The sequence below is a fragment of the Priestia sp. AB genome (assembly GCF_028369225.1).
GTDB classification, from domain to species: Bacteria; Bacillota; Bacilli; order Bacillales; family Bacillaceae_H; genus Priestia; species Priestia megaterium.
In genome coordinates this window covers 1-57671 of the sequence record NZ_JAQMYN010000008.1, presented here as the reverse complement: position 1 = coordinate 57671, position 57671 = coordinate 1, and the positions used below count along the sequence as shown (strand labels likewise).

The 57671-nt window shown below is 38.2% G+C and carries 63 protein-coding genes, 1 pseudogene and 1 other annotated feature (1 of these 65 running past the window's edge); of the genes and pseudogenes, 48 read left to right on the top strand and 16 right to left on the bottom strand.

Features of this window, described 5'->3' with window-relative positions:
- The 5 genes in view from nikA to POF52_RS22090 are tightly spaced (at most 9 nt apart) and all read left to right on the top strand, a layout consistent with a single transcriptional unit that may run on beyond the window.
- Positions 1–1490 carry the 3' portion of a nickel ABC transporter substrate-binding protein gene (gene nikA, locus POF52_RS22110; protein ID WP_271994936.1) on the top strand. 34 nt of this gene lie to the left of the window's left edge, so 1490 of the gene's 1524 nt are visible here — the last part of the coding sequence; the start codon falls outside the window, past its left edge; the stop codon is at positions 1488–1490.
- A 2-nt stretch (positions 1491–1492) separates the two neighbouring features.
- Positions 1493–2434: a nickel ABC transporter permease gene (gene nikB, locus POF52_RS22105; RefSeq protein ID WP_271994934.1), complete on the top strand. Its 942-nt coding sequence runs from the start codon at positions 1493–1495 to the stop codon at positions 2432–2434.
- A complete protein-coding gene (nikC, locus tag POF52_RS22100; protein WP_013083654.1) occupies positions 2431–3237 on the top strand; it encodes a nickel transporter permease in 807 nt (268 codons plus the stop codon). Before nikB ends, nikC begins: the two co-directional genes overlap by 4 nt.
- Positions 3238–3242: 5 nt before the next feature.
- Positions 3243–4040 carry an ABC transporter ATP-binding protein gene (locus tag POF52_RS22095; protein WP_271994930.1) on the top strand — a complete coding sequence of 266 codons (798 nt, stop codon included), beginning with the start codon at positions 3243–3245 and terminating at the stop codon, positions 4038–4040.
- 9 nt (positions 4041–4049) lie between these two features.
- Positions 4050–4820, top strand: a complete 771-nt coding sequence (locus POF52_RS22090; protein ID WP_271994927.1) for an ABC transporter ATP-binding protein — start codon at positions 4050–4052, stop codon at positions 4818–4820.
- 65 nt (positions 4821–4885) lie between these two features.
- Here POF52_RS22090 and POF52_RS22085 read toward each other — a convergent pair whose 3' ends face one another.
- Both POF52_RS22085 and POF52_RS22080 read right to left on the bottom strand, forming a co-directional pair.
- The gene (locus POF52_RS22085) at positions 4886–5182 is read right to left on the bottom strand and encodes a hypothetical protein (protein WP_013083651.1); all 297 of its coding nucleotides are present in this window, start codon (positions 5180–5182) and stop codon (positions 4886–4888) included.
- Positions 5183–5865: 683 nt separating this feature from the next.
- On the bottom strand, positions 5866–7254 hold the full coding sequence (locus POF52_RS22080) for a DUF2254 domain-containing protein (protein ID WP_271994925.1): 1389 nt from the start codon (positions 7252–7254) through the stop codon (positions 5866–5868).
- Positions 7255–7358: 104 nt separating this feature from the next.
- Between POF52_RS22080 and POF52_RS22075 the strand changes: the two genes are divergently transcribed.
- On the top strand, positions 7359–7805 hold the full coding sequence (locus POF52_RS22075; RefSeq protein WP_271994922.1) for a DUF4385 domain-containing protein: 447 nt from the start codon (positions 7359–7361) through the stop codon (positions 7803–7805).
- Here the strand turns inward: POF52_RS22075 and POF52_RS22070 are convergent, their stop codons facing one another.
- Positions 7806–9119, bottom strand: a complete 1314-nt coding sequence (locus POF52_RS22070; protein ID WP_271994920.1) for a hemolysin family protein — start codon at positions 9117–9119, stop codon at positions 7806–7808.
- Positions 9120–9388: 269 nt separating this feature from the next.
- Here POF52_RS22070 and POF52_RS22065 point away from each other — a divergent pair, with 269 nt between their 5' ends.
- The gene (locus tag POF52_RS22065; protein ID WP_271994918.1) at positions 9389–11422 is read left to right on the top strand and encodes a Na+/H+ antiporter; all 2034 of its coding nucleotides are present in this window, start codon (positions 9389–9391) and stop codon (positions 11420–11422) included.
- A gap of 47 nt (positions 11423–11469) precedes the next feature.
- On the opposite strand, the gene POF52_RS22060 is transcribed toward POF52_RS22065, so the two are convergent.
- The gene (locus tag POF52_RS22060; RefSeq protein WP_271994916.1) at positions 11470–12006 is read right to left on the bottom strand and encodes a histidine phosphatase family protein; all 537 of its coding nucleotides are present in this window, start codon (positions 12004–12006) and stop codon (positions 11470–11472) included.
- 263 nt (positions 12007–12269) lie between these two features.
- On the opposite strand from POF52_RS22060, the gene POF52_RS22055 reads away from it, so the two are divergent.
- A complete protein-coding gene (locus tag POF52_RS22055) occupies positions 12270–13151 on the top strand; it encodes a M23 family metallopeptidase (RefSeq protein ID WP_271994914.1) in 882 nt (293 codons plus the stop codon).
- Positions 13152–13181: 30 nt separating this feature from the next.
- Here the strand turns inward: POF52_RS22055 and POF52_RS22050 are convergent, their stop codons facing one another.
- On the bottom strand, positions 13182–13640 hold the full coding sequence (locus POF52_RS22050; protein WP_271994912.1) for a hypothetical protein: 459 nt from the start codon (positions 13638–13640) through the stop codon (positions 13182–13184).
- 199 nt (positions 13641–13839) lie between these two features.
- Between POF52_RS22050 and POF52_RS22045 the strand changes: the two genes are divergently transcribed.
- The 4 genes from POF52_RS22045 to POF52_RS22030 all read left to right on the top strand — a co-directional run bounded on the left by POF52_RS22045 (position 13840) and on the right by POF52_RS22030 (position 16776).
- Positions 13840–14484: a GntR family transcriptional regulator gene (locus POF52_RS22045; RefSeq protein WP_271995112.1), complete on the top strand. Its 645-nt coding sequence runs from the start codon at positions 13840–13842 to the stop codon at positions 14482–14484.
- A gap of 80 nt (positions 14485–14564) precedes the next feature.
- Positions 14565–15596, top strand: a complete 1032-nt coding sequence (locus tag POF52_RS22040) for a zinc-dependent alcohol dehydrogenase (RefSeq protein ID WP_013083641.1) — start codon at positions 14565–14567, stop codon at positions 15594–15596.
- The gene (locus POF52_RS22035) at positions 15593–16354 is read left to right on the top strand and encodes a glucose 1-dehydrogenase (protein WP_013083640.1); all 762 of its coding nucleotides are present in this window, start codon (positions 15593–15595) and stop codon (positions 16352–16354) included. The genes POF52_RS22040 and POF52_RS22035 overlap by 4 nt, the downstream gene beginning before the upstream one ends.
- A 62-nt stretch (positions 16355–16416) precedes the next feature.
- On the top strand, positions 16417–16776 hold the full coding sequence (locus POF52_RS22030; RefSeq protein WP_271994907.1) for a hypothetical protein: 360 nt from the start codon (positions 16417–16419) through the stop codon (positions 16774–16776).
- A 44-nt stretch (positions 16777–16820) separates the two neighbouring features.
- On the opposite strand, the gene POF52_RS22025 is transcribed toward POF52_RS22030, so the two are convergent.
- Positions 16821–17051 carry a hypothetical protein gene (locus tag POF52_RS22025; protein WP_043981603.1) on the bottom strand — a complete coding sequence of 77 codons (231 nt, stop codon included), beginning with the start codon at positions 17049–17051 and terminating at the stop codon, positions 16821–16823.
- A 263-nt stretch (positions 17052–17314) separates the two neighbouring features.
- Between POF52_RS22025 and POF52_RS22020 the strand changes: the two genes are divergently transcribed.
- Positions 17315–17827, top strand: a complete 513-nt coding sequence (locus POF52_RS22020) for a topology modulation protein (RefSeq protein ID WP_176584054.1) — start codon at positions 17315–17317, stop codon at positions 17825–17827.
- 79 nt (positions 17828–17906) lie between these two features.
- On the opposite strand, the gene POF52_RS22015 is transcribed toward POF52_RS22020, so the two are convergent.
- Together POF52_RS22015 and POF52_RS22010 are read right to left on the bottom strand one after the other, a co-directional pair.
- A complete protein-coding gene (locus POF52_RS22015; RefSeq protein WP_271994903.1) occupies positions 17907–18578 on the bottom strand; it encodes a VOC family protein in 672 nt (223 codons plus the stop codon).
- A 43-nt stretch (positions 18579–18621) separates the two neighbouring features.
- Positions 18622–19023, bottom strand: coding sequence for a hypothetical protein (locus tag POF52_RS22010; RefSeq protein ID WP_271994901.1), 402 nt, complete (start codon positions 19021–19023; stop codon positions 18622–18624).
- Between the two features lie 128 nt (positions 19024–19151).
- Here POF52_RS22010 and POF52_RS22005 point away from each other — a divergent pair, with 128 nt between their 5' ends.
- Positions 19152–20387 carry an MFS transporter gene (locus tag POF52_RS22005; RefSeq protein WP_271994898.1) on the top strand — a complete coding sequence of 412 codons (1236 nt, stop codon included), beginning with the start codon at positions 19152–19154 and terminating at the stop codon, positions 20385–20387.
- Positions 20388–20408: 21 nt separating this feature from the next.
- Entirely contained in the window at positions 20409–20714 is a 306-nt protein-coding gene (locus tag POF52_RS22000; RefSeq protein WP_271994895.1) for a GNAT family N-acetyltransferase, read from the top strand.
- Between the two features lie 109 nt (positions 20715–20823).
- Here POF52_RS22000 and POF52_RS21995 read toward each other — a convergent pair whose 3' ends face one another.
- Both POF52_RS21995 and POF52_RS21990 read right to left on the bottom strand, forming a co-directional pair.
- A complete protein-coding gene (locus POF52_RS21995) occupies positions 20824–21735 on the bottom strand; it encodes a DMT family transporter (RefSeq protein WP_271994893.1) in 912 nt (303 codons plus the stop codon).
- A 167-nt stretch (positions 21736–21902) separates the two neighbouring features.
- Positions 21903–22049 carry a hypothetical protein gene (locus POF52_RS21990; RefSeq protein WP_013083632.1) on the bottom strand — a complete coding sequence of 49 codons (147 nt, stop codon included), beginning with the start codon at positions 22047–22049 and terminating at the stop codon, positions 21903–21905.
- 220 nt (positions 22050–22269) lie between these two features.
- Here POF52_RS21990 and POF52_RS21985 point away from each other — a divergent pair, with 220 nt between their 5' ends.
- The gene (locus tag POF52_RS21985) at positions 22270–23160 is read left to right on the top strand and encodes a LysR family transcriptional regulator (protein WP_271994890.1); all 891 of its coding nucleotides are present in this window, start codon (positions 22270–22272) and stop codon (positions 23158–23160) included.
- Positions 23161–23244: 84 nt separating this feature from the next.
- Positions 23245–24417 (top strand): iron-containing alcohol dehydrogenase, encoded by a 1173-nt coding sequence (locus tag POF52_RS21980; protein WP_271994888.1) that lies wholly within the window; start codon positions 23245–23247, stop codon positions 24415–24417.
- A gap of 38 nt (positions 24418–24455) precedes the next feature.
- Here POF52_RS21980 and POF52_RS21975 read toward each other — a convergent pair whose 3' ends face one another.
- Positions 24456–24788, bottom strand: coding sequence for a hypothetical protein (locus POF52_RS21975; RefSeq protein WP_176584049.1), 333 nt, complete (start codon positions 24786–24788; stop codon positions 24456–24458).
- A gap of 199 nt (positions 24789–24987) precedes the next feature.
- On the opposite strand from POF52_RS21975, the gene POF52_RS21970 reads away from it, so the two are divergent.
- From POF52_RS21970 to POF52_RS21940, 7 genes are all read left to right on the top strand, one after another.
- The gene (locus POF52_RS21970) at positions 24988–26025 is read left to right on the top strand and encodes an EAL domain-containing protein (RefSeq protein ID WP_271994886.1); all 1038 of its coding nucleotides are present in this window, start codon (positions 24988–24990) and stop codon (positions 26023–26025) included.
- Positions 26026–26197: 172 nt separating this feature from the next.
- On the top strand, positions 26198–27442 hold the full coding sequence (locus POF52_RS21965; RefSeq protein ID WP_271994884.1) for a YeeE/YedE family protein: 1245 nt from the start codon (positions 26198–26200) through the stop codon (positions 27440–27442).
- A 301-nt stretch (positions 27443–27743) separates the two neighbouring features.
- Positions 27744–28850 (top strand): CapA family protein, encoded by a 1107-nt coding sequence (locus POF52_RS21960; protein WP_271994882.1) that lies wholly within the window; start codon positions 27744–27746, stop codon positions 28848–28850.
- 92 nt (positions 28851–28942) lie between these two features.
- Entirely contained in the window at positions 28943–29128 is a 186-nt protein-coding gene (locus POF52_RS21955; RefSeq protein WP_043981614.1) for a DUF4083 family protein, read from the top strand.
- Between the two features lie 100 nt (positions 29129–29228).
- Complete coding sequence (locus POF52_RS21950; RefSeq protein WP_176584045.1) at positions 29229–29462, top strand: hypothetical protein; 234 nt, start codon at positions 29229–29231, stop codon at positions 29460–29462.
- 103 nt (positions 29463–29565) lie between these two features.
- Positions 29566–30051 (top strand): GNAT family N-acetyltransferase, encoded by a 486-nt coding sequence (locus POF52_RS21945; protein ID WP_271994878.1) that lies wholly within the window; start codon positions 29566–29568, stop codon positions 30049–30051.
- A 127-nt stretch (positions 30052–30178) separates the two neighbouring features.
- Positions 30179–31510, top strand: a complete 1332-nt coding sequence (locus POF52_RS21940; RefSeq protein ID WP_271994876.1) for a TIGR00366 family protein — start codon at positions 30179–30181, stop codon at positions 31508–31510.
- Between the two features lie 44 nt (positions 31511–31554).
- On the opposite strand, the gene POF52_RS21935 is transcribed toward POF52_RS21940, so the two are convergent.
- On the bottom strand, positions 31555–32394 hold the full coding sequence (locus tag POF52_RS21935; protein ID WP_271994874.1) for an SDR family oxidoreductase: 840 nt from the start codon (positions 32392–32394) through the stop codon (positions 31555–31557).
- A 223-nt stretch (positions 32395–32617) separates the two neighbouring features.
- Here POF52_RS21935 and POF52_RS21930 point away from each other — a divergent pair, with 223 nt between their 5' ends.
- The 3 genes from POF52_RS21930 to POF52_RS21920 all read left to right on the top strand — a co-directional run bounded on the left by POF52_RS21930 (position 32618) and on the right by POF52_RS21920 (position 35761).
- Positions 32618–33580 carry a carbohydrate ABC transporter permease gene (locus POF52_RS21930; protein WP_013057494.1) on the top strand — a complete coding sequence of 321 codons (963 nt, stop codon included), beginning with the start codon at positions 32618–32620 and terminating at the stop codon, positions 33578–33580.
- Positions 33580–34407: a carbohydrate ABC transporter permease gene (locus tag POF52_RS21925; RefSeq protein WP_013057493.1), complete on the top strand. Its 828-nt coding sequence runs from the start codon at positions 33580–33582 to the stop codon at positions 34405–34407. Before POF52_RS21930 ends, POF52_RS21925 begins: the two co-directional genes overlap by 1 nt.
- 70 nt (positions 34408–34477) lie before the next feature.
- The gene (locus tag POF52_RS21920; RefSeq protein WP_271994872.1) at positions 34478–35761 is read left to right on the top strand and encodes an ABC transporter substrate-binding protein; all 1284 of its coding nucleotides are present in this window, start codon (positions 34478–34480) and stop codon (positions 35759–35761) included.
- 122 nt (positions 35762–35883) lie between these two features.
- Here the strand turns inward: POF52_RS21920 and POF52_RS21915 are convergent, their stop codons facing one another.
- Complete coding sequence (locus POF52_RS21915; RefSeq protein WP_176584039.1) at positions 35884–36207, bottom strand: YnfA family protein; 324 nt, start codon at positions 36205–36207, stop codon at positions 35884–35886.
- Positions 36208–36518: 311 nt separating this feature from the next.
- Here POF52_RS21915 and POF52_RS21910 point away from each other — a divergent pair, with 311 nt between their 5' ends.
- Positions 36519–37505, top strand: coding sequence for an MBL fold metallo-hydrolase (locus POF52_RS21910; protein ID WP_176584038.1), 987 nt, complete (start codon positions 36519–36521; stop codon positions 37503–37505).
- 41 nt (positions 37506–37546) lie between these two features.
- Here POF52_RS21910 and htpX read toward each other — a convergent pair whose 3' ends face one another.
- Positions 37547–38419: a protease HtpX gene (gene htpX / locus POF52_RS21905; protein WP_013057489.1), complete on the bottom strand. Its 873-nt coding sequence runs from the start codon at positions 38417–38419 to the stop codon at positions 37547–37549.
- Positions 38420–38729: 310 nt separating this feature from the next.
- Positions 38730–39317 carry a glycerol-3-phosphate 1-O-acyltransferase PlsY gene (gene plsY / locus POF52_RS21900; protein ID WP_176584037.1) on the bottom strand — a complete coding sequence of 196 codons (588 nt, stop codon included), beginning with the start codon at positions 39315–39317 and terminating at the stop codon, positions 38730–38732.
- Positions 39318–39783: 466 nt separating this feature from the next.
- Here plsY and POF52_RS21895 point away from each other — a divergent pair, with 466 nt between their 5' ends.
- The 15 genes from POF52_RS21895 to POF52_RS21825 all read left to right on the top strand — a co-directional run bounded on the left by POF52_RS21895 (position 39784) and on the right by POF52_RS21825 (position 51418).
- The gene (locus POF52_RS21895; RefSeq protein ID WP_016764545.1) at positions 39784–39972 is read left to right on the top strand and encodes a hypothetical protein; all 189 of its coding nucleotides are present in this window, start codon (positions 39784–39786) and stop codon (positions 39970–39972) included.
- 306 nt (positions 39973–40278) lie between these two features.
- Positions 40279–40590 carry a hypothetical protein gene (locus POF52_RS21890; RefSeq protein WP_029322367.1) on the top strand — a complete coding sequence of 104 codons (312 nt, stop codon included), beginning with the start codon at positions 40279–40281 and terminating at the stop codon, positions 40588–40590.
- 364 nt (positions 40591–40954) lie between these two features.
- Positions 40955–41281: a nucleoside triphosphate pyrophosphohydrolase gene (locus POF52_RS21885; protein ID WP_271994865.1), complete on the top strand. Its 327-nt coding sequence runs from the start codon at positions 40955–40957 to the stop codon at positions 41279–41281.
- 38 nt (positions 41282–41319) lie between these two features.
- Positions 41320–42294 (top strand): HNH endonuclease domain-containing protein, encoded by a 975-nt coding sequence (locus POF52_RS21880; protein ID WP_271994863.1) that lies wholly within the window; start codon positions 41320–41322, stop codon positions 42292–42294.
- 132 nt (positions 42295–42426) lie between these two features.
- Complete coding sequence (locus tag POF52_RS21875) at positions 42427–43377, top strand: sugar-binding transcriptional regulator (protein WP_035335328.1); 951 nt, start codon at positions 42427–42429, stop codon at positions 43375–43377.
- Between the two features lie 5 nt (positions 43378–43382).
- Positions 43383–43706 carry a hypothetical protein gene (locus POF52_RS21870; RefSeq protein WP_271994861.1) on the top strand — a complete coding sequence of 108 codons (324 nt, stop codon included), beginning with the start codon at positions 43383–43385 and terminating at the stop codon, positions 43704–43706.
- A gap of 181 nt (positions 43707–43887) precedes the next feature.
- Positions 43888–45189, top strand: a complete 1302-nt coding sequence (locus tag POF52_RS21865; protein WP_271994859.1) for a pyrimidine-nucleoside phosphorylase — start codon at positions 43888–43890, stop codon at positions 45187–45189.
- A gap of 21 nt (positions 45190–45210) precedes the next feature.
- A complete protein-coding gene (gene deoC, locus POF52_RS21860) occupies positions 45211–45885 on the top strand; it encodes a deoxyribose-phosphate aldolase (RefSeq protein ID WP_013057476.1) in 675 nt (224 codons plus the stop codon).
- A 59-nt stretch (positions 45886–45944) separates the two neighbouring features.
- The gene (locus tag POF52_RS21855) at positions 45945–46343 is read left to right on the top strand and encodes a cytidine deaminase (RefSeq protein WP_013057475.1); all 399 of its coding nucleotides are present in this window, start codon (positions 45945–45947) and stop codon (positions 46341–46343) included.
- A 19-nt stretch (positions 46344–46362) separates the two neighbouring features.
- Complete coding sequence (locus POF52_RS21850; RefSeq protein WP_013083603.1) at positions 46363–47544, top strand: NupC/NupG family nucleoside CNT transporter; 1182 nt, start codon at positions 46363–46365, stop codon at positions 47542–47544.
- A gap of 148 nt (positions 47545–47692) precedes the next feature.
- Positions 47693–48307, top strand: a complete 615-nt coding sequence (locus tag POF52_RS21845; protein ID WP_013083602.1) for an AmiS/UreI family transporter — start codon at positions 47693–47695, stop codon at positions 48305–48307.
- A 41-nt stretch (positions 48308–48348) separates the two neighbouring features.
- Positions 48349–48593 (top strand) — a binding site (T-box leader).
- A 67-nt stretch (positions 48594–48660) separates the two neighbouring features.
- Positions 48661–49890: an MFS transporter gene (locus tag POF52_RS21840; RefSeq protein ID WP_271994848.1), complete on the top strand. Its 1230-nt coding sequence runs from the start codon at positions 48661–48663 to the stop codon at positions 49888–49890.
- Positions 49891–49974: 84 nt separating this feature from the next.
- A complete protein-coding gene (locus POF52_RS21835) occupies positions 49975–50391 on the top strand; it encodes a DUF4275 family protein (protein WP_271995109.1) in 417 nt (138 codons plus the stop codon).
- Positions 50392–50663: 272 nt separating this feature from the next.
- Positions 50664–51011: a DUF805 domain-containing protein gene (locus tag POF52_RS21830; RefSeq protein ID WP_271994847.1), complete on the top strand. Its 348-nt coding sequence runs from the start codon at positions 50664–50666 to the stop codon at positions 51009–51011.
- A gap of 50 nt (positions 51012–51061) precedes the next feature.
- Positions 51062–51418, top strand: a complete 357-nt coding sequence (locus tag POF52_RS21825) for a DUF805 domain-containing protein (protein WP_271994845.1) — start codon at positions 51062–51064, stop codon at positions 51416–51418.
- A 71-nt stretch (positions 51419–51489) separates the two neighbouring features.
- Here the strand turns inward: POF52_RS21825 and POF52_RS21820 are convergent, their stop codons facing one another.
- On the bottom strand, positions 51490–52548 hold the full coding sequence (locus POF52_RS21820; RefSeq protein WP_271994843.1) for an LLM class flavin-dependent oxidoreductase: 1059 nt from the start codon (positions 52546–52548) through the stop codon (positions 51490–51492).
- Between the two features lie 320 nt (positions 52549–52868).
- Between POF52_RS21820 and POF52_RS21815 the strand changes: the two genes are divergently transcribed.
- The 5 genes and pseudogenes from POF52_RS21815 to POF52_RS21795 all read left to right on the top strand — a co-directional run bounded on the left by POF52_RS21815 (position 52869) and on the right by POF52_RS21795 (position 57154).
- Complete coding sequence (locus POF52_RS21815; RefSeq protein ID WP_271994841.1) at positions 52869–53681, top strand: amino acid ABC transporter substrate-binding protein; 813 nt, start codon at positions 52869–52871, stop codon at positions 53679–53681.
- A gap of 151 nt (positions 53682–53832) precedes the next feature.
- Complete coding sequence (locus POF52_RS21810; RefSeq protein ID WP_271994839.1) at positions 53833–54642, top strand: HNH endonuclease; 810 nt, start codon at positions 53833–53835, stop codon at positions 54640–54642.
- Between the two features lie 182 nt (positions 54643–54824).
- Positions 54825–55736 (top strand): NAD(P)/FAD-dependent oxidoreductase, encoded by a 912-nt coding sequence (locus POF52_RS21805; protein ID WP_176584024.1) that lies wholly within the window; start codon positions 54825–54827, stop codon positions 55734–55736.
- Between the two features lie 169 nt (positions 55737–55905).
- Positions 55906–56031 (top strand): annotated as a pseudogene (locus tag POF52_RS21800) (recombinase family protein); the annotation flags it as partial.
- Positions 56032–56923: 892 nt separating this feature from the next.
- Entirely contained in the window at positions 56924–57154 is a 231-nt protein-coding gene (locus POF52_RS21795) for an alpha/beta-type small acid-soluble spore protein (RefSeq protein ID WP_029325325.1), read from the top strand.
- Positions 57155–57671 lie beyond the last annotated feature (517 nt).

Here is a 57671-nt window from a genome sequence, read left to right as displayed (position 1 = left end):
TTGCTGCGATAGGTCTGCTAGCGGCATGTTCGAGTAACTTTGCGAGTACCGAAGAAAAGAGTAAAAAGAAATCACTTACTTTTGTATCGAATTTTCGAAGTGACACGCTCGATCCACAGTTAAATTATACAACTGTACGAGCCGGTATTGCCGAAACGTTAGTAAAAGTTAATGAGCAATTACAGATTGAACCGTGGCTTTCAAAAAAGTGGAAAACAGAAGATGATGGGACGACCTGGGTATTTGAGATTAGAGACGGGATTACGTTTCAAAATGGCAAGGATCTAAATGCTGAAGCCGTGAAACGTTCGTTAGAAAGAATGATAAAAGAAAGCGAAGCAATGAAAAGTGCACTTAAAATTAAAGAAATGAAAGCCAGTGGCCAAATCTTAACCATTACAACAACAGAGCCGCTTGCCACGCTGCCTTCTGAACTTGTTCATCCAAACACAGCAATTATTGATGTAGATGCTCCAGATACAAAAAGTAAACCCGTGGGAACAGGGCCATTTAAAGTAGCTTCGTTTAAACCAGATAATGAAATGAAAGTAAAAAAATACAAAGAATACTGGGGCGGGGAACCAAAATTGGATGAAGTTGTGTTAACATTTAATGATGATGAAAATGCACGAACGTCCGCTTTGCAATCAGGTGAAGCCGATATTGTGTACCGTCCGGCTATTGAAAGCTTAAACACGTTAAAAAAAGATTCTTCTATTGTAGTAGATGTACAGCCGAGCCTGAGAAATCAAATGCTTTTCTATAATTCAAGGCAAGAAGCGTTTAAAGATAAAAATGTGAGAAAAGCGTTTGATGTATTATTAAATCCAAAAGATGTTGTCGATACAGCGCTTGCAGGTCAAGGATCCCCGGCAAATGGTCCATTTTTAAAGAGTTTAGATTTTTCGAACGATCAAAAAACGAAAATCTATGGACCAAGTGAAGCTCAAACATATTTAGGAAAAGCCGGTTATATACTCAAGGATGGAAAAGCAATAAAAAATGGAAAACAGCTTTCCTTTAAGCTTGTTACATACCCTTATCGTCCAGAACTGCCTTTAATGTCACAAATGCTTCAGTCAGAAGCAAAAAAGATTGGTGTAAAAATAGACATTCAACAAGTGGAAAATATGGACGAGTATATGACAACAAAAAATGATTGGGGAATCGTTACATATAGTCTAGTAACCGCGCCGCGAGGAGATGCAGGATATTTCTTTAATGCTCTTTACATGGAGGGAGGAGCATTTAATGTAGGTCATTTTCATGAACCAGCATTAACTTCCATTATCAATAAACTCAATAAAACAGTTGATCAAAAACAGCGCAATGAGTTAGCAAGACAAGCCGGAGAAATAGTAGAAAAAGAAACGCTCCACTCTTCGATTGTTCATCCGAATAATTTTGTGGCCTATAGAGACAATGTGAAAAATTGGGTCACAACTAAAAGTGAATACTATGTGATAACAAAGGATTTAGATGTGAAATAGATATGAAATTAATTGGTAAAAGAATAATAGAATTACTCATTTTTTTAGTTATCCTATCGTTTCTCAGCTTTGTTTTGATGAAGCTGGCTCCAGGAGACCCAGTTAAGCAAATGCTCCGCGTAGATGACGTGGCAGTTTCTGAGGAACAAATAAATAGTTTGCGAATAGAGCTAGGGTTTAATGAACCTGTATATATTCAATATGTAAAGTGGCTGAAGCGCTTTTTTCAGTTTGATTTAGGGTCTTCGTATATAACAAAAGAGCCTGTCATCGATGAATTAGCCGAGAAGTTTCCGGCTACGCTGCGCTTGACGGCTGCATCTTTGGTTGTGATGCTGTTAATAGCTGTGCCACTCGGCACGCTGTCAGCACTATACTCGAATAAATGGATTGATTATCTCAGCAGAAGTATTTCCTTAATTGGAGCGTCTATTCCAAGCTTTTGGCTCGGCCTTTTGTTTATACAGCTGTTCTCTGTACGTCTTCAATGGCTTCCTTCGATGGGGACAGGCACAGCAGCTCATCTTGTACTGCCTTCTTTAACGCTCGGTTTTGCCATGTCCGCTGTGTATATGCGAATGATTAGAGCTAGTCTGCTAGAAGGACTGAAACAAGATTTTGTACGATCCGCTCGAGCAAGAGGAATCAGTGAAAGCCGCATTTTTATTTTCCACGCGTTCCGGTATAGCTTAACGCCCATCCTTACCATTTTAGGGACGAGCTTAGGCAGTTTGCTTGGAGGAACGGTCATCATTGAAGTGCTTTTTGCTTATCCTGGCATTGGAAAATTAGTCATTGATGCGATTATGAATCGTGATTATCCTGTGATTCAAGGGTATATTTTGTGGATGGGCCTGTTTGTTGTTTTAATTAATTCATTTGTGGATTTGAGCTACAAATATGTAAATCCCCAGCTCTATGTAAAGGGAGGGGATAAAACGTGAAAAAGCCGCAGCTTCCTTTTGTAGTGATAAGCGTGTGTGGTATTGCGCTTATTTTATTTTGTCTGTTTGGAAGTCAGCTAACACCGATGGATCCCACACAAGTTAATATGCAAGACCGGCTTCAAAAATCCACCGGTGATCACTGGTTAGGAACTGATCACTTAGGCAGAGATCTCTTTTCACGAATCGTAGCTGGAGCTCAGACCACAATTGGGACTAGTTTTCTTGTCTTAGCTCTTTCTCTTTTGATTGGAGTACCTGTTGGCTTAGTTTCAGCGTATATTGGAGGGACAATAGACCGCTTTTTAATGAGAATTGTAGACGCTTTTTTAGCTTTTCCTGACTATATTGCAGCTATCGTCTTAAGCGGACTGTTAGGGCCTGGATTATTTAACTTAATTGCTGCGATGGTTATTGTAAAGTGGGTTGGTTATGCAAGGGTAGTGCGCAGTATTGTGCTTCAAGAAAAGTCAAAAGAATATGTGCTGGTCGCTAAATTAAACGGAGTGGGAACACTGCCTCTAATCCTGCGCCACTTTCTTCCTCATGTGGGAGGACATATTCTTGTTCTTGCTACGCTGGATATAGGGAAAATTATTTTAATGATGGCTTCATTATCCTATATTGGCCTAGGGACTCAGCCGCCTACTCCGGAATGGGGAACGATGTTAAATGAAGGCAGGGCCTACTTTTACAATGCTCCGCAGTTAATGTTGATACCAGGCGTGGCCATTATTTTATTTGTGCTGGCGTTTACAGCTTTAGGTGAATATATTCGAGGGAAATATCAAGTTAATCAGTAAAAGAGGTGATCGTCATCGTTTTAGAAATAAAGCATCTAGCCATTCATAATAAAACAAAACAAATTGTAAAAGACGTTTCTTTTACAATCGAGCAAGGACAGTGGATGGCGCTCGTTGGAGAAAGCGGAAGCGGTAAAAGTATCACTGCTGCTTCGATAGGAGGACTGCTGCCTTCAGGTGTAACGCTTAAAGGAGGATCTATTATCTTTAAGCAGAAAGGAGAGGCGCCTATCCTCGGAAAAGATATTTCGTATATCTTTCAAGATTATCGAAGCGCCTTTACTCCTTTTTTAACAATTGGAAAGCAGTTTGATGAAACGATTCGTACACATAGTAAGCTTGCTAAAAAAGACAGGACTGCTGCCATTTTTCAGGCTCTAAAAGCTGTGAATTTACCTAATGAACGCGTGTATAAAAGCTATGCTTCTCAGCTGAGCGGAGGACAGCTTCAGCGAGCAGCGATTGCTTTAGCACTGGTGATGAAGCCTGCCTTGATTATTGCAGATGAACCAACCACGGCTTTAGATAGTGTGTCAGCAGCTGAAGTTCTTCAGCTACTGCATAAGCTGAAAGAAGCAACAGGCTGTGCCATTTTGTTTATTACCCATGATTTGCGTCATGTGCGGAAATATGCAGACCGAGCAGCCATTATGTTAGCAGGAGAGAGCGTGGAAGAAAACAGTATCGAATCTCTGTTTCACGCTCCGCATCACTTTTATACAAAAAAACTGTTTAACGCCATTCCTTCTTTACAGAAAACGCCTGATCGATTGTTAGATACGCAGAAAAAAGTGTTGATATAGGAGTGAGATATGAAAGAAAAAAGTATATTACGCGTCACGCAGCTGGTGAAACAGTATAAAGACGTTAAAGCGCTAAATAATGTTTCCCTGCATATCGATAAAGGAGAATGTGTAGGTATTGTTGGAGAAAGTGGAAGCGGAAAAAGTACGCTTGTAAAAAGTGTGCTAAGGTTAACAGAGATTCAGCAGGGAGAAGTATGGTTTGCAGAGAAACCTCTTCACCGGTTAAAAGGAAAAAAACTGCAGCAAGCTCGTCTAGGCATGCAAGTTGTATTTCAAAACCCCGCGGCTTCTTTTAATCCAAAAGTAAAAATCATCGATTCTTTGCTCGAGCCTTTACGGCAGCAGCGAACCGTTCCTTCATTTTTATCTCATGTGAGCAGAAACGAAAAAGAACTCGCTTTTTATTTGTTAGAAACAGTCGGGATTAGCGCAGAATATGCGTTGAATTATCCTCATGAACTCAGCGGTGGACAGCTTCAGCGTGTAGCGATTGCGCGTGCCATTAGCGTAGGTCCGTCTCTGGTGCTATTAGACGAACCAACAGCGAGTCTTGATGTTACAGTACAGGCAAAAATTTTAAATTTATTAAAAGATTTGCAGGAGACGTTTCAGCTATCTTATTTGTTTATTTCGCATGATTTAGCGGCAGTGAAATTTATGAGCAGTCGCATGATGGTTATGCAGCAAGGCGAGGTTATCGATCAATTTGACCGTGCAAAGCTATTTGATAAAAACAGGCATCCCTACACAAAAAAGCTTGTGCGTTTATTTGAATAGAGAGTAAAGCTCTTCGTTTAATATACTAAACGAAGAGCTTTTTTATAAATGAGAATGAGACAAAGTCAGGGACGCGGCGGGGGAGTATGCATATGTATAAAATGATAGCCTGCTTGGCAAAGCATGACAAAACTAATGCTGAGTACAACGAGAGGAATTAGCTTGTTTTTTCCTCGTTCTTCATATAGTCCGGCTGCGCTTAAAAGGAAGCCAATAGCAGCTAAAGGAGGAGAGGCGCGAAAGAATAAATCTGCAGCGGTAAACGCTTGGTTTGTATATTTATAATAAAAAAATAGACCTGTAATCAATAAAAATAGTCCAATCCAAAACAGCGTAAGTTTTCCAAAAAGGGTTTTAGGCACTGCGATTTCACTCCTTTTTTCAGTCAAGTACCATAAAATACTAGCATAAAACGTTCTAGTTTGCATTAGAGAAAAAGAACGTGAATTATACAATATGTGTAAAAAAACAGGTTTGAAGTAGGAGGAGATGAGGTATTCAAAGCGCTTCATGTAAAAAAATACATATCGTTGGATCTGTTGGAAGTGGAAAAACAACTCTTGCCCGTTTATTATCCCATGAATTAAAAGTTCCTCACTACGAACTTGATAATATTATGTGGGAACGAACATATGAAGGAGATAAAAGAAGAAGTGAAACGGATAGAAAAAAGTGTTTACATCATATTGCAGCTTCAAAAGAATGGATTATAGAAGGCTTATAGTGGGTGAATGAAAGTTTTAATAGAGCTGACCTTATTATTTTTCTCGACATCCATTATCTAAAAAGAATATGATTTATTATAAAAAGGTATGTTCTGCAAAAAGCTAAAATAGAAAAAGCAAATTATGCACGGACGTTTTCTATTTTCATTAAAATGTTTCAGTGGAATGCGGATTTCGAAAAGCAAAGTAAACCTGAAATTTTGCATATCCTTCGTACGTCATATAACGAGAAACTTATAATAGTGAAAAAGAGAGAAGAGATAGAGCACTTTATATCGTAAGAAAACGCCGCTCAGTTGATGAGCGGCGTTTTTTGACTTTTATTCTATCAACATAGAAGCGCCTTTTTTTTCACAAGCTTTTGCAAAGTTTTTGAGCAGCTGATTAAGAAACTCTTTGTCCATTTTAAGCCACTCTTCTTTTTGCAGCCCTTCTACGATATAGGAAGAGAAAACCCACACGTCGTTTTTGATGGCAGAGTGATTTGTTTCAGCGATTACGGTTAATGCCTTGATGACAGCAGACATCACGGAAACATCTTCTTTCCCATAATGGCGAATTTGGTAGAATGCTTTGTACAAATAATCCATAAAAGAAGGTTTTTCTAGCATGACGCGAATGCACCCTTCTTCATCGTAATAATAAGGAGAAGAAGAATAGCATTTTCCAAGTTTAATAAACACTTGCGTGAGCTGTTCAATGCAGTTAATGGCTGTTTCAGGATCATTAATAGCGGGTGAAATAGCTCTTAATGCAATTTCACTCAGCTTTTGAATCCCTAACTTCACATCTTGAATCGATTCTTGATCATTTGTAATAAACAAACAATGAAGAAATTTTTCGTGTTCTAATGATTGATCGTGATGGATCACGCTTAGCAGAGGTGTGTCTTCTTCGACATACTCACCGGGTGCTTTTTCAAGTTTCACAATAACGTTATATTTAGATGCTAGTGTAGTTAAATGCTTGAATTCAATATAGTGAATATATCCTTGTTTGTTACTTTTAATTTGCAGCGTGTTTTCACTATCAAAATTAAGCTGTTCTTCATTTTTTGATTGAGGTGATTTTTGCTGTTCTAGTTGTCGTTCTTCAATGATTAGCATCGTTTTTTTGGCAATGTTTGAAATTAGGTTGCCGACTTTAATCCAGTTAATAACATGATGAATTAAAAATACAAACATACCTAGACAAATGAAAGCTACCAAAATGGCTAGTGAAGGAACAATGAAAGTGTTGCTGACTTGATTGCTTCGAACTTGAATAAGTAGTACAAGCACGTACACATACCCACCGATAAAAGTGCCAAGCACGCGCTGAGTTTTGGCATCTGTATTAAAATTTTGAATCGTTCTAGGAGAAAACTGACCTACAAACGTAGTCAGTACCACTAAAACAGAAGAAAACGTAATCGTCGTCATCGTTAATAAGGAATTTGATACTGAACTCAAAATAGTATGAGCAAGCTCTTTATCCGTTAGAAACACGGAAGGAACTAATTTTAACCATTGTTTATGAGCTGTTAAATATCGATCTAAAAATGTACTAATAGTGGCTAAAACAAAAGCAACAATTCCATATAAAGAAGGAGTGATCCAAAAATTAGCTTTTATTCGGTTTTGCTGTAGATTTATTGACATAACGAAATCTCCCGTATCATGATTTAATAAGTTCGGCCTTCTTTTAGCATGGAGAAAAAAGTTAGTCATACTTATCCACCTATTATTACCCGCATCTGCATGTGAAAAACTTCTTTAAGAAAAGTTTTATCATTCATTTGTAAGGGGTAGAGATCAAAAAGGAGGGGAGAGCCGTGGCATTTGATTATTCACTTGACTTTGAGCATATCGATTTTAGAAAACATCCTGAAAAGTATAGAGTAGGAAAAGGAGAACAAGGAGTTCTCCTTGTGGAGCCGTATAAAAGTGAAATTCTTCCTCATTGGCGTTTTCGAACATCTGAAATTGCTGAGGAATCCGCGGACGCCATTTATCAGCTTTTTTTAACCTACAAAGAAAAAAGCGATTTTGTTGGAATGGACATGGCCCGGAAATTTCTCCAAATGGGATATACGCGATCCAGGCGCTACGCGAACTACAAAGGCGGAAAGAAATACAGCAAAGACGGAGAGCGTAATGAACGGCAAATTGATGAACAAAAAGCAAAATCGGCGGCTATTTTTATGAAAAAATGGAAGGAGGTACGAGAGAATAAAGAGTACTTGACATTTAAAAAAGAGCATCAAAAAAAGTACGGATAATCAGCTGTTATCCGTACTTTTTTCCTTTGTTATTTCGATTCGTTTAATATGGTGATGTTCAATATCAATGACTTTAAATGAAAAACTTTCGTTTGTGATGCTGTCACCTTTAGCAAGATCAAACTTTTCGGTCAGCATCCAGCCGCCAATGGTATCAACGTCTTCTTGCTCAATATTTGTTCCGAGTAAGTCATTTACTTCTTCAATCAACACCTTCGCATCGAGTACGTAGTGATTTTCATTAATTTTGTGTACGTCCGGTATTTCATCATCATCAAATTCATCACGAATTTCACCAACAATTTCTTCTAAAATGTCTTCTACCGTTACAAGCCCTGTTGTTCCTCCGTACTCGTCTATTAAGATGGCCATGTGAATTCTGTCTTTTTGAATTTTAAGCAATAAGTCGTAAATGGCGATGGAATCAATGACTTGAATGATGGGTTTCATATACGTTTGCACGGTACGTGGTTTAATATCATCTTCTTTTATGTAATCCGCTAATATTTCTTTAATATTAACTAATCCCACCACTTGATCTTTGTTTCCATCTACAACTACTGGATAGCGAGTATATTGCTCTACTCTAGCCATTTTTAAGAATTCTTCTATCGTTTCATCTGCTGATACGCTAACAATTTCCGTACGAGGCACCATGATTTCTTTAGCCGTACGATTATCAAATTCAAAAATATTATTCATGAACTTAAATTCCGATTGATTAATTTCACCGCTCTCATAGCTTTCAGATAAAATAATTCTAAGTTCTTCTTCACTATGAGCTACTTCATTTTCAGAAGCTGGCTTCAGACCGAATAATCCGACAACGCCTCTTGCTGAGTGGTTTAAAAGCCAAATAAACGGATAAAGTAACTTAGAAAAAAGAATAAGAGGACGGGAAAATAACAGCGTCACTTGTTCGGCTTTTTGAATCGCCACTGTTTTGGGCGCAAGTTCCCCAGCTACCACATTTAAAAATGTGACAACCGAAAAAGCAAGAACAAAAGATACGACATGCGAAAGTGATGTAGCAAAAGGAAGCATGTCAATAAGCGGTTCTAATAAATGACCTACCGTAGGTTCACCTATCCAGCCTAGACCCAGTGCGGTAACCGTAATGCCCAGCTGTGTGGCTGAAAGATAACCATCTAAATTTGATACTACTTTTTTTGCTGCTAAAGCGTTCCGGTTTCCTTCTTCAATTAACTGGTCGATTCTAGTCGACCGTACCCTAATGACGGCAAACTCCGTTGCAACAAAAAAGGCTGTTAATATAATTAATACGATGAATAAAATGACATTTACTGTTTCCAAATTTATCTCCTTACCCCGTTGAAACGGATAAGGGAACACCTCCCTTATAAAAGTTTGATGAGCTGATTTATATGGTAAATAAAGAATATCATGTATACTGTTCCCTTAATGTCCGTAGAAATAAACTTACCGAAAAGAAAGAGCACTTTTTAATAACCCACAACATTTTTTGGCACAAAAAGCGTAAACTAAACACTATAAAATAAATGAAAAGAGATAACGTGATACCTTTAAAAGGATGTAAATAGAAGTAGGAGTCGATTGTTTTCATGGAATTTTTTCTGACGATATTAGTCTTATTGGCTTTGATTGGTCTATCTAATATCATTAATCATTTTGTACCATTTATTCCTGTTCCATTAGTTCAAATAGCTTTGGGAGCAGGGCTTGCTATCTTGCCATTTGGTGGAGATGTACATTTAGAGCCTGATTTATTTTTTATTTTATTTATTGCCCCGCTATTATTTAATGATGGGAAAAACGTGTCAAGAGCTGCTCTTTGGAAGCTTCGTACACCTATTTTATTACTAGCGCTGGGACTGGTTTTTGTAACGGTGGCAGTAGGGGGATATTTAATCAATTGGCTGATCCCTTCCATTCCGTTACCGGCGGCATTTGCACTAGCCGCTATTTTGTCCCCAACAGATGTAGTGGCTGTTGGAGCTATGGCGAGCCGAGTAAAGCTGCCTAAGCGAATTATGCATTTGCTGGAAGGCGAAGGGCTGATGAATGATGCCTCTGGTCTTGTAGCGTTTCAAGTAGCAGTAGCTGCTACCGTAACGGGCGTCTTTTCGATAGTAGATGCTACATTTCAGTTCCTTTGGGTAGCGCTGGGCGGTTTGTTTGTAGGAGCATTTATCGCTTTTTTGATTATCAGACTGCGTGTACTTGTTCGACGTTTAGGAATGGAAGATATTACGATTCATATGTTAATACAAATTCTAACTCCATTTGTTGTCTTCTACATTGCTGAACATTTTCATTTATCAGGAATCTTGGCAGTTGTAGCAGGCGGCATTGTGCATGCGATTGAGCGCGACCGAGAGGAATCACCTAATCAGCAGCTTAAAGTAGTATCAAAAAGTACTTGGACGGTTATTTTATATTTGTTAAATGGCTTGGTGTTTGTGCTGCTTGGTCTGCAAATACCTAAAGTGGCGAAAGCAATTATTCAAGATCCAAACTTTAATAATGGACAAGTGCTTCTTTATATTTTGATTATTACTGTCTTTTTGCTTGTACTACGATTTATTTGGGTGATGGCGTCATGGTCAGTAGGCTGGTATTACAAAAATAACAAGCATCTAAAACCTGAGCCTCGATCTATTGGCATTATTACGGTTTCAGGTGTACGAGGAGCGGTTACGTTAGCCGGAGCGTTTTCGATTCCATATACGCTTGATAACGGCAGTGATTTTCCGGAACGCTCTCTGATTATTTTTCTAGCAGCAGGCGTTATATTGTTAACCCTAGTTGCGGCAAGTATTCTTTTACCTCTCATTGCGAAAACAGAAAAGGCGCCGAAGAAGCCTGAGCGCAATACAAAAGAGGTTAAAGCACGCATTAAAGTGCACAAAGCTGCTATTCAGCGGTTAAAAAGAGAAATGACCGAGGAAAATCGTGGAGCAGCCCTTTCGTTAATTTCAACGTATAATACAACGATTAATAATATCATCGTTAAAACTCATCCTTTAGAAGCCTCTGAAAACAAACAGTATGAAGAAGAAATTCGATTGCTGGCTCTTCAGGCCAAGGGGAAATTGGTGGAAAAGCTATTAAAAGAGGAAAAAATAGACCGTGAGACAGCGTATATTTGTTTGGAACATACGCACAAGCTTGAAATGGCTGTAACCAATCGTGTAAGGTACAAATTATTGGTGAGCTGGATGAGGTTTAAAAAAGTTTTATTATTACTAGTCCGGATTTTTTCACCGAATAAGCAGGCGTTAAGAAAACAAAGCTTGCGAAGAAGACGCAAAGTGAACAAAGTACGTATTCAAATGATTGAAGAAGCGATAAAGGTCATTAAAGAAAATATGAACGAAGAAAATCGAATGATTTCACTTGCTATTATTAGCGAATACCATAGATCCATGGCAAGACTTAGAAAAGAGAGTACGGAGTATAATTCAAGCAAACGTAAAAAAACAACGAGAGATTTATGTTATAAAGCGTTTCATACCGAGCGGGAAACGGTGCAAGAACTTTATGAAAAAGGAGAAATCACGCGTGAAATCGCTCATAATATCCGAAAAGATATCGCTTTGCGTGAAGCATTAACAATTGAAGAAAATGGTTATTAAAAAGTCGCAGAGAGTAGTCTCAGCGACTTTTTCTAGTAAGTTTCATTCTATTGCTTTTCAAAAAGATAAAGCTTTCCGTTAACAGCAATATCAAACCGAGGCCCTTTAAAGCCGCGTTTTATAAGTTCTTTACGCATAAACTTCATAATGCCTCCGTGGCTGACAATCAGCAAATCGTCTTCTGACTCGGAAATAGCGCGATCTAGCACTGCTGCTGCTTTTCTCTTAGTCTCAGCCATATCTTTACGAGCTTGTTTGTTGATGAGTCCGGACATGCGAAACAGTATTGCCCAGAGGATAAAAGGAAGTTTAAATTTTAATGGAATAATAGGCATAGGTATTTCTCTAAGTTCCGGAAGAAGAGTGATCTCTTGTTTATAAATATGCTTGGCCGTTTTGTGTGCTCGCGGCATATCGCTTGAAAAACAGCGTTTCCATTCGATATTATTCAAATCAGTCTCTCCATACGTAATATCTGATTCATCATATTCCTGAAACCAAGCCACTAGTTCATCAGTGGATAAGCGGTGGTTTTCTGGAAGCCCTTTGTTTACTTTGTAATGACGTACTAATGCTACTTTCATTGTGAAATCTCCTTAAAATCTAAGCGCCAAAAACACTTACTCGGCACAGCTTGATTTTCTTATTTAACGTTATTTTCATCGTACTGCACCTCCTTTCAAATATTTGTAAAATAAGTATAAAATGGATTGAGAAAATTGTAAATACGGCATAGAAGAAGATTTTGAGATAGAATAACTGGAAAATGAAACCTTTTCACAACGTAAAACGTATTACTTATAGATAATTCAAACAAATTGAAATACATATAAAAGGGTGGATTACAATGATAGATACAGAGAGAAAAGTGAACATCAGAGAAGAGTTTGGAACTTTATTTGCACAAGGGGATTTTAAGAAACTTTATGATTGTGTAAGCGAAGAATTTAAACGTCAAGTTTCACTTCAGCAATTTTTGGAGCAGAGCAAATTGTTTAATCAAGGAGAACAGTTCTACAGACTAGAAACAAATCTCTATTTAACTCCTCAAGCTGAGCAGTTTATTTGGTTAAATTCTACGCAGACAAAAGCCATCAGCATTATGTTTGATGAACATAACATTATACAAGCACTTGTGATTGCTCCTATAGAATCATTTTCAGAGAGAGAGCGATGGAGTACAAACAAATATACGATGCCGATTCAAAGTGAATGGTTTGTCTATTGGGGAGGAAAGCATGAGGTGTTGAACTATCACCATCCAGTCGAAAACCAAAGGTATGCGTATGATTTAGTCGTGAGAAAAGGAAAGCAAAGCTATAAAAATGATGGAATGAAAAACGAAGATTACTATGCCTATGGAAAAAAAGTTGTAGCGCCGCTTGAAGGAGTCGTTATCACAGCAGTTGATGGTCAAGAAGATAATGAAATTGGACATACGAATAAAAAAAATCCTTTAGGAAACCACGTCATCATTGAGCATGAAGGAAAAGAATACAGTGTGCTTGCGCATTTGAAGAAAGGATCGGTTTCTGTGAAAAAAGGAGACGTGGTTCGTAAAGGAACGCTGCTCGGAAGGTGTGGAAATTCCGGGAATTCATCCGAACCCCACATTCATTTTCACGTCATGGATGCCTCTGACATCGAAACGTCAAAAAGTTTGCGAATTCGGTTTCAGGCGGCCGTTGAACCGATTCGCGGAGATACGGTTATTCCATTTTTTAATTGATTAAAAAGCCATAGCGTTTGCTGTGGCTTTTTATGCAGGGCTTTCCTCAAATATAAAGTCAAGCAGCCGTTGAAACAAGTAAAGGATAATAGCTACGGTAGTCATGACAAGGAAAAGCCCAAAATGACTGATATCATACAGATTATAAAGCCCGATTTTAGCGAGAAAAGGAACAATAACATAACCATGAATCAAATCCAAAATAATGTTAACAATTATATACAAGATAAACCCAGGATACGTAAGGTAAAAGACAAAGATCGTAATCATAATATGAAGGCAATAAATCGTTGCTCCCATGCTAGTAAGAAAAAATACGTTTTCTTGAACCGTCCACCAGTGCATTTTTTCCGCTACTTGATAGGCGATTGTCATCATTAATGCAGCAAATAACCCTACAGTAAAAAATCGTTTAACACGCTGTTTATCAAGCAGCAGCAGTAAAAACCATGGAATAACAAGAATCCCCCATAATATAATTTGATTCATTCATCTGCCCACCTTTTATTTATCAGTAGTTCTTAGTGTAAGAAAGAATTGTAAAAATATACATTCTATAAAGAAAACGTTTACAATCAGATTACTTCTCTATATACTAAATCTTGAATACTTGTATACAAGTTGGTTAAGGAAGTGATGACACATTAAAAAGGTAACCTACCCGGAAAAATGGCTTCGCGGAGCGTCGCTGGGAGAACAAGTTGTAAGCAAATTAAGAATTCAAATTATGAGCGGCGAGCTGAAGAAAGGAGCCATACTATCGGAAAATCAGCTCTCGGCAGAGTTTGGAATGAGTCGATCTCCTATAAGAGAAGCGCTGCGAACCCTTTCAAACGAAGGACTCATTGATTTACAGCGAATGGGAGCAGTTGTTATTGGTTTAACAGCTAGGGATTTAAACGAGCTGTACGATGTTCGTCTGCTTTTAGAACATTTTGTCTTAGAACGTCTATCTGAAGTCAACCATGATTCGCTTATTAAAAAGCTTGAGCAAAGCATTGATCAAATGAACATGGCAGCTAAATACGATGACTATGTAGAGTTTGCTTATCAAGATTTACGGTTTCATGAGCTCGTGATTATCGAAGCAGACCACAAACGGATATTAAGGTTGTGGGAAAGCATCCGTGAAATTATTTTAGCTGCTCTTTTAATTACCACTGAAAAAAGATTTCAAGATGATAAAGCAGCTGTGCTCCCACTGATAAAGCAGCATCATGAAATGATTAAAGCATTAAAGTCTCAAAATACAGAACGTATTCAAGATGAAGTGAAGCGTCACTTTGAAGATACGCGAAATACGATAACAGCTTCACTTTTGAATGAAGCATAAAAAAAGGGATAAAAGATTCAAAATGTTTTTGGATCTTCTTATCTTCGATCTGTCGACAAGTATACAAAGGGGATGGGAAAATGAAAGCAGGTGTCTACGTTTCAGAAACAAAAGCCGTTATGCAGCAAAAAGCGAAACCGGTTATAAAAGAAGGAGAAGCGCTTGTACAGGTATCTCATGCTGGAATTTGCGGAACGGATATGATGATTTATTTTGGAAAACACCCTAGAGCACAAGCGCCACTTATTATGGGACATGAATTCAGCGGAGTTATAGAAGAGATCCGAGGGGAAACGGAATTTTCTTTAGGTGACCGCGTAGCAGTTGAGCCTACGCTTAGCTGCAGAACGTGCGAAGCCTGTGTAAGAGGACAGTTTCATGTTTGTAAGAAGTTAAAACTAATCGGTATTGATCAAGATGGAGGGTTCGCGGAGTACGTGGCTGTTCCAGTGAACCGCCTTCACCTCTTGCCAGAGAAACTTTCTAGCGCGCATGCAGCTCTTGCAGAACCTGTAGCGGTTGCCGTACACACAGTACGACGCTCGCGGTTGAAAGTAGGGGACCAAGCTGTCATTTTAGGGGCAGGACCTATTGGACTGCTGATCGGGATGATTGCGAAACGAGCAGGAGCAAAAAAAGTAATGATCTCAGATATTAGTTCTTATCGCTTAACTAAAGCGAAAGAACTTGGCTTAATACCAATTGATGCAGCGAAAAAAGACGTCGTAAAAGAAGTGTGCTTGCTTACGAATGACGTCGGTGCAGACGTTGTATTTGAAGTAGCCGGAAATCAAATTACAGCAAAACAAATGGTTGAAACAAGCCGTATTCAAGGAGAGATTGTGGTGGTGAGCGTATACAAAAACGCTCCAGAAGTAGATTTAGCAGCGATGCACTTTAAAGAAATTTCATTAACTACAACGAGATGTTATACAAAGGAAGATTTTCAGACGGCTATTGATTTACTGGCAAACGGTGAAATAGCAGCAGATTCTTTAATTTCTCATAAACTGCAGATTGAAGATATTCAAGCAGGGTTTGAGTTTATGCAGCGGCCTGATGAATCACTTAAGGTTTTATTTGCACCAAATGGAGAGGGGAATGAACAATGACAGTAGATTTATTTTCTTTAGATGGTAAAGTAGCAGCGATTACGGGAGCAACAAGAGGAATTGGAAGATCAATGGCGATTGCTTTGGCAGAAGCAGGTTCGGATATCGCTCTTCTGCAGCGATCAAAAGAATTTCTTGGAGTAAAAGAAGAAATTGAACGTCTCGGAAGAAAATGTTTTATTGTTAATTGTGATCTAGAAAATGCTTCTGAAGTAAGCGAAGCGATCTCATCGGTTGTTGCTTATTTTGGCAAGCTCGATATTTTAGTAAACAATGCGGGCATTCAAAGACGTTCACCCGCTGTAGACTTTGCAGAAGAAGATTGGGATGCTGTTATGAATGTTAATTTAAAAACCGTATGGTTGTTATGTCAGCAGGCGGGCCGCCAAATGCTTAAACAAGGAAGTGGAAAAATTATTAATATGGCATCTTTGCTTTCTTACCAAGGAGGTATTACCGTTCCAGCCTATGCTGCAGCAAAAGGCGGAGTTGCTCAGCTTACAAAGGCTTTATCTAATGAATGGGCAGCAAAAGGCGTAAATGTTAATGGAATTGTACCAGGGTATATTGCTACTGATATGAATGAAGCGCTTATTAACGATGAAACGCGCAGCAGACAAATCATTGAACGTATTCCCGCAGGCAGATGGGGGCAAGCAGATGATTTTAAAGGGGCGGTTGTCTTTTTAGCATCTGATGCATCTGCCTATATTCATGGGCACTTACTTGCTGTAGACGGAGGCTGGCTAGGAAGATAACGCATGAATGAACGAATTTTTTCATATCATGAACAAACTTAATTAAAAGGAGCGTTCGTGGTATGAAAAGGTGGATGTTAAATCTGGGTATTGCTGTCACAGTGCTTATAACTGCTTGGACGGTGTATACAAAGCCTGAAGAGAAAGAGGTTTCGCTATTTTCTTACGATCAGCCTTCTATAGTTGTTCAAAAAGAAAGCACAGACTTTGAAAAAGCGTTAAAAGCTTTTTTGATGCAGCATGGCTTTCAAGAAGTTAGGGTGCTGAATAACTATGCGGAAGCTCAAATTCTGATTCTTCCGCCCCGCGAACACCTTTCTTCCCATGAGAAAAGAGAAATTCAGCAAATGGTAAATCAAGTTGCCAAACAGTATCACGTTCATCCTGATGTAGTTAATGTTCAGTTATATGAAAAAAAGTAAAAAGCCTTTTAAAAAGGGGAACCCCCCTCGATAAAAGGCTTTTTTTACTCTTTTTTCTTCTCTTGTTCAGCGAGCTCTTCTTGTCTTTTAAAATGTGATTTTCCTAACGCATACACAAAACTAAAAAACAAAGGAAGTAAAATAGTCAGCAGCACAAGGCGGGTAAGCATATCGCCTAAATCATTTCTTGTTAAGTAAATATTAATAGCTGCAATGACAATATAAACAAAAATACCGAGGTTTCGTAAAAATCTCTTTAGCATAGATGCATTCATTTTTTTCACCTTACTTTTATATACTCACATTTAAGGTAAAGGAAACGATTCATAAAAGCAACCTATTTACTACAAAGCAAGAAGGAATATAGGAATTTATAATGAATATTTATAGGTTGCCTGAAAATCATGGAAATAAAAATCCTAACATGAAGTCGTTTTATAAAGCAGCTCGCTCCGAGTACACTGAATGCGCCGAGTCAGCTATAAACAGCTGCCTTCTCTTCAATCAGCTTTATTTCTTAAAAAGGTAAGGTGATAAGATGAAAAGAGTACTGGTAATGGGAGTTTCTCCAGGAGTAGGAAAGTCTACATTTGCCAAGAAATTAGGGGAAAAGCTTGATCTAGAAGTATATCATTTAGACAGCCTGTATTGGCAGCCTGGCTGGACGGAAAGAGACAATGATAGCTTTAGAGAATTGCAGGAGCACATTGTAAAAAAAGACAGCTGGATTATCGACGGGAACTACAGCAATTCCTATGACCTGCGAGTGAAACGTGCAGATACCGTTATTTATTTAGAGCTGCCGCTAATCGTTTGTGTGTACCGAGTAATAAAGCGGAGAATCGTATATGCAAGAAAAACGCGTGAAGATATGGCAAAAGGATGCCCTGAAAAAGTAGATTGGTCATTTTTTACGTTTATTCTTACTACGTATCGAGAACGGAAAAAAAAGATGAGAAACCGGTTTGAAAAGCTTAAAAAAGATGAGGATTACAAGGTTTTTATGCTGATGAACAGAAAGGACATCGAGAACTATATACAAAACCTATAGGGAGGAGTATGTGCTGAATTTTGAACAAAAATAGCCACGTAACAAGTTCGCTTGTTACGTGGCTTTATTAAAAAAACAATCATTCTTGCGTAATCTTCAACATTCCTTCTTCGTCGAGCGCAAGCGTTAGAGAATGGTTGACTTTTACCATTAATGGATGAACTTCAGAGTCTCGGTTCGAAAAAAACCACCTTCTTTTAGGCGTCCCTACAAGAAAAAACGCACTGCCGCTTCCTAAAAAGTTAAAGGTCTCGTTTAATAGCCTGTTGTTACGTACGGTGAGACCGGAGTTAATAAGCTGTGTCCCTACAGAGTGAACATGAGGAGTTGTCAAGTTGATTTCTCCTATGCTTAAAAGCGATCTAGAAGAAAAAGGAGCGTTGGATGGCGGGCAGTCTGAATGTCTTGAAATGTATTCAACAATATTATGAGCAGGGTCTTCAAAATAAAACGAATGAGCATCAAACGCTTCAAAATAAATCTCATCTTTCTTCTCTTCCATATTGAGGAAGACTCTCTGAGTAGCCCATTGCTTTGCTTCCATAAAGCGGTTTGCTGGAATATTAAAGGCAAAATGGTAAAAGGGCTTTGTATGTAGAGAAGTTTCTTTAAAAGTTAGCTCACTTTCACCAACTTTGATGGAAAAAGAACGCGGTGAAACGGCGGTTAAAGGGAAATCGAGAGAATTTACATAAAAATCCTTCATTTCGTCCAGTAGATGAGTGTACAGGACAGCTTGATTAATCATCATAAACCATTCCTCCTCGTTTAAACGTTGTCTAAATCACATGGCATTAAACAGATGTTTCATTATCCCTTTGAACGCTGCTTTTCCAGTAAAGCTGAAAAGAGCCTTTATGCTCCGAGCCTATAAAGTTAATACGATATCTTTTCGTTTTTTCAGGTGTTAAATAAAGAGAGTTATTGGCCATTTCAAAGAAACGTGTACGTCTTGGATCTTCTACATATAGAGAAAGATCTCCACTTTTAGTGTTTTTAGATAGCGTAAAAGCATAGGTTACGCCTTTTTTGAGTTTAATGCTCCGAGAGTAGCGACCTGTAAAGCTGTCATATTCTCCAAAGAAAACCTCACTTCGCTCTTTTTTTATTCTCCCACCTACAATTTGATTTTCCTGGCCGTTAAAGTTAATAAGTAAAAAAGCGATAAGAACAATAAGAAAACTATATTTAAACATAAAAACCTCCATCTACTAAATTATAGATAGTTTTGGATTTCGTCAAATAGTGTTATAGTTTAAAAGGGAAAAATTAACAAAATGAATTATCTTTTTGCATGTTACGTCTAACAGAAAGGAGAAAAGAATTGACTCAGCGTTTTTATCTTTTAGCAGCAAGTCAAGTAACCGCAAATGTAGGTTTTGTTCTTTATACAATGGCTGTCACTTCCTATATAAAGGAAAACACCGGTTCAACAGCTCTTGCGTCGATGATTACGATGACGAGCTTACTTGCACGGCTCCTTATCGGCCTTATCGTACCTTTACTAGCCGATACGTATAAATCCATTCACATTATGCGGTCTGTTCAAGTGATGCAGATAGGGATGCTTGTTGGATTGTATGTGCTGCTTACACAAGAATTTACAGTCACAGTACTAACGATGGGTTTTATCATTGTTGGAATCATTTCTTTTTTTAACGGCTTTTTTTCCATTTTTAAAACGTCAGTTGTACGCAGCTTAGTAAATGATAGTCAAAGAATGCAGGCGAATAGCTTGCTTTCAACAATTGATCAAACTTTTCTGTTTGCAGGGTGGTCGCTTGGTGGTTTCGTTTTGTCCTTAACGGGATCCACTCAGTCTCTCTTTATAACGGCAGGCCTTCTATCGCTCTCATTTGTTTGCTTACTGTTTATAAAAGAAGCCCATACATATAAACAAACACAAAAGCGAAGAGCGGCAAAACTAATGGAAGGATGGCGCTTTTTATGGATACATAAACGCATCAGAGCCCTCGTTATAATGGACCTTATCGAGTCGCTTTTTGGAACCATTTGGATTGGAGCTATTACTCTTTCTTTTGTGAAAGAAGTGCTTGAAAAAGGAGAAGCGTGGTGGGGATATATAAACGGTGCGTATTATTTTGGAAGCATAGTTGGAGGAATTATTGTGTACCGAATGTCTTCTATGGTAAAAGGAAGGCTTTTGCTTTTTATGTTCTTAGGCTCACTCGGTTATGCTGTTTTAACCGGTTTTTACGGTCTAGTAACGAACCCGTATCTAGCTTTAGTACTTTTGATAATGGTGGGTCCTGCCTATCAGCTTCGAGATGTAGCTCAGGAAACCATTTATCAAAATACCTGCAGCAATGGGATGCTTCCTAAAGTAATAGCGGCAAAATCAACTCTTGTACAGGCTGTGTTTATACTTTCCATAGCATTTGTAGGGACAGTAGCCGATCTGTTTGGGGTAAGGTTTGTATATCTATTTTCAAGCTTCATGCTACTTTTAACGGCTTTAATAGGCATGGCAGGATTAATGTATAACAAGCATTCTATCGAAATAGACAAGACATCTGCTGAACGGAGAGAAGGTATATGAGAATCATTAGGCTAATGTATCTTGTGGAGCATTTACAGTCAACAAAACAAATTAATTGGCGTAGCCGGCCTTAATGAAAATCCTCACAGCCAGTATGCTAACGCTGGAAGAGTAAGGAGGTTTTATGTTTCAGCTCAATTGTGCAGAAAGGGTATAGGCAAGCGACTTTTAAAAGAAGTCATTCACTATGCAGAGAATTATTACGACAGCCTCGGATTCTATACGGATACGGACAAAGCGAAACTATTTTATGAACGAAACGGTTTTAAACGCGTATACAATCAGCATAAAATCACTCATGAATATAAACTAAAAAATGTTCATTAATCAAACTAACGGGCGTTTAATTCAAGTAGGACATTAAAATAATATACGAATAACGCCCAGAAAAAATCTGAGCGTTATTAGCATGAATCAACCGAACCCGTTACTCTTGTTAGTTTGCTTTTTTAAGTTTAAGAGCTGTTTTAGGAGCAGGGCTTTTTTTGACAATATACAAACCGCTAAAAATAATAAGTCCTCCAAGCAGCTGCATAGCATTGATGGTCTCTCCAATAGTTACAGCAGCAAAAACAACGGCGAACAAAGGAATAACATACATGTAAACCATTACTTTTGTAGAACCAATTTTTCCAATTCCTACATACCACATCACCAGCCCGTACACTGTCACGAACAAAACAGAGTATGCCAGAGAGCTCCAGCTGCCTATATCTGTTGGCCATACAAGTGTTTGATAGGTGAAAAGACAGTAGACAGTAAGCGGAATAGCGCCGATTAAAGCGGACCACGCAGTCACGCGCAAAGCAGAATATTTTACGACTAAAGGTTTTGCTAAAATCGGGTACCAGCCCCAAGCAATGGCTGCCACAATCCCCATGATGTTTCCGAACCATGCAAGCTGCGACAGCGCATGACTAGAGTGACCAAACAGCAGTACAAACGCAGCCCCAAAAAAAGCAAGCACAGAGCCTAGCTGTGTTTTAAACGAAAAAGCTTCATGCTTATATAATATAGCTAGGATTCCTGTGAAAATAGGAGACATCGAAATAAGTAAAGAAGCATTTGTAGCTGTCGTATACTTAACAGATACCATAAACAGCGTTTGATAGAGCGTAACGCCTACTATACTGACCGCTATTAAGCGTCCCCAGTCTTTTTTTTCGATCCGAATGCCTCGCTCTATTATTCCTGTAATAAGTAAAAGAATAGGAGCCACCATTATAAAACGCAGTGCGCTAAATTGAATGGAAGACATATGAGCAACTCCAAATTTTCCGATTGCATAATTGGCTCCCCAAATTAACGCCACGGATAATAATATCCATTCCAGCCAGCCTTTTTTCATGTAATCACCTCGAGTAAGTATAGAAACTAAATAAGTGCGAATATCCTTAGTTACAAAGTATACAGGAAGAAATTATGTAAAAGGCCAGCCAATTCAGCTATTTTTATCTCATCCACTTGTTTTTAATACAAATAAAAAAGCAGCTGCATTAGCTGCGTTCATGATTGTTATCCACATTGTTCTATCTCATCTAATCGCACAAGTTCGACTTTAAAAGCATGATCAATCGGTCGGATTTCACAGTATCCTGAATCATATATGTGAATCAGTACAAAGCGTTTTCCTTTATATAACACTTCTTTGTAAGCTGTCATGAGATACACCCTTTCTTTTCATAGGTTTGTTTTTCATTCTATGAACAAAAAACGGCGTAATTGCCTAATATAAAAAGAATTTTTAAGGTTGATAAAATTGCTTGGCAAAACGAGTTCGCTTATACTGTACTGTGATTCTATTTACGTATAAGTTCTAATTACTAGAACAGCTTTAACATATGGACACGGAAACCAAACAGCAGTACATAAGGAGCAGCATATGGATATTAACTATTTATATACATTCAAAGAAGTAGCGAAGTGGGGGAGCTATACACGAACAGGCGAGGAGTTAGGGTATGCTCAGTCAAGCGTTACCACTCATATAAAAAAATTAGAGGATCATTACGGTCAAAAACTATTTGAACGAACAGGACAAAAAATGAAGCTGACTCAGCCTGGTGAAGAATTGCTTTATTATGTGAATCAAGTAACCGAGTTATTAAATGAAGCAAAAGAGCGTCTTACTACGAACGAAGATGCTAGAGGAACCGTTTCAATAGGAACCGTGGAGTCGCTGGCCGCCTATTTTATTACACCGTATATTCGTGAATTAAAAAAACAGCACCCTTCTCTAAAGATTATGCTAGAAGCGGGTTTATGTCCAAATTTAACACAAGGAATTATTGACGGAAAGTATGATGTAGCCGTTTTGCTTGATCGCCTTCAAACATCTTCAAGTTTAGAAGTGATTCCTATTCGAAAAGAAAACATGGTTATGATTGCTTCGTCTTCTCATTCTTTTAGTAAAAGAAACAGCGTTCTAATGGAAGATTTTGAGGGAGAGACCATTATTTTAACTGAGAGCGGCTGCCCTTATCGCACGCTTTTAGAAGAGATGATGCGCAGCAGCGGTATTCATATGCAATCGGTCATCTCGTTTAGCAGTCTTGAAGCGATTAAACAGTGCGTAGCGGATAATTTAGGTATTGCTCTTGTACCGGAAATAGCGGTAAAACAAGAGATGGAAAGTGGAAAACTGATTAAAGTCCCGTTTGACCACGAAGAATTTTATCTTTATTCACAGCTCATATTCAAAAAGAAAAAATGGCTGACGGCACCTATTCAACAATTTATTTCACTTGTTCAAGAAGGTTATCAAAAATATTGATAATAGATATAGAGAATCTTCAATAATGATGAAGTAGTTTTCGTGCTACACTTTTTATAAAACATGAAACTAGAGGTGTAGAACATGAATATATTTTTGCAGCACAATCCTACAAAATTATACTTTGGAAAAAATCAAATTACGAAGCTATCGCAAGAGCTTGCTTCTTATCATAAACAAGTAAACGTTCTGTTAGTATACGGAGGAGGAAGTATCAAACGAAATGGCGTATACGACGAAGTGAAAGCTGAACTTCAGTCTATTAACGCGGTTGTTCACGAGCTGTCTGGTGTAGAACCTAATCCTCGTTTGACTACGGTGGCTAAAGGCGTGGACATATGTAAAAAAGAAAACATTGATTTTCTTTTAGCCGTTGGGGGAGGAAGTGTAATCGATTGTACAAAAGCTATTGCAGCTGGAGCCGTGTATGAAGGAAATACATGGGATTTAATTACACGTAAAAAAGAGATTACAGGTGCGCTTCCTTTTGGAACGGTATTAACACTTGCAGCAACTGGGTCTGAAATGAATTCAACTTCTGTTATAACAAATTGGGAAACAAAAGAAAAGCTCGGATGGACGTCTTCTCACGTATTTCCCGCCTTTTCTATTTTAGATCCGGCGTACACATTTTCAGTGCCGCGCGATCAAACCGTCTATGGAATTGTTGACAGTATGTCGCATGCGCTTGAACACTATTTTCATCGCACGGAAAATACGCCGATGATCGACGGCTTTATTGAATCTTTACTAAGAACGGCTATACAAGAAGGTCCTAAGCTTCTTAAAGACCTGACTTCTTATAAGTATCGTGAAACGATGATGTATATCAGCACGACGGCGTTTAACGGAAGCTTAGCAAACGGAACGGACGGGGGAGACTGGGCTACTCACCGTATCGAACATGCTCTGTCGGCCGTATATGATATTCCCCACGGAGGCGGTCTTGCTATCTTGTTCCCTAACTGGCTGGAGCACGTCCTAAAAGAAGACCCTTCCCGTGTAAAACAATTGGCTGTAAACGTATTTGGCATTGATCCAGCAGGAAAAAGCGATGAAGAAACAGCAATGGAAGGAGCAAAAGCGCTTCGCACTTTCTGGAATGACTTAGGAGCCCCGAACTGCTTGCGTGACTATGATATTGACGATCGTGAGTTTGATGCGATTGTTGAAAAGACCTTTGTAAAACCAGGTGTTGGCACTTATAAAGAGCTTGACTATGCAAGCGTTCGAGATATTCTAGAAAGATCTAAATAAAAAAAGACGAGCTGCCTGCTCGTCTTTTTTATATGTACTCAATAATCCATTAGAAAATAAAGAAAAAGAAAAAAGCACAGCAAGATGCCTCCTGCTCCTACCGCTACTTCCGAAAAGCCTTGAATAAACGTACTTTTAGGACTGCCTCCGTCGTTTTGCACATGAAATATACGTTTTCTTTTGCGTTCATGTACGATTACCAACGAACCAAAAGCAACCGATAATAAGGTAAAGAGCGGGACCACAATTAAAAACAGCTTAATAGAACACGCCCAGTACGATATATAGAGCGTATAATACATTGCTCCAGTACTTAAGGCAAAGAGTATTAAAGAAAATAAAAACCACTTCGTAAAACGGTTTTTGCTCATGTATGGTTCACTTCCTTTTATCAGGTGCGTCTTATGATGTAGACAATAAAACACGTCTATCATTTTACCAAAACTTTTTAATACATTCTATTTTAGCGGAAAAATAGGGTTTGTAAGTTTCTTGAAAGTGGTATAGTTCCTAAGAACTATTCATGTGTACATACAAAAAACTGATGATATATGAGGGATAAGATGAGCTATGGGGTGCGACGCGTGTCTGCCAATTAGGACAGGATATACGGTTTCTTTTCAGAAATCAAGCGATGTGAAGAAATTGGAAAAATACTTTAAAAATATTTCTCAAAGCCAATGGAAGACTCTTGGAGAAGATATGGTCTGGATGAGGGAAGATATCTTTTGGAGTTTTATGGATTATGTTCATCAGCATCTAGACCCTCGGCATGTGTGGGCTGTAGAAGCCAAGCAGCGGAGCCCGTTTGAAAACCTGCGGGGTATGGAGCCAATCACCGTTTTTCAAAAAATGAAAGATGCCTTGTGGATTGATGAGCTGATTGAAGACAAGCGAATTTGCTCATATTATCAGCCCATTGTATCGATTGATCACGAACGCGTGCATATCGTTGGCCACGAAATTTTATCAAGAGGATTAGAAGAAGACGGAAGTATTATACCGCCTTTTAAAATGTTTGAAGCTGCTCAAATAAGAAATAAAACCTTCGCTCTTGACCGAGCCTGCCGCTTAGAAGCTGTAAAAAATGCTAGTATTATTGATCGTCAGCTGATTTTTATTAACTTTATTCCTACAGCAATATATAATCCCGAGCATTGCTTGGCATCTACATTTGCGTTAATTCAAGAATTGAATATAAAACCCGAACAAATAGTGTTTGAAGTGATTGAAACCGAGGATGTTCAAGATATTGAGCATTTAAAAAACATTTTGAATTATTATCGTTCCCACGGATTTAAATATGCTTTAGATGACGTAGGGGTTGGTTATAACACGCTGAAGAGGCTTTTAGAAGTGGAGCCTGACGTGGTGAAGTTAGCATTTGAATTCACAAACGGAGTCAGTAAAAATGAGAAACAGAAAAAAGTTGCCCAAGAGATGTTAGCTATCACCCATAAAATGGGGGCGAAGGCTCTTGCGGAAGGAGTAGAGACAGAAGAAGATTTAAAATGCCTGATAGAGATGGGATATGATTTGTTTCAAGGGTATTATTTTGCAAAGCCTCATCCTACTCCTGTAAAAGAGATTCATTCTATTTACGTTTAGCAACGAAAAGCAGAAGAATAGAAACTTCTGCTTTCTGTATGACTAAAGGTAAGAAAATTCAAAAAATAAACAATTCACTTTCATTTTGCTAAACAGTTTACAGGAGAAGGGAAGTGCTATAAGATGATAAATATTAATTCTTAGTATTTCTATCAGAAAAGGAGTGGATGATGTGTCGCAAACGTTGCACTCATCATATAAATCAAAGCCTACTACTGTTGTAACAGAATTAAGTCCTATGCAAAAGCCATTATTTGCAGGAGGGGTTATAGCAGCAGTTATTTTATTTCTTGCGATTGTGTTCACGACTAATTGGACGCAAGGTGTTTTATTTATTATCGGCCTAGCGTTAGGGATGACGCTTCTATACGCACGTTTTGGCTTTACATCAGCATTTCGCCGCCTTGTATCTGTCGGCAATGTTCAAGGCTTGCAAGCGCATATGCTTATGCTTGCAATTGCGTCAACATTGTTTGCTATTATTTTAAGTACAGGCTTTAGCTTTACAGGGGTAACGCCAAAAGGATATGTCTCACCTGTAGGAGTAAGCGTGATAGTTGGTTCGTTTATGTTTGGAATTGGCATGCAGTTAGGAAATGGATGTGCCTCAGGGACGCTGTATTCGTTAGGCGGAGGTTCTTCTTCTATGATTTTAACACTTTTAGCCTTTATTGTAGGTTCTATGTTTGGGGCGTATCATTTGCCATTTTGGCAAAAGCAACCTTCGCTTCCCCCTATCTCATTAGCTGAATCGACAGATCTTGGTTATTTTGGAGCTTGGATTATACAGCTTATCGCGTTCGCAGCGATTTACTGGATTACGATTCAAATTGCTAAAAAGAAAAATCCGCCTATGATGAAACAGCTTCCTACTACAAAAGGGTGGAAAAAGATTATTCGAGGCTCTTGGCCTCTATTCACAGCAGCGATTGTGCTGGCAGTATTAAATGCATTGACGCTTGCTGTAAGAGGAAACCCTTGGGGAATCACTTCTGCTTTTGCATTATGGGGCGGAAAAGCCATGATGGCAGCCGGGATAGATGTATCGAGCTGGGGATTTTTCCAAGGTGCAAATGGAGAAGCGTTAACGCAAAGTGTGCTAGCAGACTCTACCAGCGTGTTAAACTTTGGGATTATACTAGGGGCCTTCATTTCAGCGACGGCGCAAGGGACGTTCAAACCAGGAAAGATTAAGCCCGGAGTTGCGGGAGCAGCTGTTGTTGGCGGCCTTTTAATGGGGTATGGTGCGCGTCTTGCTTTTGGCTGTAACATCGGCGCTTACTTTGGCGGCATTGCTTCATTTAGTCTTCATGGATGGGTATGGATGGTTATGGCGATGCTTGGCACAGGCTTAGCACTATTTATCCGACCGATATTTGGACTCAAAAACCCTAAATCTAATGATTCGATTTGTTAAGTTTAGATAAAACCTTCTTTGCATGAGCAAAGGAGGTTTTTTATTTTAGGTGATGTTTGAAAACCTCTATATTTTTGTAAATTCCTTGACGTTTATCAAAAATCATCAGCTTTCTTCATAGAGCTTGTATTAAAAAAACCTCTTGTTTTAACTCAAAAAGAAGATAGGAATTTCCTTTTTTTATAAAAATTTCACTTATTTTGCCGATATAACAGGAAGATTGTATGTATTTGGCGAAATGTACATTAAACACCATGTCCAAACACAGTTATTAAAACGTAAAAAGGGGTTTTAACGTTACATGAATAAGTATTTAAAAAAAACTGTTATTTATGGAAGTTTGTGTTTTTTACTAGGAGCGTGCGGAGGAGCAGGAGAACAAACATCTTCTGAACCGCAGAAAAAAGAAGAAGCTGTAAAATCTAAAGAAGAAGCGACAAAAAAAGAAAAAAAAGAGGGCATTAATACAACCATTAAAATTAGCGCAGCGGGAGATTTTACTTTAGGAAATGATGAAAGCTTCAGCTACGATTCTACTTTTAATGACGTAGCGGCAAGAAATGGCCTTCCATATTTTACGCAAAATGTAAAGTCGATTTTTGAACAAGATGATTTAACAACGGCTAATTTAGAAACAACGCTGACAAAGGCGACCGAAAAAGCAAGTAAAACATTTCGTTTTAAAGGTGATCCTTCTTTTGTGAATATTTTAAAACAAGGAAGTATTGAAACCGTTAACTTAGCTAATAATCATACACGTGATTATTTACAGCAAGGATATGATGATACAAGAGAGAACTTAAAGAAAAGCGGAATAGGCTATTTTGGCTATGAAGATACATACATCACAACGGTAAAAGGAGTCAAAGTAGGATTGCTTGGATATCCGGGCTGGGATGACACCAAAGAAATAAGAAGCCAGATTAAAGACGGAATTAAGTCTTTAAAAGAAAAAGGAGCTAAAATTATCATTGTGCATTTCCACTGGGGGTCTGAACGACACTATGTTCCTGATACAGCGCAGCAAGCATTGGCGAAATATACAATTGATAACGGAGCAGATTTAATTTTAGGTCATCATCCTCATGTTGTTCAAGGAATTGAAGAGTACAAAAATAAATTTATTGTCTATAGCTTAGGAAACTTTATGTTTGGCGGAAACAAAAATCCAAGTGATAAAGATACATTTGTATTTCAGCAGACATTTACGATTAAAGATGGAAAGCTAACGACGAATAAAGACATCAACGTCATTCCATTCCGTATTTCTTCCACAACAGCACGAAACGACTACCGACCTACGCCTTTAACAGGCCTGGAAAAGGACCGAGTGAAAAATAAACTAATTGATGTTTCCAATCAAATCAAACAGGAAAAGTGGACAGTTTACGATGAAGATAGTAAATGAAGCTCTCAGCATTGAGAGCTTTTTTTTATAAAATAAAACAAAAATAACCAAAAAAATGATATAATGTAAAAAAATAGATTAAAGGTGGAACTATGGTTAATATAGGTGATATAATTTTTCAAATTCTTATGATGCTTATCCTGATAGGAATAGCAGGAGTAATAATTGCATTTATTATAGGCTTAAAAAGGTTGATTCAAAAGCAGGGGGCAAATGAAAAAAGGCTTCAGCGTATGGAGCAAAAGTTAGATGATATGCTGAAAAATAAAGAGTCTTGACTATACAGAAGCACTGTCAATACATCAGTGCTTCTCCACTTGACATTTTATAAAAAAGCAGTAAAATATGTATACATCATTTATATAGGGAGGAAGTTACATGGCAAAGTCAAAAGCAAAAAAAATGCGTGAAAAAATGACGCGTGAAGGCAAGCGAAACCCAGAATTAAACCGCAGTCTGTTTGTATTTGCAGAGATGGAAACGCGGAAAACCAAAACAAAGAAGGAAAAACTTCAGCATCAGCAAACAAAACATAAAAAACGATTATCAGACGGAGCGTACAGTACCGGAGATGATCGTTTTTTTATTGCGTTTCATACATCTACAAAATGAAAAAAGAGCTTTTTGACTATCCATCTTCACTTTGCTCAAACATTTTTACTGTAAACTTTCACAAAAAACCCTTATGATAGGAAAAGAAGGGGATGAACTAAGAATGCTTACGATTGAAGAAATACCTAAAGACCAAGCGGGCGTTTTGCAAAATTTGTATTCTCTTTATCTCCACGATTTATCTGCGTATACATCTTCTTTAGATATTCGCGAAGATGGAGCTTTCCACTTTGAAGAGCTGCCGCTGTTTTGGAAAGTAGAAGGCCTCTCGCCATACTTTATTAAAGTAGATGATAAGCTGACGGGCTTTTTTTTACTTCTTGAACAGCCCGCACTTCAGCAAGAAGCAGATTACTGCATCAATGATTTTTTTATCTTAAACAAATACCGAGGGCGGGGCATCGCTTCCAAAACGGTAAAAGACATTTTCTCTCATCGAAAAGGAACATATATGATTATTGAGCTTGCAGGCAATAAGCGGGCTATTTCATTTTGGAAACATATTTATAAAAGCTTACATATTTCCTTTCAAGAAAAGAAAATTGAACTTGACGGAGAACCAACTCTTATTCAAACATTTAGTGTGTAAAACCCTTCTGAAAAACAGAAGGGTTTTTTATTTAAACTAAATATTAACAATTTTCAACAAATTATGTATAATTAAAGATGCTTGTCGACATTTATTCACAGGAGTATTCCTGTAAAGGAGGAGTAAAATGAAAGCGTTATCTAATTTCTTTACGACGCTTGTGCAGCGTTTTTTACCTGATCCGTTTGTATTTGCTTTAATCCTGACGCTGATTTTATTTATATCAGGTATTGTTTTTACTCCTCACGGACCGATTGAAATGGTTCAGTTTTGGGGAAGTGGCTTTTGGAACCTTTTAGCATTTGCCATGCAAATGAGCTTAGTGCTTGTCACGGGACATGCGCTTGCGAGCTCGCCGCTTGTAAAGAAGTGGCTTGTGAACATAGCACTGTTAGCCAAAACTCCGGCACAAGGGGTAATTCTTGTCACGCTCGGCGCAGCTATGGCCTGTATGATTAACTGGGGGTTTGGCTTAATTGTAGGTGCGCTGTTTGCGAAAGAAGTAGCGAAACGCGTGCCGGGATCTGATTACCGGTTTTTAATTGCCTGTGCTTACATAGGGTTTTTAACATGGCACGGAGGCTTGTCGGGTTCGATTCCTCTTGTCGCTGCTACACCTGGAAACCCAATGGAAAAAACGGCTGGACTTATTCCGCTGTCAGACACGATTTTTACGGGGTACAACTTATTTATTACCCTCGGGTTATTAATTGTCCTTCCTATTATGACAAGACTGATGATGCCGACGGGAAAAGAAGTGGTAGAAATTGATCCAAGACTGTTGGCGGAAGATGAAATGGCTCCGGCTACAGTTGTTGAGACAACTTCTTCTAAGCCAACATTTGCTGTACGCATGGAGAACAGCAGGTTTTTAAGTCTGACGATTGCGCTTCTTGGGTATTCATATTTAATTTATTATTTTGCTACAAACGGTTTTAAAATGGATATTAACACAGTGAACTTATTGTTTTTTACAACGGGTATTTTACTTCACCGCACGCCTTTATCCTATATGAATGCCGTTTCTAATGCTGCGAAAGGAACCGCCGGGATTGTGATTCAGTTTCCATTCTACGCAGGTATTCAAGGCATGATGGAACTATCGGGATTAGGCGGGAAGCTAACGAACGCATTTATCTCGATTTCAAATGAAACGACATTTCCGTTTCTTGCGTTTTTAAGTTCTGGCGTTGTGAACTTTTTTGTTCCGTCGGGAGGAGGACACTGGGTTGTACAAGGACCTTTTATTATGCCGGCAGCTGAACAGCTCGGCGTAGATCCGGGAGTCGCTGCGATGGCCATTGCCTACGGAGAAGCATGGATGAATATGGCGCAGCCGTTTTGGGCACTGCCCGCACTAGCTATCGCAGGGCTCGGAGCACGCGATATAATGGGCTACTGCGTGACGACCTTAATTGTATCAGGCTTTATTTTTGCTATAGGACTAACGTTTTTCTAATACGAAAAGGTCAGCTGAAAAGCTGACCTTTTTTTTATTCTACATTATAAGCCAACTTCGCGTGCACTCCAGTTCCAGAATTCTTCCGCAACTCGTTCATTTTTTGCTCTTGAAGAAGGGGGCGTAACGCGTTTTTTATAAAAATAAGCGCCGCTAATATGCGTCACTTCAGGGCTGTCTGCTAAATAAATAGCTGTTTCGGCACCTTGAAGAGGTGTTAAAAAGAAAGGGCGAAGCATGGCGTGAACGCTTTTTCCAAAACCTGTTTGACGATTAACGCCGATGGCGGTAGAGACTGCACCGGGGTGTAGGCAGTTTACGGTTACAGAAGTATCTTTTAGCTTTTTACTTAAATGGACCGTAAATAAATTATTCGCTAATTTAGACTGAGAGTATCCTCGCCATATTCCGAATCCCGTTGTTAAGTGAGGGTTGTTGAAGTCTATTTTTCCGGCTTTATGAGCACCGGACCCAACGTTTATAATGCGTCCTTGCAGAGATTTTTTCAGCAGATCTAAAAGTAAATTAGTTAACAAAAAGTGACCCAAATGATTGACACCAAGCATCATTTCGAATCCGTCTTGTGTTGTTTCACGCTTGATTGTCACCACGCCCGCGTTATTAATCAGAACATCAAGTACACTGTAGCGAGACGTAAAGTCTTCACTGAAAGCCCGGATACTGTCAAGAGAACCTAGGTCACAGGTCATAAGAGATATGGAATCCGATCCGCTTTGACGCTTCGCTTCTTCTAAAGCCGTATTTCCTCTTTCTTCATTTCGGCATACCATAATGACTTCGAATCCTTTTTTAGCTAGTTCAATCGTTGTGGCCAGCCCCATTCCAGAATTGGCACCCGTAATTAACGCTCGTTTGGCTGTCATGCGTATGTTCCTCCCAACTACATCTTTTTTCTAGTGTATAAGATAAGAAGATACGTCGTCCACTTCTAGCTTTTCTTTCATGCATACTTTAAAAAATGCGTAAAATGTGCACAGGGGAGAAAATGTTGCACAAAGGTCAATATTTTACACCCTACTCGTCAATTAAAGCGGTTTCATAAATAACTGATTTCGCTAAAATAAGACATAGGGAGGTGCTAGTAAGATGAATAGCCAAAGTAAATTACAGGAGACAGAATATGTTCCTTTAGAGCAAGAACTTAAAAGAGAACCATCTATTAATACGAAAAAACGTAAAAATTTGAAAAATGTAGGTTTATTTGCTCTATTTGTAGGGCCCGCACTTTTAGCGTTTTGTGTGATTGTACTTATACCATTTTTTACAGGGATTTATTACTCATTTACAGACTGGAACGGAGTAAACGGTACGATTAACTGGGTGGGGCTTGATAACTTTAAGTACTTGTTCACCGAAGATAAGCAGTTTCAGCAGTCGTTTTGGATTACAACAAAATATACGGTCGTTGCGATTATCTTAACGAATGTGGTTGGGTTCGTGTTAGCAATCCTTGTTACTCAAATGTTAAAAACACGAAACATTTTACGTACGGTTTTCTTTATGCCGAATTTAATTGGCGGACTTTTACTAGGATTTGTATGGCAGTTCATTTTTGTAAAAGGATTTGCATCTATCGGACAAATCACGGGAATTTCGCTTTTTGAACTTCCTTGGTTGGGAGACGCAAAAACAGCATTTTGGGGCATCGTGATTGTAAGTGTATGGCAAGGAGCGGGTTATATCATGCTTATTTACACAGCAGCACTGCAAAACGTACCGCAAGAGCTAATTGAAGCAGCAAAAATTGACGGAGCAAGCAGATGGCAAATTCTTCGTCACATTACAATTCCAATGGTGGCACCGGCAGTAACGGTTTGTTTATTCTTAACGATTTCATGGTCATTCAAAGTATTTGATGTCAACTTATCATTAACAAACGGTGGTCCATTTAAATCAACAGAAATGTTAGCGCTTAACATTTATACAGAAGCATTTGTTAATAACAGATACGGTCTAGGTGAAGCAAAAGCCTTAATTTTCTTCATCGTCGTAGCAGCAATTACAATTATTCAAGTAACATACACCAAGAAGAAGGAGGTTGAATCGTGATGGGAAACAAATATACGAGCAAAACCTTTATTGTTGAAATTTTAGCAGTCCTGCTTGGACTAGTGTTCTTGGTTCCATTTTATTACGTGCTTTCAAACTCACTGAAGTCATTTGCAGAAATTTTATCAAACACATCGGCGCTGCCGACAACGATTCAGTTTCAAAACTTTGTTAATGCATTCAACCAAATGAATTACCTAAAAGTGCTTAGCAACTCGCTGATCATTACAGTCATCAGTAACGCAGTTCTAGTCATCTTCTGTTCAATGGCAGCTTACATGCTGGTTCGAACAAAGAAAAAAATCAGCAGCATTATCTTTATGGCATTCGTAGCGGCAATGGTTATTCCGTTTCAATCCATCATGATTCCGCTTGTAAAAGTAGCAGGAAACTTAAATCTGTTAAACAGCATCTGGGGTATTGTGATCATGTATTTAGGCTTTGGTTCAGGTATGACGATTTTCTTGTACCACGGATTTATTAAAGGAATTCCAGTCGAGCTAGAAGAAGCGGCAATCATCGACGGATGCTCACGTCTAGGCGTATTCTGGAGAATTGTGTTCCCGTTATTAAAACCAATTACAGTAACCGTAGTTATCTTAAACAGCCTATGGATTTGGAATGACTTCTTACTTCCGTCTCTTGTTCTTCAAGATCCTGAGCTAAGAACGATTCCGCTTGCGACATTCTTCTTCTTTGGTCAGTATACAAAGCAGTGGGATTTAGCACTAGCAGCACTTGTAATCAGTATTATCCCGCTATTAATCTTCTTCTTTGCAATGCAAAAACACATTGTTAAAGGAATTACAAGCGGTTCAATTAAATAATAGAAACGGCAACAGGGCTGATTTTGCTGCTGAGGCGTCAAAATCAGCAGCAAATAGGGAGGAACGGAAAATGGCATTTAAAATGAAAAAATGGCCTTTAGCAGCAGGTGTTTTATCGGCTACGCTTTTATTTTCAACCGCGTGTTCAAACGAAAGCGCATCAGGTAATAAAAAAAGCGGCGGAGATCAAGTAGTAGTAGATGTATTTCAAGGAAAAGTAGAAATCGCTGATCAGCTAAAAGCTCTAACTGATCAATACACAAAAGAACATCCAAATGTGAAGTTCAATATCCAAACGGTTGGTGGAGGAGCTGACGGTGCAGCAGCTTTAAAAGCGCAGTTTGCGTCGGGGAATGCACCTGACCTTTTCACAAACGGGGGATATCAAGAGGCAAAAACGTGGAAAAATAAATTAGAAGATTTATCCGATCAGCCGTGGATTGATGACGCGTATGAAAACACACTTACACCAATGACGATGGACGGCAAAGTATATGGGCAGCCGATCAGTCTTGAAGGCTACGGATTTACATATAACAAAAAACTGTTCAAAAAAGCAGGCATCAAAGAACTTCCAAAAACATATTCAGAATTAGAAGCAGCGGCTAAAAAGCTAAAAGCTGCCGGTATTACGCCATTTTCTATCGGCTACGGCGAGTGGTGGGTGCTTGGAAACCACGGCTTAAATATTCCATTTGCTAGTCAAAAAGATCCGGATGCATTTATTAAAGGGCTAAATGACGGCAGTACGAAAATCACAGGTAACGAGCAGTTCAAACAGTATGTAAAGCTGCTTGATTTAACGGTAAAATACGGAAACAAAAATCCGTTAACGACGGACTACAACACGCAAGTAACGAAGTTTGCGAACGGTGAAGCAGCGATGATTCAGCAAGGAAACTGGATTCAGCCAATGCTTAATAAAATTACGCCGAACATGGACGTAGGCATTTTACCTATGCCGTTAAGCGATGATGCAGCTGTAGCTGACAAGCTTGCAATCGACGTTCCAAGCAACTGGGTTATTCACAAACAAGCACCAGCGGCAGATAAAAAAGCAGCAAAAGATTTCTTAAACTGGATGGTTACATCTAAAGAAGGTCAAAAAGCGTTAGTAGAAGACTTTAAGTACATTCCAGCCTTTAAGTCAATCGAAGCAAAAGACATCGGTCCTTTAGGCGAAGAACTTCTTAAATATTCTAAGGATCAAAAAACGATTCCTTGGGAATGGACAAAATTCCCTGAAGGCGTAACGCAAAAATTTGGAGCGGATGTACAAGAATACATCGGCGGCCAAACATCTGAAGATGAGCTGTTAAAATCATTAGATAAAAGATGGGCTGAGTTGAAGTAATAAAAAAGACAACCTTTGGGTTGTCTTTTTTGTAAGTGCATAAACTGGCAATATAGCTGTATTTATCTAAAAAAATAAAAGGCGGCAGAATTCATGTATTCTGCCGCTTTCTGCGTTATCATTTAACTTCTTGGCCAAAGCATAACGGCTACGCCAATCAGACACACAAGTCCGCCAATCCAATCATATGTATCGGGCATTTTTTTATCAACCCACCACGCCCAAAACAGGCTTAAAATAATAAAAATACCGCCGTAAGCTGCATATACACGTCCAAAGTCCGGGAACGACTGCCACGTAGCAATGACCCCGTACAGCACCAAAGCAATACCGCCCAGAAGTCCTAACCAGCTTGATGCTCCTTCGCGCAGCCACTGCCAAATCAGATAGCCTCCGCCAATTTCAGCAAGACCCGCTAGGATAAAAAGAAAAATCGCTTTAATCATAAACTATGCTCCTTATACCATCATTTCGTCTCTTTATTCTATCTTACTTTTTTCGTTTGATGAACCATTTGTTCGTTTTAAATAAGTACACTGGAAAGCATTCCTTTATCAATTTGTCTTCAAACCTGCTAAACTATTAATAGTATGAGTTTATGTAAAATGTTTGTGCGAGTACAAAGAGTCATCCAATTATTGAGGCTCAGCACACTTTTACAAAAGGTAGAAGTTAGCAGGAAATTGACTATTTAAAAGAATAAAACGTTTAACAGTATAAAACAGTAAAAAGAATGCAGATATAGGGGTTTGGTAAAATGAGTTTAGATCATAAAGTGATACGCATTGAGCTGCCTACACCATTTCCAATTGGACCGGTCAATGTATTTTTATTAAAAGCAGACAAGTTAACGTTAATTGATGCAGGGATGAAAACCAAAGAAGCGTGGAATGTTTTTGAAGAGGAGCTTCGTAAAGAAGGATATAAAGTAACAGATATTGAACAAGTGATTCTTACTCATCAGCATCCGGATCATACTGGATTTTTAGAATGGCTGCCGAGTGATATACCGGTTTACGGTCATAAGCTTGTGGAGCCTTGGATTTACCAAGATGAAGAGTTTGTTCAGCAGCATAATGAGCTATACCGTAATTTCCTTATGGAGTTTGGAGTCAGTGATGATGTAATGGACACATGGCTTCGTAAAGCAACGGCTGCAATTCAAGTATATTCACCTAAAGGACAGAAGCTAGCAGGGTATTTGAAAGAAGGAGATATACTTCCGTATGCCAGTGATTGGGAAGTGATTGAAACGCCGGGACATTCCTTGAGTCAGCTGATGTTTTACAATCGAAAAGAAAAAGTCGCGTTTGGCGGAGATCATATTTTGCCAAAAGTACCGTCAAATCCATATTTAGAGCCAACCATTCAAAATCCTAAGCCAACGCCGCTATTGGACTACTTGGCGTCTCTTGAAAAAACGTTAAACTACGACATTGATTTGATCTACAGCGGACATGGTGAACCGCTTAGTGACATTCATTCTTTAATTATGGAACGTATTCAAAAGCAGCATAAATGGGCGCTGCGCGTGTTACAATCGATGGGGGAAGGAAAGAAAACAACGCTTGAAGTCAGCGCAGCTTTTTTCCCGGATATGTATCAAAAAGCACCGGACTTTATTTTCTCAGAAGTGTACGGCCAGCTTACGTATTTAGAGAAAGAAGGATACGTTGAATTAACAAAAAATGAAGAAGGCGTCTTGCTGTGGGAAACTACACGTGTGCTTGCTCCTCAGTCATAACATAAAAAATCAGCTTCTTTAAAGAAGCTGATTTTTTATGCTTATAGTGAATGCAAGCGCTCAATGCGTTTTTCAAGCGGCGGGTGAGTAGAGAATAAGCGTGAGAACTTTTCTTTGCCGCTAATTTTAAAAGCAGCAATTGATTTTTGACGGTCATCTACTAATGAAGTAGTATGACGAAGCGATTCTAACGCATAAATCATTTTTTCTTTACCACCGAGTTTAGCTGCAAGCTCATCGGCTTTGAATTCACGTCTTCTTGAATGCCAGAAGATAATTGGGCTGCTTAAGATACTAAAGAGAATCTCAAATACAATCGATGTAAGGAAATAAACAACCATCGCAAACTCTTCTCGCACAAAGTTTGACACCGCTTTGGCTACTAAACGAGAGAAGAAAATAACGAATGTATTTAATACTCCTTGCAGAAGTGTAGTTGTGACCATATCACCGCTTTTAATATGCGCTATTTCGTGAGCGATAACGCCGCTGATCGCATCGCGGTCCATACGTTCAAGCATTCCGCTTGAAACTGCAACAAGCGAGCGTCTTTTACTTGGCCCAGTTGCAAAAGCATTAACTTCCGCTGAATGATAAATTCCGACCTGAGGCATTTTTCTTAATCCTGCAACAGATGCAAGTCGGTGCGTTTCTTCTAGAACAAACCGTTCGTATTCACCTTGAGGGGAACGTTCATCAATAACTTGAACACCCATCATCCACTTTGCCATCACGCGTGACATCATAAGAGAAATAATCGCGCCGCTGAAGCCGGCAATTACGCTAAATGCCAGCAGGCCGCCGTAACCGCTGCTTCCCATATAGCTTTGAACACCTAATAAAGATGTAATCGTTGTGATTGTAATTAATACTAAAATATTAACGAAAATAAACAGTGAAATTCGTTTTAGCACCAGTCTTCCTCCTTTAACTAATACGTGCATGATAGGTATACGGTCAGAGGAGAGGAAAGGTTTCATTTATTTATTCAAATTTACTAAAAAGATTACTATGTTAAGTTATTAAATAGTAAATATCAAATTACAAAATGAGATATAGGAAGCAGCAAAATGCATTGTTTAGTCTATAATCAAGAGCATTTTTAAAGAAATTTCATAATTTACGTCTATCTTGGGACAAGACATACTAAAATAATTAAAAAGGTGTTCAACGCATGAACACCTTTTTAGTAACACCATTTAAAAATTACTAACTTTAGTACGTTTAAAAATTAACCTTAGGTTCTGTACCTAATTTAATGCGTTTGAAGTTTTTAATATGCTTCCATGTAATAAAAACAAAAATAACAGCTGCGAATACCATCAATACTACATCACCTATATAGAGTGATACCAAAAAGGCAACCAATGCCCCAATAGGTGAAGACAAGGATACGTATTTAGAAATTTTGAGAGAAATTAAAAAAGCAAGCATTCCTAGAATGAAAGCTAATGGTGAAAATGCAAGGAATACACCAGCGGCAGTTGCTACAGATTTTCCTCCTTTAAACTTTGCAAAAATCGGATAGCTATGTCCAAGAATAGCAATAAATCCAGGGACAAGCATATGCAAGTGACTATTCATCATAAGCGGTAAACAGACAGCTAGCGAGCCTTTTGCTATATCGCCGATCAACACTATAATACCTGCTTTCTTTCCTAAAGTACGAAAGGTATTAGTGGCTCCTAAGTTACCGCTTCCGTGCTTGCGAACATCGGTTTTGTAAAAGCCCTTTCCAATCACTAAAGCAAAAGGAATGGACCCAATTAAATAAGCTAATAAGATAATTATAGCGTTTGTTAATACGTTCATTGTTGGCACCTCAAATTGTGTTGTTATTATTCATTAAAATATAAATGCGGTAAAAGCAGTCTTTTGTATGGCTAAAGCCCTCTAGTTTTTTCGGTGGAGTTTTTGTAAATTCGATTGGATTTCTAGTGGAACAACCCAAAAATTTTTAGTATGTTAAGATATTTTTGAACTTTTAAGCCTTGATACGTATTAGTATAGATTGAGATGTCTATTATGAATATGTAAAAAGAAGAAAAGAGGAGAAACGAAAAGGCAAAAACAAAAAAATTGTAATACAATTTTAAAAATATAACATAAATATTTAAAGGTTAAAAGATATTTTGGGTATATTGTAGTAGAAAAAAGCGTTTTGATCATTTTTTTATGAAAAACAAGACAAAAAAATTAACAAATCCAAAAAAATATAATAAAATGTAAAACAGTGTTTCGAAATATTAACTTCTTAAAATTGAAAGGGGTCCTGCACTTGTTGTGGACAGATATCAAAGAACGAGAAGTAGTTATGTACAAAAACTGCCAGGCGAAAATTTTAGAAAAAAAAGGGCCGAATAAAATAGTCGTTCGAAATCTGGAATTCCCGGAAAAAGGCGATTGGATATCAGCCGAGCTTGATTTTGAAGCTGTTGAAAAATTTGAGAAGAGTCGAGAACACTAATACGAAAAACATTTTATAATACTTCTATTTGTTATATAAGAAAAAGCCGAGCTTACATTTTGAGTTCGGCTTTTTTGTTTATGTTTAATTCGTTCTCTTTACGAAGAGCTCCTCGTTATTACATGTAAAACAACGCCTTTTCCTCTCATTCATTTTCCACTATTACACTAGTCCCGTATAAAAACGTATCTTTATACGGGACTATCGATTTATTTTTAGTACACATATTTTTGCCGCTTTTTTCATATACAAACGTTCAGAAACAAAACCTCTGTGCATACATTGAAGACAAAGGGGGAGGATACAATGGGAAAAGCAAGTCGTATATTGAAATGGGTCAGCGGAGGATTGGAGGCGCTTTGGGGGATTCCCCTCCTAGGCGGCACCTTGGTTATAAGCCTAGCCTACACGCCGCTTATTCTAATGCTCGCATTGCATATCGTAGGTTTAGTATTCGCGATTAAAACAAACAAAGTTCGGACAGGGCATATCATGGGAATTGTCTGTTCCGCTATTGCGTGGATTCCTGTGGTCGGCATGATCATGCACATTTTAACGGCTATTTTCTTACTTATAGAAGCAGCCAAAGATAACGAGCTATCTGAAGACGCAGCATAAAAGAGAAGCAGCCTGATTTTTAGGTGGTTTTTTGTATTTAATGCCACAGACTTGGAGGCTATATTGTTTTGGGAAATCCTTTTTATGTTAGAATATTAGAAGTATTTTCTAAAAAAGGGGGTACACACAATAGACAAAGCTAATCAAAAAAACAAAAGACTTTTTACAGCAGGACTCATATTAGTCGCTCTTGTAAGCTTTATATTTTTACTATGGAGTAAAGGCTGGGTAATTCCTAATGCGATAAGTGCCAGCGGCTATAAAGGTAAAGAAACGTTTATTGATTTAAATGTGTTTAACGGAAATCAAGCAGAATTTGAAAAATACTAGTTTACTAGAAAGGTAAAAGATGGAGGGGAAAATAATGCCTACTTATAATAAGCTAGTGCGAGATAAAATTCCTACGATTATTGAACAAAGCGGAAAAACCTTCAAATCACGCGTGCTGCAGCGAGAGGAATATCAACATGAGCTGATAAAAAAAGCAAAAGAAGAGCTTCAAGAATACATAGAAGCCCCAACGCATCAAGAAGCCATTGAAGAACTCGCGGATTTACTGGAAGTTATGCAGGCGCTAGCAGCTGTGCACGGGGCCACGCCAGAACAACTTGAGAAAGTGCGTGAGGAGAAGGCCAGGGAGCGCGGGAAGTTTGATGATCGGGTTTATTTAGTGGAAACAGGAGAAGCGTAGGTTGATGGTGCAATAGTGGAGGGAGCGAGCGATGGCAGGTGAGTTTTAATTTAAAAATAGGAGAAATAAAAAAAGCTTATTTAACAGAACAAGAAATTTGGAAGATCATTAATCAATTTTTCGCTAATGGTCACTTTACCACAACGTATAAATATGGATTAATGAAAGCTTTAATTGAAAACCTATATAACGTTGACAATCGGTTAGTACTCACGTTTGATCAAGTGTATTTTTCCTTTGCTAAAATATATTGGAATTTGGTTATTCATCATGATTTAAATCAATTAAATACACACAATAGACAAGCTGGAATTCAAAAAGAGTTAAAGGAATTTCAGTTAGTGCATGGTGTCCCCAATAAAGTAGTATTTGATCGTTTGCCAAGTAATCTTCAATTGCAGTTAGTAGAAAGAACTAAAAAAGTGGGGGCAAGGTATGTAGTAGGGGCGTTATACGGAGATATGGAAGGTTCTATTTATGAGTTTGATAAAAGAACAGAATACATAAAGTTTAATAGCAGTATGTATATTTTTTTGCAAAAATATAGACAAATTGTTACTCATTTAACCAATTATCATTTGGCGAAATTTTTAGAAAAGCATAATGACAAAAATAAGTTAGAAGATGTCTTGTTAAAAGTGGAGAATATTTCAAAACGCGAATCGCTGCATGCATTCTATAACATACTTTGGAAATACGAAACAAAAGAATGTTTTTATTGTGGGAAAGTTCTTTCTGATAAACGCATCGCTACTTATGTAGATCATTTTATTCCATGGAGTTATATCCAATCAGATAATATGTGGAATTTGGTATTAAGCTGTCAAAGTTGCAACACAAAAAAGAGCAATAAACTTGCTAAGAGTGTATACCTCGAGAAGATGTTTGTTCGTAACGATAATATTAAATTAACAGCAGTTCACAATGATTTTAACTATTATTCGGAGCGTAAGTTAGAAGCTCTTTATGAGTTTGCTGGAATGAATGGATACGTAGAAAACTGGTCTCCTTAACCCCGAGTATTTCTCTTTTTATCTCAGTTACAAAATCCCCTCTTGAAATTTTGTTCACCAAACAAGTAAACTAAAGACATAAGTTTGGTAAAATTGGGATAAGAAATTCATGAGGTAGGGGAGAACAAGTCGATGGAGATGGACCAAGAGAAATTTAATAAGGTGATTGAAGCGGCAAGGATGTATTATATTCTTGATTATAATCAAAGTGAAATTGCAAAAAAGCTTGGTGTATCAAGGCCTACGGTTTCTCGATTGCTGCAAACAGCAAAAGAAGAAGGCATTGTTCAAATTAAAATTGTGGATTCATCTATCAATAGTGAAAAGTTGTCTTCTCAACTTGAACAAAAATTCAATTTAAAAAAAGCAATCGTCACACCGGTGCCTCAATATGAAAATCACATTATTAAAAGTCATCTAGGCGTGGCAGCAGCTGACTATCTCTATGACATCGTAAAAGATGGAGACATTATTGGGGTGACGTGGGGAACAACTCTTTATCAAGTGGCCATCGATTTAAAACAAAAGTATGTGAATGACGTGCAGGTTGTGCAGTTAAAAGGCGGAGTAAGCCATTCGGAAACGAGCACGTACGCTTCTGAAATTATGTACTTATTTGGAAAGGCATACAATACGCCTCCTATGCATCTTCCTTTGCCTGTAATTGTCGATCACGTGGTAGTCAAAAAAGCAATGGAAACGGATCGTCATATTAAGCGCATTTTAGATTTAGGCAAACAAGCCAATATTGCCGTCTTTACTACGGGGCCCATTAAAACCGATTCGCTGCTTTTTCAGCTTGGCTACTTTTCCGAACAAGATGTAGAGATGATTTCCTCGCGAGCGGTAGGAGACATTTGTTCACGTTTTTTTGATAAAGATGGACAAATTTGCAATGAAAGCCTGGATGAACGGACGCTTGGACTTGATTTGGACGAACTAAAGAAGAAAGAGTACGCCATTTTAGTAGCGGGCGGGGATCAGAAAATTGACAGCATTTACGGAGCGTTGCAAGGGAAATTTGCAAATGTACTCGTTACTGATCAGTTCACGGCGCGCTTTTTGTTAGATAAACAAGAGTAAGGGAGATGAAGACGCTGTTTTTTCAAGAGCAAAAGCTTCATCGAATCGAAATAGTAGAAGATATTGTATCTTATTCGGCGTCATCTCTGAAGGCGCAGCGAAACCGGTATCCTTTTCAAACAGACGTCTCAAAAGACGGGGTGATTGCCAAAGGAACCACAGGCTATATTATTAAACGGTGGGGAAGAATGTATTTTTCTCCTGATGCTAATCAAAAAGGAATTGAACTTTTTACGCCGCCTGATCAGCCATACGTATTAATTCCTTATAAAAAGGTAAAGAATAAGTACCGAATCATGTTGTCATTTGTGATAAAAGCTGAAAAATAAGGGAAGACTTCCGAGTGCGGAAGTCTTTTTTTATTCACTAAAACAGCAGCTATAAATTTTTTGAACAAATGTAAATATATCTGTTTACAATTGTTCAAAGCTATTATATAGTAAGGGTGTAAGTTGTTGAAAACGTTTTAGTGGATGCACAATATGCAGATACTTTTAGGGGGAAAACGTCATGAGAATGGTTGACTTAATTGAAAAAAAACGTAATGGACATGAATTAAATAAAGCTGAAATCGATTTTATTATCGAAGGTTATACAAAAGGGGATTTACCTGATTATCAGCTATCGGCATTTGCGATGGCGATTTACTTTCAAGGAATGACGCAGGAAGAACGCGTGAATTTAACGCAAGCAATGGTTGAATCAGGCGATCAAATCGACTTATCAAAAATTGAAGGTATTAAAGTAGACAAACACAGCACAGGCGGAGTAGGTGATACAACAACACTTGTATTAGGACCTTTAGTAGCTGCGGTTGATGTACCGGTTGCCAAAATGTCTGGCCGCGGCTTAGGACACACTGGCGGTACGATTGACAAACTTGAAGCAGTGCCTGGCTTCCACGTTGAAATTACAAATGAAGAATTCATTCGTTTAGTAAATACGAATCAAATTGCCGTTATCGGTCAAAGCGGAGACTTAACACCGGCGGATAAAAAACTTTATGCACTTCGTGATGTAACAGCAACGGTTGATTCGATTCCGTTAATTGCAAGCTCAATTATGAGTAAGAAAATTGCAGCTGGAGCAGATGCCATTTGCCTGGATGTAAAAACTGGGAACGGCGCGTTTATGAAAAAGCTTGAAGATGCTGAAGAATTAGCAAAAGCAATGGTTGAAATCGGAAAAGGCGTAGGTCGAAACACAAAAGCAATCATCTCAGATATGAGCCAGCCTCTAGGTTTTGCGGTTGGTAATGCGCTTGAAGTGAAGGAAGCGATCGACACGTTAAAAGGCGAAGGCCCTGAAGATTTAACAGAGCTTTGCTTAACATTAGGAAGTCACATGGTTGTACTTGCTGAAAAAGCAAGCAGCTTAGATGAAGCGCGTGCAATGCTTCAAGAAGTAATTAAAAACGGAAAAGCATTAGAATCGTTCAAAACGTTCTTAAGCGCACAAGGCGGAGACGCTTCTGTTGCAGACGATCCGTCTAAATTACCGGATGCAGCGCACAAAATTGAAGTGCCAGCAAAAGAAGATGGCTACATTTCAGAAATCGTTGCAGAAAAAATCGGCGTAGCAGCAATGAAGCTAGGTGCAGGACGTGCAACAAAAGAATCTGAAATCGACTTAGCAGTTGGTATCATGCTTAATAAAAAAGTTGGCGACCAAGTGAAAAAAGGTGACTCTCTTGTTACAATTCACAGCAACAGCGAAAATGTACAGGAAGTAATGGATATCGTCTACGATTCTTACAGCACGGTCGCTGAAAAAGTGGAAGCTCCAACGTTAATTTATAAAGAAATTCATTAAGAGACAGAGAGGAAGTACAAAATGAGTCAAAACATTACGGGTATTATTGATCATACATTATTAAAAGCAGATGCGACAGAAGAGCAAATTACGGTTTTAGCACAAGAAGCAAAAGAATATTCATTTGCTTCGGTTTGTGTAAATCCAACGTGGGTAAAAAAAGCAGCTGAGTTATTAAAAGATGCTCCAGAAGTGAAGGTATGTACGGTAATCGGTTTCCCTCTTGGAGCTACTACTTCAGCAGTAAAAGCATTCGAAACAACAAATGCAATCGAAAACGGTGCAGATGAAGTAGATATGGTAATCAACATCGGCGCGTTAAAAGATAAAAACTATGACTTAGTGCAAAGCGACATTCAAGCAGTAGTAGATGCTGCAAAAGGCAAAGCGCTAGTAAAAGTAATTATTGAAACAGCTCTTTTAACAGACGAAGAAAAAGCAAAAGTTTCCGAGCTAGCTGTAAAAGCTGGAGCTGATTTTGTTAAAACGTCAACGGGCTTTTCTACAGGAGGCGCAACGGTAGAAGACGTAGCGCTTATGAGAAAAACGGTTGGACCAGATGTAGGTGTAAAAGCTTCTGGAGGCGTTCGAGGCTTAGAAGATGCAAAAGCAATGATTGAAGCTGGTGCAACACGTATTGGTGCAAGCTCTGGCGTATCAATTGCAAAAGGTCAATTAAGCAACTCTGATTATTAATAAATGACAGCAGGTTAGTACTAACTAACCTGCTGTAAACTGAGCAAAGGATGATGACTGTGGAGCCAAAACAATTAATAGATGAAGCAATCGCAGCAAGCAAACAAGCACACGTACCATATTCTCACTTCCATGTTGGTGCAGCTCTTTTAACAACCGATGGGAAGATTTATCGTGGATGCAATATTGAAAACGCTTCCTATGGATTGACGAACTGTGCTGAGCGAACGGCAATCTTTAAAGCTGTTTCAGAAGGGGACAAACAGTTTTCAGCTATTGCAGTTGTAGGAGATACGGACGGACCAATTTCTCCTTGCGGCGCATGCAGACAAGTATTAGCTGAGTTCTGTGATGATCACACACAAATTATCTTAGCAAACCTAAAAGGAGATTTTGTGATTACCAACATCAACGAAATCTTACCGGGCTATTTTTCATCAAAAGACTTACAAAAATAAGTAAGCAGTGGAGGATACTATGAAATATTTAATTGGCATCTTAGGGTTACTCGTTGTCTTTGGATTAGCGTATCTTGCAAGTAATAACCGTAAAGAAATCAAATATAAACCAATCGTTATTATGGTTGTGATTCAAGTTCTTTTATCAGCTTTACTTCTTAACACAAAGTTTGGTTTGATTATTATCAATGCGATTGCCAGCGTTTTTGGAAAGTTGCTTTCATACGCAAACCAAGGAGTAGAGTTCGTATTTGGAGGCATTGCGAATAAAGGATCAATGCCGTTTTTCTTAAACGTGCTGCTTCCGATCGTTTTTATCTCTGTCTTGATTGGGATTTTACAGCACTTTAAAATCCTTCCGTTCATTATGAAATGGATTGGCTTAGTTCTCAGCAAGATTAACGGAATGGGAAAATTAGAGTCTTATAACGCAGTAGCTTCCGCGATTGTAGGTCAGTCAGAAGTATTCATTACTGTTAAAAAGCAACTAGACAAACTGCCGCCCAATCGTTTATATACGCTTTGTGCATCAGCTATGTCGACTGTTTCAATGTCAATTGTCGGTGCTTATATGACAATGATTGAACCAAAATACGTAGTAACAGCAATCGTTATTAACTTATTTGGCGGATTTATTATTTCTTCTATCATTAACCCTTACACAGTAACGGATCAAGAAGATATTTTAGAAGTACAAACTGGTCATAAACAAACGTTCTTCGAAATGCTTGGCGAATACATTATGGATGGATTTAAAGTAGCGATTATCGTAGGTGCGATGCTAATTGGTTTCGTTGCGCTGATGGCTGCGATTGATAACGTGTTTGAAATGTTATTTGGTCTATCGTTCCAGCATCTGCTTGGCTATGTGTTTGCACCGTTTGCATTCATCATGGGTGTTCCTGCTTCAGAAGTTGTGGCAGCGGGTGGAATTATGGCAACAAAACTTGTAACAAATGAATTTGTGGCAATGATGAGCCTGTCGGATATGGCTTCAACATTCAGTGCTAAAACGCTTGGAATTGTATCTGTATTCTTAGTATCATTTGCTAACTTCTCATCAATTGGAATCGTGTCAGGAGCTGTTAAAGGCTTAAGCGAAAAGCAAGGAAATACAGTAGCGCGCTTTGGTCTTCGTTTACTATACGGAGCTACGCTTGTAAGCGTACTGTCAGCAATTGTTGTCAGCTTCATTTTATAAGTGTAATAGAAACAGAAAGAAAAGCAGTTTCCTTTTCAAAAGGAATTGCTTTTTCTTTTTTACATGTAAACCACAACTCCGTACATCCTAAAGAAAAACATAGACGCAGAGGAGGACAAGAAAAGCTAGGGGCTTTTCTTACTGAAAAATGGATCAAATTGGACTGTTGCTGTCAGGTGCAGCTTTATTTTTAAACGGACTGATGCTGCTTGGAAAAGCAGATGAAAAAAACGTAGGCGTATTTAACTTATTTGTTGGAGCTTTTCAAGTTATTGTTCCATTTTATTTAATTATTACGTCAGATCAAAGCAACTGGATTTTGTATGAAAGAACGGCGATTTTTTTATTTGGCCTTACGTATTTGTATGTAGGGGTGACGGTATTAAAAGGAATGCAGGGAACAGGACTTGGCTATTACTCTCTTTGGGTATCGATTATCGCTTTAGTGTACGTGACCGTTTCTCTTGTTCATTATCATGACGTAATTAACGCTATTACATGGATTCTTTGGTCGTTTTTATGGTTTTTATTTTATGTGCTTAACACGAGCAAAAAGGATGTATCTGCATATGTGGGGAAAGTAGCGATTGTCCAGTCGTGGGTGACGTTAACGATTCCAGCGCTGTTTTCACTAACAGGCGTATGGGGAAATAAGGATATGTACAATATGTGGGGAATCGTGCTGGTAGCTTCCATCATTTATTTTGTATATCTAGGGTATCGACTATTCTTTTCTCAGCCGCAAAAAATGATTTTAAAATAAGTATTTACAAAAAATAGATAATAATGGTAAGATGTTAGAAATTAAATGCCGTGAAGAGAAAAGTAGACAGCGCGTATTCTTAGCAGAGAGCTCCGGAAGCTGAAAAGGAGCAAGAGAAACGCTGTTGAAGCAAGCCTCTGAGCAGCGCATTGGATCTAACGTGATAGTGCGACGGCTGCTTCCGTTACAAAGCTAGAGTATAAGCGAAAGCCGTACTCGATAAGGTTTATATGGCGACATATGAACAAACTAGGGTGGCACCGCGATTCATAATCTCGCCCCTAAGACAAATGTCTTGGGGGTGGGATTTTTTTATTGATCGAAATCAATAGTGAAGCGGAGGCCTTTCTTTTATGAAAAATAAGCTGTTGTCTTGGAAATACCCGTGTTTATTGCTGTTTGGAATTGGCATTAGCAATATCGGCGACTGGATTTATTTAATTGCTTTAAATGTCATGATGCTTGATATGACGAATTCGCCGCTTGCGGTTTCAGGGCTATACATGATAAAGCCGCTTGCTGCACTATGTACAAATATATGGTCTGGAAGCTTAATTGACCGCATAAACAAACGGAAGCTTATGATGTTTTTAGATTGGATGCGCGCGGGGATTATTGCTTGCTTTCCGTTTTTCTCATCCATACTGATCATTTATGTGCTGGTATTTATCATCAGTATGGCAAGTTCAATGTTTCGGCCGGCATCGATGGTTTATATCACAAAGCTTATTCCACGTGAAAAACGAAAAAGATTTAATTCGCTGCGCAGTTTGATTGACTCAGGCGGTTTTCTTATTGGGCCAGCCGCAGCAGGTGCGCTGTTTATGATTGGAACCCCTGTGTTTGCCATTTATGCTACTGCTGCAGCACTGGTATCGTCAGGAATGGTTACTTTATTTATGCCGAACCTGGATACAAAAACAGAAGTTAAAGAAAATAATCTGTCTGTAAACACCATTCAAGAAGATTGGAAAGCGGTGTTTCGTTTCAGTAGAGCCAACAGATACATTATCACCATTTATGTATTATTCAGTTTCTTAATGGTCATGGCCACGGCAATTGATTCTCTTGAAGTTTCATTTGCAACAAAAGTCATTCATTTGCCCGAAAGCGAATACGGATTTTTATTAAGCATAGCAGGCGCTGGCATTATGATTGGAGCAGTTGTGAATACACTGTTTGCTAAGAAGCTGTCGACCAACTTTCTCATAGGTACCGGCAGTGTAGGTGTGTCGCTTGGCTATTTGCTGTATGCGTGTTCCTCTTCTTTTCAAACTATCGGAACAGGATTTTTTAGCTTATCCTTTGCGTTAGCTTTTGCAAGTGCTGGTTTTCAAACCTTTTATCAAAACAGTATTCCCGTTGACATGATGGGTCGAGTAGGAAGTATATATGGACTGCTTGAGTCACTCTTGATCATTAACATGACTTTTTTATGCGGCATGGCTGCGCACATCTTTTCGATTCAAGGAGCTGTAATTGGTGGAAGCCTGATCATGCTTTTAAGTACAATTGTATTGTTTTTGTGCACGTTAAAGCCGACGTTTTATAAAGTGAATTTGGTCAAAAAGCAAAGAATCTAACGCACGGGTACTAGTGGACAAATAAGCTAAGAAGCCGATAAAAAGAAATGAATACAGGATAAAGGATGGAAAAGCACAGTGAAAATGAAAGATGCGTTAAAGAAAAAAGGAATGTTTGTTAAAAAATTACCGAATCAAGGTGAATTCTTTCGAAAGCGATGGGAAAATGAATTTGCAAGTGCTTTAAGCGCATCGCAAAAAAAGAAAATTTATATGGACCAATTTTTATGGCATGCATTTAGCTATGAAAAGCTCCCTTGCTTACAAGGAGAACAAGCGGTTCAAGCATTCGAACAGCAAATAATGAACGACTGTTATTTGCTGTTTGAGGATGATGAACGAGTGCTGCAGCTATCTAAATGTAAGCATCTAACAAGCGCTGATTTAAGTGAAAATACAAACATGTATTTAGAAGATTTATATGTGGTAGATAAAGACTTTACATGGACTTATGTGATTACGCATGAAAGTTCATGTGGGCCTTACTTTTACCGAACATAAGTGAAGATATGGCCTGCCGTGTTTATTAACACGGCAGTTTTTTGTTATAAAAGAACATTTTATTAATTAAAAATAATTATAGGTATAAAATGGTTTTTGATCTGAAAATTTCGGGTATTTATGACTAATTATTATCCATCTCTCTCCTATATCTATATTACCATTTGGGATTTTTTCAAAAAATAGGAGATGAAATTAATTTTTTGTATGCTAAGGTAATTACTGCTAGTAAGCTTGTCATACAAAAATCATTTTAAAAAGGAGGTTTTTAGATGAAGTGGTATTTACATGTACTAAAAAATTATGCAGCGTTTCAAGGAAGAGCAACGCGTAAAGAGTATTGGATGTTTGTCTTATTTAATTTTATTATATGGTGTGTGCTTTCAGCTATTGAACTTATAACGGATATGCCTCCGTTTTTGCGTATAGTCTATCTTGTTGCAATCTTCATTCCATCCCTTGCTGTGACGGCACGCCGACTGCATGACATAGGAAGAAGCGGCTGGTGGCAGCTCATTAGTATTATTCCGATTGCAGGAGTTATTTGTCTATTAATTCTTCTTTGTCTAAGAAGTGAGTCGCAGCTAAATCGTTTTGATGTACCTAATAAAGTTGCGTAGGACTTAAACGGTTAGGTAGTTTAATTTAATAAACAAAGAGAGGATTTGTCATGTACTGGTATATAAAAGCGTTAAAAAATTACGCGACGTTTCAAGGAAGAGCAACGAGTACGGAGTATTGGATGGTTACATTATTTGCTTATATCTTTATGATTATTCCATATATCTTGGTTTTTATCGATTCACTTGCAGTATTTGGAGTTATTTTAGTGTTACTTTACGGAGCAGCAATGATTCTGCCTTCACTTGCTGTTACTGTTCGCCGACTGCATGATACAGGAAGAAGCGGCTGGTGGTATTTAATTAACTTTGTTCCAGTTATCGGAGGTATTTGGCTGCTCATCTTACTTTGCCAAAGAAGCGAAGTAACAGCCAATATTTACGATACAGACACGCAGGCATCTTAACCAGAGTAGTTTATTAGTTTAAAAGTTAATAAACTAATAGACAAATTATTTTTAGCTAAAGAAAACTCCTGTTAAAAAGGAGTTTTCTTTTTTTTATTTTCCCACACGCTGCTGGGAAGTTCTTTTCGAAGAACAGGTGCAATATCACTTGCAAAACGCTCTAGCTGTTCGTACTGTTCTGCTTCGCTTAGACCGTCTACGCTGATGCTCAGCACTTCGTTTCCATAAGCGCGGTGATAGTCTATTATTTTTTCAATAATTTGCTCCGGACTTCCTACTAAAGCAGGACCGTGTTGAACGATATCTTCTAGTGACGTGAACGGCGATTGATTATGTTTGGCTGCTTCCGTATTGCTAAATGCGTTATAGTACGGGCGATAGCGGCGAATCGCTTCTTCCCCTGTATTAGAAATATATAGGCTGCTTGCCCCTGAACCGACGATGGCCTTGGTTGGATCATGCCCATAATAGGCAAAACGTTCCCGGTAGTGGTCAATCAGCGCTTTATATTTAGCCTGAGGGTGAAAGGAATTGGATGAAAATAGCGGCTCTCCGTATTTAGCCGCAAGTTCTGTAGACAGTGGGCTTGACGCACTTCCATGCCAAACCGGAATAGAAGTTTGAAACGGGCGAGGCTGAGTCGTAACGTTTGTCAAAGGCGGACGATAACGGCCGCTCCACGTGACATTTTCTTCTGTCCAAAGCTGTTTTAAAAGAGCGTATCTTTCAGCAAGAGATTCCCATTGTTCTTCTTCTGTAATACCAAAAAGCGGATAATGACGCGGGTCGTTGCCTTTTCCAATAATCAGTTCAAGGCGTCCGCCCGAAAGGTGATCAAGCGTTGCATAATCTTCAGCTACTCGTACAGGATCTAAAATGCTTAGAACCGTAACGGTTGTAAGAAGACGGATGTGTGACGTTTTAGCAGCGATTGCACTTAAAACAACGGGAGGAGAAGAAGACAAAAAAGGAGCTCCGTGTCTTTCGCCGACTCCGTAAGCATCAAAACCTAAGTTTTCTGCCAGCACTGCTTGATTTAACACATGCTGAAACTTTTCTTGAGCAGTGAATGTTTCTCCAGTAACCGGGTTCTGGATGTTTTGAATAAGACTAAATAAAGCAAATTTCATACGTTTTACCTCCAAAAGATAAAATGGTGGACGACAATAAAAAAAGCAAACGTACACGCATCATCGTGTCCATTTGCCTCCAGTTGACTGGTAGATATGTAGTTTCAATGTTTTATTAGTTGTATCTTAAGCGGTAGACACCGAGCTGTCAAGATAATCTTTTTCTAAAAACCTACTTGATTTATCGGTTAACTAGTATTATGATGTGAATAATCTTAAACGAAGTAAGCCCACTGGTTAACCAGAGGCTCTTGATGAAGCAGCTGCTTCATCAAGAGCCTCTTTTTATTACATAATATAGGGATTTAGGGGAGGAACGTATGAAAAAATATTGGCTGTTTTTACTTTCAATTGTAGTAGCTGTGAGCGTGGCAGGCTGCGGAACAAACGCATCTTCAAGTGCAGGAAAAAAGAATGAAAAAGATGTTCAAACGATTGTTGTTGGAACAGGCACTCAGTTTCCTAATATTTGCTTTATCGATGATAAGGGCAAGCTGACCGGCTATGATGTAGAAGTAGTAAGAGCAATCGACAAAGAGTTAAAGGATTATAAATTTGAATTTAAAACGATGGAATTTTCAAATCTGCTTCTCAGCTTAGAAAGTAATAAAATTGATATGATTGCTCATAATATGGCTCAGAATGCTGAGCGAAAGAAAAAGTTTTTATTTAATGATGAAACATATAATTATTCTCCGCTTTATGTAACGGTTCCTGAAAATCGAAATGATATTCATTCATTAAAAGATTTAGAAGGTAAAAAAATGATTGTAGGAGCTACAAGCAATGCGGCTGTTTATCTAGACAAATACAATCAAAAACACGGCAATAAAATCGATGTAGTTTACGCCGGTCAAGGTGCGGATGATGCTACAACTCAATTAAAAACAGGCCGAGCAGATGCTACGCTTGCGACACCATTTTCTATCGCCTTTAGCAATCAAGCGCTGAAATTTCAGCAAAAAACGGTTGGAGATATCGTGATTAATTCAAAAGTATATTTTATGTTTAACAAAAAAGACGAAAAGTTAAAGTCGGAAGTCGATCAGGCGGTTAAAAAGCTGAAAAAAGACGGTACATTAAAAAAACTCAGCACAAAATGGCTAGGAGAAGACTATACGGTGCAAAATTGACTATCGCAAAAAAGCAGCTGCCCATACAGCTGCTTTTTTTGTATGATATAAATCCAATAGATAGAAGAAACGATCTGCAAAGAAAACAAAAATTAGTGTATAGTAGAGCTATAAGTACTATAAAAGCAGGACCGCAGTAGGAGGCAATTCATTGATTACGGATTTACAGCGCGGAGATTTCTTTCAAAAAGGACATCGTTATCGCAGAAAACAAATTCATAAGCTTTATAAAGGACAGGAACAAAGCGAAATATCAACGCCAAAAGCGCATCCATATATTTTTATTTTCACAAAAGAAAGCGGAAGTGAATACGGAACAGGACACGGGTGGAACAGAGATAAAACCGCTTTTTTCTATACGGGAGAAGGCCAAAGAGGATCGATGCAGCTCATTAAAGGCAATAAAGCGCTTCGTGAACATTTTTTATCAGGAAAAGCCGTTTACTTGTTTCACTACGTGGAGCCTGGAGTAGTAGAGTTCATTGATGAAGTGACGTATATTAATCATCAATTAGAAATCATGTGGGACTCAGACGGAGAGCTTCGTGAAGCTATTATTTTTGAACTTGAACGAAATCCTGTGATTGAGGAAAAAGCAGCAAAGCTGGATGTTTCACCTTATTCAACTGAACAGCTTCGCCATATAGCATTAGGAGAAGAAAAAAAGACCAGTGTTTACGAACAAACGGCAGCTCTTAAACAATATGTTCACAAACGCGCAGCAGGTATTTGCGAAGCCTGCGGAGAAAGCGCGCCGTTTATCGCAAAAGATGGCAGCTCCTTTTTGCAAATGTATTATCTGTCAAAGCTTTCAGAGAGCGGACTCGCTAAGCCAAAGGACGTTGCGGCACTATGTCCCAACTGTTATAGTCGTCTACGCTACGGGAAAGATAGTGAAGTATATAAAGAAGAGCTGATTACTAAAATTAATGAAAAAGAAGCAGGAAAGAAAAATGAGTAATATCGTCTTTTTTTATTTTATAAAAAACCGTCTCTAGGCAGGGCAGCTGCCGAGGCGGTTTTTTTGTATGTAGAATGACTTCAAAAAATAAAGGCAATAAAGCGTATAAAAATAATGAAAAAACAGATAATGAAAAACTGAAGCTTTCGTTTAGAAAATAGTAAAAGCTGGGGTGATGTGCTGTGGCAGATAAGTATGACTGCGTCATTATAGGTGGAGGAATTGCCGGACTTCAAGCCGCTATTCAGCTTGGAAGATATAAGCGCAGTGTATTGGTTATTGATTCAAACGATGGACGTTCCAATCTTTGCAAAAGTTATCAAAATATATTGGGATGGCCTGAGGGAATAAGCGGGCAAACTCTAAGAGAAACGGGAAGGCAGCAAGCAAAAAGCTACGGTATTCAATTTGCAGAAGAGCGTGTCCTTCAGTGTGAAAAAGAAATAGAAGGGTTTAACGTCATTACAAACTCTGCGAACTACGAGGCAGCTACTTTACTGTTTGCGACGGGAGTAGTAGACCGGATTCCGCCTGAACTTCAGCAAGAGCTATATCCGTGCATGGGAACAACCGTATATGTATGTCCCGACTGCGATGGGTATGAAGTAAATAATAGAAGGGTATTAGTACTAGGGTCAGGAAAAGCAGGAGCCAGTTTATCTCTTACGTTAACATATTGGACAAATGACATTACGTACATTAATCACGACAAAAAAGAAATTGGACCTTTAGCAGATACCTTGATGCAAAAGGGAATTACCTATAAAGAAGCGGCAATAAAAAAAGTCATAGCTGAAGCAGACATGTTAAAAGGAGTCATCCTCGAAAACAATGAATTTATCTATGGAGAAAAAGGTTTTTTAGCGTTCGGAGGAAATAAAGTTCGAACAGAGTTAGCGCATGAGCTCGGAGCAGAACTTCTAGAAAATCAGCACATTATCGTAAATCCGCGTACAAAAGAAACAAATGTCTCAAACGTGTGGGCAGCAGGAGATATTGTGGCTCATTCTGAACAAGTGACGGTAGCGATGGGAGAAGGTTTACAGGCAGCTATTTGGATACACAAACGCTTGTTAGAGCTTTATGAAAAATAATTGTTTTTTTATCCGTTTCTGTACACGCTACATTCTAAGTGGGAAAAGTCGATTCTTAGTGTTTTTTGTAATGAAACTCTGTACAGTATTCTGTGTTCAATAACCTTTCTTATTCTATTTTATATTACAATCGAATAAGAGAAAAATAAGAAAGAGTGATAATGGGGGGATTATTGGATATGCACGTGTATCAACAGGATGACAAAATTTAGATTTACAAACAGATGCACTTATAAAACATGGTTGTACAAAAATTTTTCACGATAAAACGAGTGGAGCAAAAAAACAATGTCCTAGAACAAGCTGATAATGAATATCTAAAGCTGGGCAGTAAATTGGGTGATTTGTTAGAGGTTTACTTTATGAAAATATTTACAGAGATATTCGAACTTGTAGAGGATTAAATTTTAAATTTTTAAAGATAACAAATGTATAAAAGATACATTTGTTATACATCGATGTGGCTCGTCCTTTTAATAAAAAGACCGGTGTATCAATGATGTATAAAAAAATACATAAATGAGAAAATGGAAAAGCTAACGAGTCTTTATGTATAAAGGACTCGTTTTTTATATGTGTACCGGAAGAAACATTATGTTAACTAACTTTGTATAGAGTATACAGGTTAAAAAACGAAAAAACTACTGAACAGGAATCAGTAGTCTTCTCATGAAGCATGTTGTGAACTCAAGAAAGTAGTGAGGATTTCCAATTAGAAGCTTCGCAGCGTCTTAGGTAGTTTGTTCAAAGGTTTCAAGAGCTATGCAACTTTTACATAGCAACTTTGCAATAGGATATTGCATGAGTAGATTTGTCCCGAAAAAAACCATTATGTTAATAACAATATAATCAAGAAAAAGTACTGACGTTTTAGTATGTAGGAGTGTACGGCATTCTTTACCTAATTGACTATGTTCATTCATAGTGTTTAGGACAGTTAACGTTCTTTCTTTTAAGGAAAAAAGGATTATAACGATATCGTTATAATCCTTTTCACACATGGCAAATATGAGTTTAAAATTGACAAGGAGATGAAAGGCAATGAATTTCTTTATTTCTCAGTGAAATTCTTTTCTTTCAACAGGTTTATTATCGCTGAATATCTCCCTATTATCCATCCAATATTTACCTTGAATCGTTTTTGCGAACAAAAGGAATGTTAAAAGCGTACAAGGAGGTGAATCAATATGTCAAACAACAACAGTGGTAGTCGTAATCAATTATTAGTACGTGGTGCTGAGCAAGCAATCGATCAATTGAAATATGAGATCGCTAGCGAATTTGGTGTAAACCTTGGTGCTGAAGCAACAGCTCGTGCGAATGGTTCAGTTGGTGGAGAAATCACAAAACGTCTTGTAGCTACAGCTCAACAACAATTAGCTGGCGGTGTCTCAGGACAATCTGGTACTTCTCGCTAATAAGCCATTAAAAATATGAGAAAATAGAGTACTTACTTTATTTTTATTCATTTAACATCGCTAGATAATTAAATAAATCTTGATGGCTTTGGCTACCTACAAATGTAGGTAGTCTTCTTATTTTTAAGAAAATAGCTCTTGATAAAGAGTTTCTTTTTTATTTGCTTCTTTCTTAGAATGCTTATTATGGTAACTAGTTTCGAATATCGTATATAGGCTAGAAATAGGAAAAGACAACTCTTCTCGGTTCAGAGAGGTCGTCTTTTTCTGTACGTTGAATTCATGGTAACCAGTCGTTGGGCGATGCTCTATTGCATCTTGAGTAGTTTTCTTAAGTTGCTCATAATACACAATGAGAAATTGAGAATGAACACCTCTCCACTTATTCAATATTCTACTCAAATTGGTGTGCTTTATTCATAATAAGAATCTTTTTTATATTATTTCCGAATATAGGAAAAAAACATTACAGAATGTTATTTCCTATATTCGGAAATAATAACATTGTATTTACGTA

Coding starts and splice junctions, on each gene's coding strand:
- nikB (WP_271994934.1), top strand. CDS start 1,493: ATGAAATTAATTGGTAAAAGAATAATAGAATTACTCATTTTTTTAGTT.
- POF52_RS22090 (WP_271994927.1), top strand. CDS start 4,050: ATGAAAGAAAAAAGTATATTACGCGTCACGCAGCTGGTGAAACAGTAT.
- POF52_RS22080 (WP_271994925.1), bottom strand. CDS start 7,254: ATGACTAACTTTTTTCTCCATGCTAAAAGAAGGCCGAACTTATTAAAT.
- POF52_RS22065 (WP_271994918.1), top strand. CDS start 9,389: ATGGAATTTTTTCTGACGATATTAGTCTTATTGGCTTTGATTGGTCTA.
- POF52_RS22060 (WP_271994916.1), bottom strand. CDS start 12,006: ATGAAAGTAGCATTAGTACGTCATTACAAAGTAAACAAAGGGCTTCCA.
- POF52_RS22055 (WP_271994914.1), top strand. CDS start 12,270: ATGATAGATACAGAGAGAAAAGTGAACATCAGAGAAGAGTTTGGAACT.
- POF52_RS22050 (WP_271994912.1), bottom strand. CDS start 13,640: ATGAATCAAATTATATTATGGGGGATTCTTGTTATTCCATGGTTTTTA.
- POF52_RS22040 (WP_013083641.1), top strand. CDS start 14,565: ATGAAAGCAGGTGTCTACGTTTCAGAAACAAAAGCCGTTATGCAGCAA.
- POF52_RS22035 (WP_013083640.1), top strand. CDS start 15,593: ATGACAGTAGATTTATTTTCTTTAGATGGTAAAGTAGCAGCGATTACG.
- POF52_RS22030 (WP_271994907.1), top strand. CDS start 16,417: ATGAAAAGGTGGATGTTAAATCTGGGTATTGCTGTCACAGTGCTTATA.
- POF52_RS22025 (WP_043981603.1), bottom strand. CDS start 17,051: ATGAATGCATCTATGCTAAAGAGATTTTTACGAAACCTCGGTATTTTT.
- POF52_RS22020 (WP_176584054.1), top strand. CDS start 17,315: ATGAAAAGAGTACTGGTAATGGGAGTTTCTCCAGGAGTAGGAAAGTCT.
- POF52_RS22015 (WP_271994903.1), bottom strand. CDS start 18,578: ATGATGATTAATCAAGCTGTCCTGTACACTCATCTACTGGACGAAATG.
- POF52_RS22010 (WP_271994901.1), bottom strand. CDS start 19,023: ATGTTTAAATATAGTTTTCTTATTGTTCTTATCGCTTTTTTACTTATT.
- POF52_RS21995 (WP_271994893.1), bottom strand. CDS start 21,735: ATGAAAAAAGGCTGGCTGGAATGGATATTATTATCCGTGGCGTTAATT.
- POF52_RS21990 (WP_013083632.1), bottom strand. CDS start 22,049: ATGACAGCTTACAAAGAAGTGTTATATAAAGGAAAACGCTTTGTACTG.
- POF52_RS21985 (WP_271994890.1), top strand. CDS start 22,270: ATGGATATTAACTATTTATATACATTCAAAGAAGTAGCGAAGTGGGGG.
- POF52_RS21980 (WP_271994888.1), top strand. CDS start 23,245: ATGAATATATTTTTGCAGCACAATCCTACAAAATTATACTTTGGAAAA.
- POF52_RS21975 (WP_176584049.1), bottom strand. CDS start 24,788: ATGAGCAAAAACCGTTTTACGAAGTGGTTTTTATTTTCTTTAATACTC.
- POF52_RS21970 (WP_271994886.1), top strand. CDS start 24,988: ATGGGGTGCGACGCGTGTCTGCCAATTAGGACAGGATATACGGTTTCT.
- POF52_RS21960 (WP_271994882.1), top strand. CDS start 27,744: ATGAATAAGTATTTAAAAAAAACTGTTATTTATGGAAGTTTGTGTTTT.
- POF52_RS21955 (WP_043981614.1), top strand. CDS start 28,943: ATGGTTAATATAGGTGATATAATTTTTCAAATTCTTATGATGCTTATC.
- POF52_RS21950 (WP_176584045.1), top strand. CDS start 29,229: ATGGCAAAGTCAAAAGCAAAAAAAATGCGTGAAAAAATGACGCGTGAA.
- POF52_RS21945 (WP_271994878.1), top strand. CDS start 29,566: ATGCTTACGATTGAAGAAATACCTAAAGACCAAGCGGGCGTTTTGCAA.
- POF52_RS21940 (WP_271994876.1), top strand. CDS start 30,179: ATGAAAGCGTTATCTAATTTCTTTACGACGCTTGTGCAGCGTTTTTTA.
- POF52_RS21935 (WP_271994874.1), bottom strand. CDS start 32,394: ATGACAGCCAAACGAGCGTTAATTACGGGTGCCAATTCTGGAATGGGG.
- POF52_RS21930 (WP_013057494.1), top strand. CDS start 32,618: ATGAATAGCCAAAGTAAATTACAGGAGACAGAATATGTTCCTTTAGAG.
- POF52_RS21925 (WP_013057493.1), top strand. CDS start 33,580: ATGGGAAACAAATATACGAGCAAAACCTTTATTGTTGAAATTTTAGCA.
- POF52_RS21920 (WP_271994872.1), top strand. CDS start 34,478: ATGGCATTTAAAATGAAAAAATGGCCTTTAGCAGCAGGTGTTTTATCG.
- POF52_RS21915 (WP_176584039.1), bottom strand. CDS start 36,207: ATGATTAAAGCGATTTTTCTTTTTATCCTAGCGGGTCTTGCTGAAATT.
- POF52_RS21910 (WP_176584038.1), top strand. CDS start 36,519: ATGAGTTTAGATCATAAAGTGATACGCATTGAGCTGCCTACACCATTT.
- plsY (WP_176584037.1), bottom strand. CDS start 39,317: ATGAACGTATTAACAAACGCTATAATTATCTTATTAGCTTATTTAATT.
- POF52_RS21890 (WP_029322367.1), top strand. CDS start 40,279: ATGGGAAAAGCAAGTCGTATATTGAAATGGGTCAGCGGAGGATTGGAG.
- POF52_RS21885 (WP_271994865.1), top strand. CDS start 40,955: ATGCCTACTTATAATAAGCTAGTGCGAGATAAAATTCCTACGATTATT.
- POF52_RS21875 (WP_035335328.1), top strand. CDS start 42,427: ATGGAGATGGACCAAGAGAAATTTAATAAGGTGATTGAAGCGGCAAGG.
- POF52_RS21870 (WP_271994861.1), top strand. CDS start 43,383: ATGAAGACGCTGTTTTTTCAAGAGCAAAAGCTTCATCGAATCGAAATA.
- POF52_RS21865 (WP_271994859.1), top strand. CDS start 43,888: ATGAGAATGGTTGACTTAATTGAAAAAAAACGTAATGGACATGAATTA.
- deoC (WP_013057476.1), top strand. CDS start 45,211: ATGAGTCAAAACATTACGGGTATTATTGATCATACATTATTAAAAGCA.
- POF52_RS21850 (WP_013083603.1), top strand. CDS start 46,363: ATGAAATATTTAATTGGCATCTTAGGGTTACTCGTTGTCTTTGGATTA.
- POF52_RS21845 (WP_013083602.1), top strand. CDS start 47,693: ATGGATCAAATTGGACTGTTGCTGTCAGGTGCAGCTTTATTTTTAAAC.
- POF52_RS21840 (WP_271994848.1), top strand. CDS start 48,661: ATGAAAAATAAGCTGTTGTCTTGGAAATACCCGTGTTTATTGCTGTTT.
- POF52_RS21835 (WP_271995109.1), top strand. CDS start 49,975: ATGAAAGATGCGTTAAAGAAAAAAGGAATGTTTGTTAAAAAATTACCG.
- POF52_RS21830 (WP_271994847.1), top strand. CDS start 50,664: ATGAAGTGGTATTTACATGTACTAAAAAATTATGCAGCGTTTCAAGGA.
- POF52_RS21825 (WP_271994845.1), top strand. CDS start 51,062: ATGTACTGGTATATAAAAGCGTTAAAAAATTACGCGACGTTTCAAGGA.
- POF52_RS21820 (WP_271994843.1), bottom strand. CDS start 52,548: ATGAAATTTGCTTTATTTAGTCTTATTCAAAACATCCAGAACCCGGTT.
- POF52_RS21815 (WP_271994841.1), top strand. CDS start 52,869: ATGAAAAAATATTGGCTGTTTTTACTTTCAATTGTAGTAGCTGTGAGC.
- POF52_RS21795 (WP_029325325.1), top strand. CDS start 56,924: ATGTCAAACAACAACAGTGGTAGTCGTAATCAATTATTAGTACGTGGT.